The sequence below is a fragment of the Streptomyces sp. NPDC052036 genome, from assembly GCF_040680495.1.
Taxonomy (GTDB): domain Bacteria; phylum Actinomycetota; class Actinomycetes; order Streptomycetales; family Streptomycetaceae; genus Streptomyces.
Map to the genome: position 1 here is coordinate 56189 of NZ_JBFAWW010000008.1, position 57152 is coordinate 113340.

A 57152-nucleotide genomic window follows, 5' to 3' on the forward strand; every position below is an offset into this window, starting at 1 on the left:
CAGGTTCTCGAACCAGCCGCCGCTGGCCTTGAGCGCGGCGGCGGAGGGCTCCACGAAGTTCACGCCGAGGGCCTTGAAGTACTCCAGGTCGATGGAGAGGTTGGAGCCGGAGACGTAGAAGATGTCCTGGCTCGCGGAGCCCGCCAGCACCTTGATGCCGGGCTTGGCCTTGGTGGCGGCGCGCAGCCGGGCGGCCGCGTCCTCGAAGCGCTTCTTCGCCTGGGTGATGGCCGAGGAGGAGGTGTCCGCGCCGAGCGTCTTCGCGAGCTCCAGCATCCGCTGCAGCGGAGCGGTCATCTGGCGGTCGTAGACGGAGATGCCGACGCTGGGGGCGCCGACGGCGAGGACCTTCTTCGTCGACTCCTCCGGGACGTACCAGAGCGTCCCGGCGTCGTCGAACATCGTGGTGACGAGCAGGTCGGGGCTGAGGGCCGCGTACTTCTCGATGTTGAACTGGCCCCACTCGTTGCCGAGGATCGTGACCTTGTCGATGTCGAGGTCGCCGGCCTGGACATCGGCCTTGCCGTCCTTGGTCTTCGTCGGGCCGAAGACGCCCTTCACATCGACGCCGTAGTCGTGCAGCGCGGCGGCGACACCCACGAACGCCACGATGTTCGCGGGGACCTTGTCCGCCTTCACGGTCTGCCCGCGGTCGTCCTTGAACGACCAGGGGCCGGTCTTGTCCGTGCCCTTCGCGCTGTCCGAGCCGGTGTCTTTCCCCTTGTCGCCGCCGCAGGCCGCGAGTGCGCCACCGAGGCCGAGGGCACCGCCGGCGGCGAGAAGGCCGCGGCGGGTGAGACGGGTGGCACGGGCATTGGACATGAGTGTGCTGCCTTCGAACGGGGCGGAGCATCCGCCGGACGAGTCGAAGGTAGGTTAGCCTAACCTCACTAATTGTCCAGGGAGTGGGTCGGTCCGCGGCGGGGGCGCCTGACCGCACCTCATATGCGAAGGGGCCCGCGCCTGGTGCGGCGCGGGCCCCTCATCGCTGTGGCCGCTGCTGCGGGCTCAGCCCGTCAGTCCCAGCTCCCGGGCGATCAGCATCCGCTGGACCTCGCTCGTGCCCTCGCCGATCTCCAGGATCTTGGAGTCGCGCCACATCCGGGCCACCGGGTACTCGTTCATGAAGCCGTAGCCGCCGTGGATCTGGGTGGCGTCGCGGGCGTTGTCGACGGCGACCGTGGAGCTGTAGAGCTTCGCCAGGGCCGCCTCCTTCTTGAAGGGCTCGCCGCTGACCAGACGGGACGCCGCGTCGCGCCAGGACAGACGGGCCGTGTGGGCCTTCATCTCCATGTCCGCGATCTTGAACTGGATCGCCTGGTACGCGCCGATCGAGCGGCCGAACGCATGGCGCTCCTTGGCGTACTTCACCGACTCGTCCACACAGCCCTGGGCCAGGCCCGTCGCCAGCGCCGAGATCGCGATCCGGCCCTCGTCCAGGATGCGCAGGAACTGGGCGTAGCCGCGGCCCTCCTCGCCCAGCAGATTCGCCGCCGGGACACGCACGTCCACGAAGGACAGCTCACGGGTGTCCGACGCGTTCCAGCCCACCTTCGAGTAGGGCGCCGCCACCGTGAAGCCGGGCGTGCCGGACGGGACGATGATCGAGGAGATCTGCGGGCGGCCCTCCGGCGTACGGCCCGTCACCGCGGTGACCGTCACCAGGCCGGTGATGTCCGTGCCCGAGTTGGTGATGAAGCACTTCGTGCCGTTGATCACCCACTCGTTCGTCTCCGCGTCCAGTCGCGCCGTGGTCCGGGTGGCACCCGCGTCCGAGCCGCCGTCCGGCTCCGTCAGACCGAAGGCGCCCAGGATCTCGCCGGAGCACAGCCGCGGGAGCCACTCCTGCTTCTGGGCCTCCGTGCCGAAGCGGTGGACGGGCATCGCGCCGAGCGACACCCCCGCCTCCAGCGTGATGGCGACGGACGAGTCCACCCGGGCGAGTTCCTCCAGCGCGATACCGAGCGCCAGATAGTCGCCGCCCATGCCGCCGTACTCCTCGGGGAAGGGCAGTCCGAACAGGCCCATCCGGCCCATCTCGCGGACGATCTCGTACGGGAACTCGTGGCGCTCGTAGAAGTCGCCGATCTTGGGCGCCACGACGTCGTGAGCGAACTCCTCGACCGTGCGCCGGAGTTCCTCCAGCTCGGGGGAGAGGTGGTGGTCCATGGGGGTCACTCCTTGTGGGAGAGGGCTCGGACGGTACGGGACGGGCTGGGCCGGTCCAGGTGGGCGGCCATCCACACGCTTGTGGCGGTGAGCCGGTCGAGGTCGACCCCGGTCTCGATGCCGAGGCCGTGAAGCATCCAGACGAGGTCCTCTGTGGCGAGGTTGCCGGTGGCGGACTTGGCGTACGGGCAGCCGCCCAGGCCGCCCGCGGAGGCGTCGACGGTCGTCACGCCGTGCTGGAGCGCCGCCAGGGTGTTGGCGAGGGCCTGGCCGTAGGTGTCGTGGAAGTGCACGCCGATGGCACTGGTCGGCACGCCCTCCTCGTTCAGCTCGGACAGCAGGTCCTGGACGTGGCCCGGCGTCGCCACACCGATCGTGTCGCCCAGGCTCAGTTCGTCGCAGCCCATGTCCATCAGCGCCTTGCTGACGCGGACGACCTGGTGGATGGGGACGGCCCCCTCCCAGGGGTCGCCGAAGCACATGGACAGATAGCCGCGGACGTGCACCTTGTGCTCCTTCGCCCGCTCCACCACCGGTTGGAACATCGCGAGGGCCTCGTCCACCGTGCGGTTGAGGTTGGCCTTGGCGAAGGACTCGGTGGCGCTGGCGAAGACGGCGATCCGGCGGGCGCCGAGCGCGAGCGCGCGGTCCAGTCCGCGTCCGTTCGGGACGAGGACCGGAAGCGCCACCGGCAGATCGCTGACGAGCGGGTACAGCTGTTCGGCGTCCGCGAGCTGGGGCACCCACTCGGGGTGCACGAAGCTGGTCGCCTCGATGGTGGTCAGGCCCGCGTCCGCGAGCCGGCGGATGAACTCCGCCTTCACCTCCGTCGGCACCGTGCTCTTCTCGTTCTGCAGCCCGTCGCGCGCGCCGACCTCATGGATCCTGACCCGTGGGGGCAGGTCCTCGGAGGGCACGACCATGGGCAGTCCCTGAACGGTCATTCCGTCGCCTCCCCGTCTTCCTCGTGCGGTGCGATCACGGCCAGCACCTGGTCCATGGCGACCGTCGTGCCGGGGGTGACGTCGAGCTCGGCGACGGTCCCGGCGTGCGGGGCGGAGATGACGTGCTCCATCTTCATCGCCTCGACCACCAGCAGGCTCTGTCCGGCCGTCACCTCGTCCCCGACGGCCACCTTGACCACGGTCACCGTGCCGGGCATGGGCGCGGTCAGCGACTCGGTGCCGGAGTGCGCCGACCGGGTGAGCGACGCGGCGACCGGGTCGTGGTCGCGCACATGCCAGGCGTCGCCGTCGCGGCCCAGCCAGTCCCCGGCCCGCTGGAAGGTGTGGCGTACGCCGTCCAGGACGACGGACACCGAGTCCTCGGTCACGGTGTGGGTGCCCCGCGGGGCGTACTCCACGGGGTCGGACACCCGCAAGGGGAAGGCCACCGGCCGGGGCTCGCCGCCCAGCCGCCAGCCGCTCGGCACCGAGAACGGGTCGGTCCAGCCTGTGCCGCGCGGCTTCAGCGCCTCCAGGCGGACGGCCGCCGCGGCCTCGTAGACCTCCTGTGGCACCTCGGTGGTGACGAGGGCGTCCACCACCCGCTCCACCAGACCCGTGTCCAGATCGCCCGCCACGACCGCGGGATGGGCCAGCAGACGGCGCAGGAAACCGGCGTTGGTCTGCACGCCCAGCGTGACCGTCCGGGCGAGGGCCGCCCGCAGCTTGCGCAGCGCGGTCGCGCGGTCGGGGCCGTAGGCGATGACCTTCGACAGCATCGGGTCGTACAGGCTGCCGACCTCGGTGCCCTCGGTCAGGCCCGAGTCCGTGCGCAGCCCGTCCCCCTGTGGCTCGCGCAGCGCCAGCACGGTGCCTCCGGAGGGGAGGAAACCGCGGGCCGGGTCCTCGGCGCAGACACGGGCCTCGACCGCGTGTCCGGTGAGCGTGATGTCCTTCTGCCCGAAGGGCAGGGGCTCGCCCGCCGCCACCCGCAGCTGCCACTCCACCAGGTCCACTCCCGTGACCAGTTCGGTGACCGGGTGCTCCACCTGGAGGCGGGTGTTCATCTCCATGAAGTAGTACGACGAGGGGTCGCCGCCCGGCACGATGAACTCCACCGTGCCCGCGCCCTCGTACCCGCAGGAGCGGGCGGCCTGGACCGCCGCCTCGCCCATCGCGGTGCGCGTGGCCTCGTCGAGGAGCACACTGGGCGCCTCCTCGATGATCTTCTGGTGGCGGCGCTGGAGGGAGCACTCGCGCTCGCCCAGGTGCACCACGTTCCCGTGGCCGTCGGCCAGGACCTGGATCTCGATATGGCGGGGGCGGTCGACCCAGCGCTCGACCAGGAGCGTGTCGTCGCCGAAGGAGGCACGGGCCTCGCGGCGGGCGGCGGCGATCTCGTCCGCCAGCACGGCCGGGTCCCGCACGAGCCGCATGCCCTTGCCGCCGCCGCCCGCGCTCGGCTTCAGCAGCACCGGCATGCCGATCTCCCCGGCCGCCGCGGCCAGTTCCTCGTCTGTGAGGCCGCTGCCGCTGGATCCGGGCACGACCGGGACGCCGGCCGCGCGCACCGTCTCCTTGGCGCGGATCTTGTCGCCCATGAGGGAGATCGCCTGCGCGGGAGGGCCGATGAAGACCAGGCCCGCCTCCGCGCACGCCCGCGCGAACGCGGCGTTCTCCGCGAGGAAGCCGTACCCGGGATGCACCGCCTGGGCCCCGGTCCGGGCGGCGGCCTCCAGCAGACGCTCCACCGAGAGATAGCTCTCGGCCGCGGGCGCCGGACCGATCCGGACCGCCGTGTCGGCCTCCCGGACATGGCGGGCGTCCGCGTCGGCGTCGGAGAAGACGGCCACCGAGCGCACGCCCATCGTCCGCAGCGTCCGGATGACGCGTACGGCGATCTCGCCCCGGTTGGCCACAAGCACCGTGTCGAACATGGTCCCCCTCACATCCTGAAGACGCCGAACTGGGGCTCACCCAGGGGCGCGTTGGCGCATGCCGTCAGGGCCAGGCCCAGCACCTGCCGGGTCTCCAGCGGGTCGATCACACCGTCGTCCCACAGCCGGGCCGTCGCGTAGTACGCGTTGCCCTGGCGCTCGTACTGGGCGCGGATCGGGGCCTTGAAGGTCTCTTCCTCCTCCGCGGGCCAGTCCTCCCCGCGCGCCTCGAACTGGTCGCGCTTGACGGTCGCGAGGACCGACGCGGCCTGCTCGCCGCCCATGACGGAGATCTTGGCGTTCGGCCACATCCACAAGAAGCGCGGCGAATAGGCCCGTCCGCACATCGAGTAGTTGCCGGCGCCGAAGGAGCCGCCGATGACGACCGTGAGCTTCGGCACCCGGGTGCAGGCGACCGCCGTGACCATCTTGGCGCCGTGCTTGGCGATGCCGCCCGCCTCGTAGTCCCGCCCGACCATGAAGCCGGAGATGTTCTGCAGGAACACCAGCGGGATGCCGCGCTGGTCGCACAGCTCGATGAAGTGGGCGCCCTTCTGGGCGGACTCGGAGAACAGGATGCCGTTGTTGGCGACGATCCCGACCGGGTGGCCGTGGATGCGGGCGAAGCCGGTGACGAGGGTCTGGCCGAACTCCGCCTTGAACTCGGCGAAGCGCGAGCCGTCCACCACGCGCGCGATGACCTCCCGCACGTCGTACGGCGTGCGGGAGTCGACCGGGACCGCGCCGTACAGCCCGAAGGGGTCGACCTTCGGCTCGACGGACGGGACGACCTCCCAGGGCAGCTTCCCGCGCGCGGGGAGCGTGGAGACGATGGTCCGCACGATTCGCAGCGCGTGCGCGTCGTCCTCCGCCAGGTGGTCGGTCACGCCCGACACCCGCGAGTGGACCTCGCCGCCGCCCAGCTCCTCGGCGGTCACCACCTCACCGGTGGCCGCCTTCACCAGGGGCGGGCCGCCCAGGAAGATCGTGCCCTGGTTGCGCACGATCACGGCCTCGTCGCTCATCGCCGGGACATAGGCCCCGCCGGCCGTGCACGACCCGAGCACCGCGGCGATCTGGGGGATCCCGGCGCCCGACATCCGCGCCTGGTTGTAGAAGATCCGCCCGAAGTGCTCGCGGTCGGGGAACACCTCGTCCTGCATGGGCAGGAAGGCGCCGCCCGAGTCGACCAGATACACACAGGGGAGGCGGTTCTCCAGCGCCACCTCCTGGGCCCGGAGGTGCTTCTTCACCGTCATCGGGTAGTACGTGCCGCCCTTGACCGTGGCGTCGTTGGCGACGATCACGCACTCGCGGCCGCTGACCCGCCCGATCCCGGCGATCACCCCGGCGGCCGGGGCCTGTCCGTCGTACATCCCGTCGGCCGCGAGGGGCGCCAGCTCCAGGAAGGGCGACCCCGGATCGAGCAGGGTGTCCACACGGTCGCGCGGCAGCAGCTTGCCCCGAGCGGTGTGGCGCGCACGGGCCTTCTCGCCGCCGCCCAGCCGGGCCGCGGCCAGCTTGCCGCGCAGCTCCTCGCCGAGTGCGCGGTGCGCGTCCTCATTGGCTTGCCAGGCCTCCGACGCGGGTTCGGCCGCGCTCGTCAGCTCCGGTGCCTCCAGCATCCTGCGGTCCCCTCACCTTGTTAATGAGCGTTAACGCATTTCCTTCAGGTTAACGACCGCTAACCTCCCTGTCTAGAATTGATTTCATGGCCACCAGAACCGACGCCCCCACCCGCCGCGAGCAGATCCTCAAGGAGGCCGCGCGGCTGTTCGCCGAGCGCGGTTTCCACGGTGTCGGGGTCGACGAGATAGGCGCCGCCGTCGGCATCAGCGGACCGGGGCTGTACCGGCACTTCGCGGGCAAGGACGCCATGCTCGCGGAGCTGCTGGTGGGGATCAGCGGCCAGTTGCTGACCGGGGCGAAGCGGCGCCTGGCGGAGGCCGACGGGGCGGCCGCTCCCGAGACGGTCCTCGACTCGCTCATCGAGGGGCACATCGACTTCGCGCTCGACGACCGTCCCCTGATCACCTTGCACGACCGCGAGCTGGACCGCCTCCGGGACAGCGACCGCAAGCTCGTACGGCAGCTTCAGCGGCAGTATGTCGAGCTGTGGGTGGAGATCCTGCGCGAGGTCTACCCCGAGCTGGCGGAACCGGCGGCCCGCTCGGCGGTGCACTCGGTCTTCGGCCTGCTGAACTCGACCCCGCACCTGGGCCGCCGGGGCCCCCTCCCGAGCCGGGGAGCCACGGCGGAGCTGCTGCACCGGATGGCCCGGGGTGCCTTCGCGGCGGCCGGGGGGTCCTGACGGCGGTGCTGCCGGCGGTGGCGCCGCCGCCCGGTACGCGGCCGGTCACCCCGTCGCGGCCGGCGTCCTGGCCGCCCTCACATCAGCCGACACCGCTCTCGCCGGGATCGTCCGCACCGGGGCCGCCCGGGAAGCGTGACGAGCGTTACCAGGGGGCCTCTGGACGCCTGCCTCTACTCGCCGGTACGTTTGATATGAGCAAGCGCTTAGACAGTCGAGGTACGCGGAGGTGGCGGCGTGCGCCGTACGGTGTTCAACGAGGATCACGAGGCGTTCCGGGAGACCCTGCGCGCCTTCATCGAGGCCGAGGTCGTTCCCGTCTACGACGAGTGGCTCGCCGCCGGCCAGGCGCCGCGCGACTTCTACTACAAGCTCGCCGAGCTGGGCGTGTTCGGTATCCGCGTCGACGAGGAGTACGGCGGCGCGGGCATCGACTCGTACAAGTTCGAGGCCATCCTGATGGAGGAGACCGCCCGCGCGGGCATCACCTTCGGTGGCTCCGGCGTCCACGTGCTGCTCGGCCTGCCGTACATCAAGCTGCTCGCCACCGACGAGCAGAAGAAGCGCTATCTGCCGAAGTTCGTCGCCGGCGAGGAGATGTGGGCCATCGCGATGACCGAGCCGGGCACCGGCTCGGACCTCGCGGGCATGCGCACCACGGCCAAGCTCTCCGAGGACGGCACGCACTACGTCCTCAACGGCGCCAAGACCTTCATCACCGGCGGTGTGCACGCCGACCGCATGATCGTCTGCGCCCGTACCTCCGCGCCCACCGCCGAGGACCGCCGCCACGGCATCTCCCTCTTCGTCGTGGACACCAAGGCCGAGGGCTACTCGGTCGGCCGCAAGCTCGACAAGCTGGGCCTGAAGACCTCCGACACCGCCGAGCTGTCGTTCGTCGACGTCAAGGTGCCCGTCGAGGACCTGCTCGGCGAGGAGAACAAGGGCTTCTACTACCTCGGCCACAACCTGGCCTCCGAGCGCTGGGGCATCGCCTACGGCGCCTATGCCCAGGCCAAGGCCGCCGTCCGGTTCGCCAAGGACTACGTCCAGCAGCGCACCGTTTTCGGCCAGCCCGTCGCCGCCTTCCAGAACACCAAGTTCGAGCTGGCCGCCTGCCAGGCCGAGGTGGACGCGGCCGAGGCCGTCGCCGACCGCGCCACGGAGGCCCTCGACGCCGGTGAGCTGACCCCCGCCGAGGCCGCCTCCGCGAAGCTTTTCTGCACCGAGGTCGCCCACCGCGTGATCGACCGCTGCCTCCAGCTGCACGGCGGCTACGGCTTCATGAACGAGTACCCGATCGCCCGCCTGTACGCGGACAACCGCGTCAACCGCATCTACGGCGGCACCAGCGAGATCATGAAGACGATCATCGCCAAGGACATGGGCCTGTAAGCCCCGCGCAACCACCCGCGGATACAACCGACCCATGAGTCAGGCACTACAGGGTCTCCTCGATCTGCTCGATCTGGAGCAGATCGAGGAGGACATCTATCGCGGCCAGTCCCGGTCCGCCGTCGTCCCCCGCGTCTTCGGCGGGCAGGTGGCGGCCCAGGCCATGGTCGCCGCCGGGCGCACGGTCCCCGCGGACCGGCCGGCCCACTCCCTCCACGCGTACTTCCTGCGCATGGGGGACCCGGGCGCGCCCATCGTCTACAACGTCGAGCGTCTCCGCGACGGCCGGTCCTTCACCACCCGCCGGGTCGTCGCCGTACAGCACGGCAAGCCGATCTTCACGCTGTCCGCGTCGTTCCAGACGGACGAGGAGGGCCTCGACCACCAGGCCCCGATGCCGCCCTCCGCCGACCCGGCCACCCTGCCCACCTCCGAGGACCGGCTGCGCTCCTACGGCCACCTCGACCCCCAGGTGGTGGAACGCATCCTGGAGGCCCGGGAGGCGATCGACCTGCGGTACGTCGAGGAGCCGCCGTACGGGAAGTTCGGCGACCCCCGCGAGCCGCACTCCCAGGTGTGGTTCCGCACCAACGGCAAGCTCGCGGACGACCCCCTGCTGCACGTGGTCCTCGCGACCTACGTGTCCGACATGACGCTCCTCGACTCGGTGCTGCTCGCGCACGGGCGCGGCGGCTGGGCCGTCGGCGATGTCGTCGGGGCCTCCCTGGACCACGCGATGTGGTTCCACCGCCCGTTCCGGGCCGACGAGTGGCTGCTCTACGACCAGGAGTCCCCCTCCGCACACGGCGGCCGGGGCCTCGGCCAGGCCCGCATCTACACCCAGGACGGCCGTCTGGCGGTCTCGGTGATCCAGGAGGGCGTGGTCCGCGTTCCGTGGTGACGCCTCCGGGGGACGGAGCCACGCCCCGTCCCCCGGAAGGGGGCAGTCGCGGCGGATCAGCTCCGGGTTGATGCGGCGGCCGACGAGCGGGAGCGTGCCCACCGCGGCGACGACGACCACGCCCAGGGCCGCGAACGCGAGGACCGGGATGCCGGAGAGGTCCCAGAAGACGGCGCCGCCGCCGGTGACGAGATAGCTCGACTCGGCGAGCTTGCCGGTCACGAGGACAAGGGCGAGCCCGATGGTCAGGGGCAGGACGACCTGCGTGCTCTGGACGGCGCGCAGCGTTCGCGTCCGGGCGCCGATCAGGTGATCGCGGTGACCTGGGCGCGGCGTTCGACGGCCCGGTCCGTCGCAGAGACCAGGAAGGCCGCGACGCCGATCACGAGTCCCGTGATCATGCCAAGGGCCAGCAGGGTCTCGATGACGGCGATCTGCTGGAGCGAGTCCACGTTGACGCCGACCGGTTCCGCGGGGGCGGTCGGTGCTGCGGCCCCGTGACCTTCTGTCAGGCCAGGCCCGCCGCGTCGAGCAGGTATGCCGTCAGCGGGTCGTAGTGGCGGGGGCTGGTGACGTGGTCGTCGAGGGGGACCGTCACCTGGACGGTTCCCTCGGCCTCCGCCAGGAAGAGGGCCGGGTCGTTGCAGTCCGCGTAGCCGACGGAGTCGACGCCCAGTTGACCCGCGCAGCCCGCCCAGCCGTGGTCGGCGACGACCAGGTCGGGCAGCGGGCGACCCGTCCTCTCCAGACCGTTCAGGATCGCGCGCATCGGCTCGCCGGAGTGCGTGTGCCAGAGGGTGGCGCCGTGCTCCAGCACGGCCACGTCGGCGAACTGCATGACGTACCCCTCGTCCGTCTGCAGCCCGTCCGGGATGACGACGATCTCGCACCCGGCGGCGCGCAGGGCGGCCGCGGTGGCGCGGTGCACATCCAGGAGCCCCCCGGGGTGCCCGGTGGCCAGCAGCACGCGCTGCCGGCTGTCGGCGGCCTTGCGCAGACGGGCCGCCAGACGATCCAGGGCGCCGACGGTCAGCTCCGGGTCGATGGTGTCCTGGCCGTAGCGGTACTCGGGATCGTCGTTCACACCGCAGCGCTCCGTCATGACCGCGAGCACGTCCTGCTCGTCGGTCCAGCGGTCGCCCAGTTCCAGGCCGAGCCAGAAGTTGCGGTCGCCGTTCGCCAGCTTGCGGTAGTGGGAGAGATTGTTCTCACGGGGCGTGGCGACATCGCCCGCGATACGCGTGCGGACGAGGTGGTCGACGAGCTCGGCGCGGCTGGGGGTCCCGGGTATCGGCATGGCCCCCATTGTGCCGTCGAGCTGCGCCGGGACGGCTGTTGTTCCGCAGCGTGGGACGTGCGTCACTCGGCGCGGGCGGGCGCCGCCCGGCCCTGTCCCGTCCGCTGCAACGCGAACCACAGTTCCATCCGTACGTCCGGGTCGTCCAGGTCCGCGTCCAGCAGCGCCGTACAGCGCGCGATGCGCTGGCGCACGGTGTTGCGGTGGACCGACAGGGCGACCGCCGTGCGGTCCCAGCTGCCGTGCAGGGACAGCCAGGTGCGCAGGGTCTCCACCAGGGCGGGCGTCCCGGCGATCGGGGCGAGCAGGGTGCGGGCGTGCAGCTCGGCCTGCTCGGCGGGGACGAGGTCGGCGAGGCCCGTGCGCTCGCCGTGGCGCACCAGCGGCGCACGGGTCGCGCGGGCGCGGGTCAGGGCCCGGGCCGCCTGGGCGTCGGCGGCGGCCCAGTCGCCCGGGAGGACGGCGGCGCTCACGCCGAGGGTCCAGCCCGGCAGCGGCGCCGGTTCCCGGCCGGCGGGGACGAGGACCCGTACGACCCCCTCCCCGAGATCGACCAGCGCGGACCCGAGCGCGGCGCCGAGCGCGGCGGCGGCCATGGCGTCGTGCGGACCGGTGCCGCCGGGAGACGGCTGCCCGGCCTCGGGGGCCCGGGTGTCCGGGCGGGCGTGCACGACGATCCACCGGTCGTCCCCGAGCAGCGGTGCGACCGCCTCCGGGGCGGCGCCCAGCAGCAGCCGTACGAGCGCCGACGAGCGCGCCGCGCCCGCCCCGCTGTGATGCTCCCCGGTCAGCAGGGAGAGAAGGACCGCGGCGACCGAGGCGATGGTGTGGTCCCCGGGGTCGCGCCGCGGGGAGGCGACCCCGAGGGCGAAGCCCTGGACCGGGTCGAGCGCGTAGGCGGCCAGATGGGTCCCGGCGACGGTCTCGGCGGCGGAGGACGGAGCGGGGCGGGCCCGGCCCGGCCCCGCCGGCGCGCCCGGCTGCGGGGCGCCGGCCAGGTGCGCCGGGGGCAGAGCCGCGGTGCCGACGGGCCGTACCACCCGGGCCAGCTCCGCCATCGCCTCCCGCGCCTCGCTCTCCGGTCCCCGCCCGGCCGCCGCGACCTGCGTCCCGTCCGGCCCGTAGAGCACCGCCCAGCCCGCGACCCGCTGGGCCAGCTGCCGCAGCACCGAGGGCACCGGGTCCGGGCGGGCCGCCGCCGCGGCCAGGCTCTGCTGGGCCTCCGTGACGCGGCGCAGCTCCGCCAGGCGGGCCTGGGCCATCAGCTGCCACACCGCACGGGCCACGCCGGAGAACGTCGTCTGCGGCGGGACCTCCAGCAGCGGCAGCCCGTGGCGGTCGCAGGCCGCCACCAGCGCGGGCGGCACCGTGTCGTGCACCGGCGCCAGGCCGAAACCGAGCGCCGCGCCGCCCGCCGCCACGATCCGGGAGACGTAGTCGTCGAAGTACTTCCCCGGTCCCGGATCCGCTCCCCCGGGGGCTCCCGCGTCGGAGCCGGCCGTCTCGGGGATGTGCACGCCCGCCGTCAGCAGCAGCTCGCCGCCCAGCAGATACGGGTAGGGGTCGGCCATCTCCGAGGTGTGCGCCCAGTGGATCACGATGCCGGGGCCGGCCGGACCGGCGATCTGCCGCAGGGCCAGGTCCTCCCGGGCGAGCAGGGCCGACAGCGGCACCGGTGGTGTGGGGGGTACCGCCGGAGCGGCCGGTGACGACGGATCCGGCATGGTGGACGGTTCCTCCATTCCGCTCGGTTCAGATGGATGAAACGTACACTTCAGAGTCGCTTTCCGGCCACCTAGTGTCTCTCCAGACCGGCAGCCGCGGGTACGGGCGGATGTCCCCGCGATCCGCTGCCGGCGTCCCGGTTCCCGGGGTAGCTCCCGGGAACCCTTGAGTCTCTGCACGACACGCCACCGGGAAGTGCGCGAAGGAGGGCCCCCATGGCCGTCGACTACACAGTGATCGTCGTCTACCTAGCCGGCATGCTGGCGATGGGCTGGTGGGGCATGCGCCGCGCCAAGTCCAAGAGCGAGTTCCTCGTCGCGGGCCGCCGTCTCGGGCCCGCCATGTACTCCGGCACCATGGCCGCGATCGTCCTCGGCGGCGCGTCCACCATCGGCGGCGTCGGCCTCGGTTACCAGTACGGGCTGTCCGGTGCCTGGATGGTGTTCACCATCGGCCTCGGACTGCTCGCCCTGTCCGTCTTCTTCTCCGCGCGCATCGCCCGGCTGAAGGTCTACACCGTCTCCGAGATGCTCGACCTGAGATACGGCGGCCGGGCCGGTGTGATCTCGGGCGTGGTCATGTGGGCGTACACACTGATGCTCGCGGTCACCTCGACCATCGCCTACGCCACCATCTTCGACGTCCTCTTCGACATGAACCGGACCGTCGCGATCATCCTGGGCGGCTCCATCGTCGTCGCGTACTCGACGCTCGGCGGCATGTGGTCCATCACGCTGACCGACATGGTGCAGTTCGTGGTGAAGACCATCGGCGTCCTGCTTCTGCTGCTGCCCCTCGCGGTGATCCGGGCGGGCGGCTTCAGCGAGATGAAGGCCAAGCTGCCGACCTCGTACTTCGACCCGCTGGGCATCGGCGGCGAGACGATCTTCACCTACGTCCTCATCTACACGTTCGGCATGCTGATCGGGCAGGACATCTGGCAGCGCGTGTTCACCGCCCGCAGCGACACGACGGCCAAGCGAGGCGGCACGGTGGCCGGCACCTACTGCCTGGTCTACGCGCTCGCCGGCGCCGTCATCGGCACCGCCGCCAAGGTGCTCTTCCCGAAGCTGGACAGCCCGGACGACGCCTTCGCGACCATCGTCAAGCAGGAACTCCCCGTCGGTGTGCGCGGGTTGGTGCTCGCGGCGGCCCTCGCCGCGGTGATGTCGACCTCTTCCGGCGCGCTCATCGCCTGTGCGACCGTCGCCAACAACGACATCTGGTCGCGGCTGCGCGGTGTCGTGCGCCGCGACGGGAACGAGGCGCACGACGAGGTCAAGGGCAACCGCGTCTTCATCCTCATCATGGGGGTCGCCGTGATCGGTACGGCCATCGCGCTGAACAACGTGGTCGAGGCGCTGACCGTCGCGTACAACCTGCTCGTCGGCGGGCTGCTGGTGCCGATCCTCGGCGGACTGCTGTGGAAGCGCGGCACCGCGCAGGGCGCGCTCGCCTCGGTCGCCGTCGGCGGACTCGCCGTCATCGCCCTGATGGCGTCCTACGGCGTCCTCGCCAACGAGCCCGTCTATTACGGCCTGCTGGCCTCGCTGGCGGCGTACGTCGTGGTGTCGCTGATGACGAAGCCGACCGAGGAGGCCGTGCTGACCGCCTGGCGCGAGCGGCTCGCGGGCCGTGGAGCGCCGGCCGCGGAGGAGCCCACGACGGTGGGCGTCTGAGGACTGGATGCTTCGGTCCGGCCGCCGCACGGTGGCCGGACCGTGCGGCCCCCGCCCCGGGGTCCGCGACACTGGAAGAAACCCGCATGACCCGGAGGAGTCCGACGATGAGCAGTACCGAGAACCCCGCAGCAGGCGCCGGCCGACCCCGCGGACCCGTCGACTCGTCCCGCATCCCGCGGTACGCGGGCCCCGCGACCTTCGCCCGGCTGCCCCGCCTCGACGAGGTCGGCACCGCGGACGTCGCGGTGGTCGGTGTGCCCTTCGACTCCGGCGTCTCCTACCGCCCCGGCGCCCGCTTCGGCGGCAACGCCATCCGTGAGGCGTCCCGTCTGCTGCGCCCCTACAACCCGGCGCAGGACGCCTCCCCCTTCGCGCTCGCCCAGGTCGCGGACGGCGGCGACATCGCCGTGAACCCGTTCAACATCAACGAGGCCGTGGAGACCGTCGAGGCCGCCGCCGACGAACTGCTCGGCACGGGCGCCCGTCTGATGACCCTCGGCGGCGACCACACCATCGCCCTGCCGCTGCTGCGGTCCGTCGCCAAGAAGCACGGCCCGGTGGCCCTGCTCCACTTCGACGCCCACCTCGACACCTGGGACACCTACTTCGGCGCGGAGTACACCCACGGCACCCCGTTCCGCCGCGCCGTCGAGGAGGGCATCCTCGACACCTCCGCGCTCTCCCACGTCGGCACCCGCGGCCCGCTGTACGGCAAGCAGGACCTCACCGACGACGAGAAGATGGGCTTCGGCATCGTCACCTCCGCCGACATCTACCGGCGCGGCGCGGACGAGGTCGCCGACCAGCTGCGCCAGCGCATCGGCGACCGCCCGCTGTACATCTCCATCGACATCGACTGCCTCGACCCCGCGCACGCCCCGGGCACCGGCACCCCCGAGGCCGGCGGCATGACCTCGCGCGAGCTCCTGGAGATCCTGCGCGGCCTCGCGTCCTGCAACCTGGTCTCGGCGGACGTCGTCGAGGTGGCGCCCGCCTACGACCACGCGGAGATCACCTCGGTGGCCGCCTCCCACACCGCCTACGAGCTGACGACGATCATGACCCGCCAGATCGCGGCCGCCCGTGCCGGTGAGGAGACCGAGACCAAGTGACCCACGACCACGACCTGGTTCTTCGTCCGACGGCGGCGCAGACCGAGGCCGCGTTGAACCCTCCCCCCGGCCGCAACGGCGGAGACCTGGTCGTGGAGACCCTGGCCGGGCTGGGCGCGACGACCGTCTTCGGCCTGCCCGGCCAGCACGCGCTCGGCATGTTCGACGCGCTGCGCCGCTCCACGCTGCGGTACGTCGGTCTGCGGGTGGAGAACAACGCGGGTTTCGCGGCGGACGCCTACGGCCGCATCACGGGCGAGGCCGCCCCGCTCCTGCTCTCGACGGGCCCGGGCGCGCTGACGTCCCTGGCCGCGCTCCAGGAGGCGGCGGCCGCCTCGGCCCCGATCCTGGCGATCAGCAGTCAGATCCCGGCCGCCGGGCTGGGCGGTGGCCGCCACGGCTATCTGCACGAACTCCCCGACCAGGCGGCCTCGTTCCGGGGCGTGGTCAAGTCGGTCCACACGGTCCGCACGCAGTCGCAGATCCCGTCGGCGATCGCGGAGGCGTGGAAGTCGGCGCTGACGGCCCCGCACGGGCCGGTGTGGGTGGAGATCCCCCAGGACGTGCTGCTCGCCGAGACCGCCCTGCCGACGGTGACCGCGATGGACGCGACGCCGGAGGACCTGCTCCCGCGCCCCGAACTGACCGCGGTCGCGGCCGACCTGCTGTCGAAAGCGTCCCGCCCGGCGGTCATCGCGGGCGGGGGAGTGGTCCGGGCGGACGCCGCGGGCAAGCTCCTCCAGCTCGCCGAGAAGCTGAACGCCCCGGTCGTCACCACCTTCGGCGGCAAGGGCGCCTTCCCCTGGGAGCATCCCCTCTCCCTCCAGTCCTGGCTGGAGGACCGCCACACGACCGACTTGCTGGAAGACGCGGACGTCCTGCTGGTGGTCGGCTCGGGCCTGGGCGAACTGTCCTCGAACTACCACACGTTCAAGCCGCGCGGCCGGGTGATCCAGATCGAGGCGGACCTCGGCAAGCTGGAGTCCAACTACCCCGCTCTCGGTATCCACGCGGACGCGCGCCTGGCCCTGCAGGCCCTGCTGGAGACGGTGTCGGTACGGGACGACGCGAGCGCCCCCGAGCGCGTACGGGCGCTGCTGGCGCGGGTCGCCGAGCGGATCGCGGCCCAGGAACTGACCCTGGAGCAGCGGCTGCTGGCGTCGGTGCGGCGCGCCCTGCCCACCGGCTCCCCGTCCTTCTGGGACATGACGATCCTGGCGTACTGGGCGTGGTCGGCGTTCGACCCGCGAGGGACGAACACGATGCACTCGGCGCAGGGCGCCGGCGGCCTCGGCTACGGCTTCCCGGCCGCGCTCGGCGCCGCCGTGGCCGACCCCACGCGCCCGGTCCTCGCGGTCTCCGGCGACGGCGGAGCCCTCTACTCCATCGCCGAGCTGGCGACAGCCAGGCAGTACGACCTGAACGTGACCTGGCTGATCGTCGACGACGGCGGCTACGGCATCCTGCGCGAGTACATGACGGATGCCTTCGGTCAGGCCACGGCGACGGAACTGACCCGCCCGGACTATGTGGCCCTGGCGGAGTCGTTCGGCGTCCCGGGCGTCCGTACGACCCCGGACACACTGGAGGAGGACCTGACGAAGGCCCTTGCCGAGCCGGGACCCTCGGTGGTCGTCCTCCCGGCGGTCCTGCGCATGTTCGCCCCGACACACCTGGCCTGAGGCGCCTGACGCACCTGAGGCGCCTTCACCGCAGCCGGATCACCGGAACCAGAAGAAGATCGTGTCGTTCGTCTGGCCGAGCTGCCGGGCACTCTCCCACTCCTCGGCCTCGAACCGCAGGACCTCGGCGAACCTGCTGACCGTCCCCCGGTGGTCGGGATCCAGCCGGTCCAGCACCGCCTCGTACGCCTCGGCGAGCGCGGCGGCACGCTGGGCCGGCAGGACACCGATCTGGGGAACGATGTCGCCGGGGTGCGGCAGCCGTACCGGCGGCCCGCTGAACAGGAACGAGCCCGGCCGCAGCTCGGACGGCACACCGTGCCGGGCCAGTTCGTCGTCCACGGAGTGGAACCAGGACAACCGCCGCCACGATCCGAGGTCCACGGTCTCGGAGAAGTGGCACGCCACCACCTCGTGGAAGGCATAGGTGTACGCCGGGCTCACCTCCTCGCTGGGGGTGCCCTCCAGCAGTTCGTCGAGCGCCTGCCGGACGGAGACGCCGAGATCGATCTCCTGCTCCTGGAACCGCGCGTCGGTCCGCGCGCACCGCTCGCGCACGGTCCCGAGCATCCGCTCCTGCTGCGGCGTCCGCTCCACCGCGGTGAGCAGCCGCATCACGCTCCGCATGTCACCGGTGCTCATCTCCAGGCAGTAGCTCACTGTTTCCTCCCCGTTCTCCGGACGCGTGCGCCCATGATCGCAACAGCCTCCCGGCCGGATCGCGGTCGGGGCCGCGCCGCGCCGGGCGGTTTCCTCACCGCGAAAGGGCGTCTGATGGCCGGGCAACCGGGAAAGGATGTCCTCTCGTGCAACCTTTCACCCGTACCCGTGAGTCATCAGGGCAGGACGTGCCGGGGGCACGTCCGAATCCACGTAACGGATGGGGACTTCCATGACTCACCACAGATCCCGGCGTGCCCGTGTGCTCGGCGCCGGTATCGCCGCCGGGATTCTCATACCGTCCGTGGCCGCGGCGACGCCCGCCTCCGCCACGACGCCGACGGTGAGCTGCACCTCGGGCAAGACGGGTCTCGCGGCCAAGCTGCAGAAGGACATCACCGCGGCCCTCGCAGACCGCAAGGGCACCGTCGCGGTCGGCCTCTACGACCGGTCCACGAACACCACCTGCTCGCTGCGCGCCACCAGTGCCTACGACTCGGCCAGCGTCGTCAAGGTCACGGTGCTCGCCACGCTGCTGTGGGACGCCAAGAAGCACAACCGCTACCTGACCGACCGTGAGAACACCCTCGCCACGGCGATGATCACCAAGTCGGACAACGACGCGACCAGCACGCTGTGGAGGCAGCTGGGCCTGACGAAGGTCAAGGGCTTCCTCGCCGCGGCCGGCATGACCCAGACCAAGCCGGGCGCGAACGGCTACTGGGGCCTGACCCAGATCACCGTGCAGGACGAGCAGAAGCTGCTCAAGCTGATCACCGCCAAGAACTCCGTGCTGAGCGACAACTCCCGGGCCTACATCCTGAAGCTGATGGGGAAGGTCATCTCCTCGCAGCGCTGGGGCACCCCCGCGGGCGCGCCCTCGGGTGTCTCCGTGCACGTCAAGAACGGCTGGCTGTCGCGCGCCACGCACGGCTGGCGCGTGCACAGCGTCGGCACCTTCAACGGGGCCGGACACGACTACATGATCACCGTGCTGACGCAGGACAACAGCACCATGGACTACGGCGTCACCACCATCCAGAACGTGGCCAAGGCCATCCACAAGGACCTGGTGCCGACGGTCTCCGCCAAGACCGCGTACGTGCCCACGAGCACACCGCAGGAGGCGATCCCGGCGGTCCCGGCGAACTGAGCCCGGCGGCCCCGCGGTGAGCCGACACGGCCCAACTCCCGCCGGTTCACGGGGAGTCCACTCCGGGGCCGCCCGCCTCGTCCTACGGTGGCGGCATGCGCCTGAGAATCCTTCTCGCCACCGTCACCGCCACCCTGGCGGCGGCCACCTCAACGGCCGCCGCCGGGACGCCCGCCGCCGGCACGCCCGCCGCCCCGCACACGTGCTCCTCCGCCGTGGACATCCGGGGCTTCTCGGACGCCCTCGACAAGACGACGTACGAGGGCACGTTCGTCGGCAACCTCTCCGCGCTCTCCGTCGACCGCGACGGCGCAATCGCTGCGCTGTCCGACCGCTCGTCGCTGTTCACGCTGGACCGCAGGAGCCTCAAGCCCACGAGCGTGGTGAACCTCGCCGACGAGAAGGGCGTCGCGCTCGACTCCGAGGGCCTGGTCGTCGACCGGGACGGCACGCGGCTCGTCTCCTCCGAGACCGAGCCGTCCGTCCGCCGCTACTCCCGCGACGGAAAGATCCTGGACCGTCTTGCGGTGCCGGCCCCGCTCGCGGTCGCCCCGGCCGGCCGGGCCACCTCCAACCTGACCTTCGAGGGCCTGACCCTGCTGCCCGGCGGCCACACGCTGCTGGCCGGCATGGAGGGTTCGCTCAGCGGCGACACCCCGGGCATCGTCCGCTTCCAGACCTGGACGCGCCAGGGGAAGCACTTCGCGCCGGCGACCCAGTACGGCTACCGGACCGACACCGGCCTCGGTGTCTCCGAGACCACCGCGACACCCGACGGCCGGCTGCTGGTCCTGGAGCGCGGGTTCACCGCCGGGTATGGCAACACGGTCCGCCTCTACCTGGCGGACCTGAAGGACGCCACGGACACCCGCGGCATCGACACGCTGACCGGACAGGACGGTGTACGCCTCGTCCGCAAGACGCTCCTGGCGGACCTGGTGAACTGCCCCTCGCTCGGCGCGCAGGCCCGCCAGCCCCAGCCGAACCCGCTGCTCGACAACATCGAGGGCATGACGGTCACGGGCGCCGCGCACGGCCGGCTGTACGTGCTGCTGGTCAGCGACGACAACCAGAACGCGGCCCAGGTCACCCGCCTGTACTCACTGCGCGTACGCCTCCCGCGCCCCGCCGGCCACTGACGGACCGCGGACCGCAGACCGCGTCACGGCCGGGCGCCGACGCGCCCGGCCGTTCCCCGTTCCCCCGGAGGACTCGGCGGGAGGGCTCAGCGTCCTCCGGAGGACTCAGCCGCCGTCCTCCTCGCCGTCGTCCCGCTCCCCGGCGCCGACGAGGGCCTGGATCGCGTCGACCGCGCTGCCGTCGTGGTCGCTGCCCGCGGTGCCGCTGCCGGTCTGGAGATTGGCCGTGCGGTCGACCTCCAGGATCGAGTCGGCGTGGGAGTTGTCGAGCACGGTGACCAGGCTGTCGTCCGCGACCGCCGGGCCCGCCGTGGCGCCGAGCAGGGCCATGGACAGGGCCAGCGCGGCCCGCAGCCGCGGGCGGGCGCCGGTCATCCGGTCACGCCCGCCGGCTTCGGCTGCAGACGCACACCCGCCCGTTCCGGATGGAACCGCGCGATGTTCCGCTCCAGCAGCCCGGTCGCGGCGCGCACACCGATCCCCTCCGCGGGGTCCACGTCCGGAAGACGTCCGTCGGCCCGCTTCAGCTCGGCGAGCGCGGAGTTCATCGCCGCGTGGGCGGCGAACAGACAGGGCGTGCTGTAGATCGCGACGTCCACGCCCAGCTCGGACAGCTCGCTCAGGGACAGCCGCGGCGACTTGCCGCCGGCGATCTGGTTGAACAGCAGCGGCTTGTCCCCGACCACGTCCCGGATCCGCCGGATCCACTCCACGCTGCGCACCCCGTCGACCAGCACCACGTCCGCGGCGGTGGCGGCCAGGGCCCGCGCCCGGTCCAGGATGTCCTGCTCCTCGGTGGCGTCCGTGCGGGCCACCACCACCAGGTCCCGGCGGGTCGCGAGCACCGTCTCCAGCTTCTCGACGTACTCGGTCAGCGGCAGGATCCGTTTGCCGTCGGCGTGCCCGCACCGGCGCGGCCGCTGCTGGTCCTCCAGGATCACCCCGGAGGCCCCGGCCCGCTCCAGCGACTCCACCACATGGCAGGCCACCTCGGGGTCGGCGTACCCGTCGTCGATGTCGACGAGCAGATGGTGGCGGGGGAACGCGCCGCGCAGCCGCTGCGTGAACGCCACCATGTCGGGCCAGGCGATGAAACCGATGTCGGGCAGACCGTAGTGCGACGCGGCGAAACCGAAGCCTGACACGAACATCCCGTCGTAGTGCGCGGCCGCGATCGAGGCCGAGTACATGTCGTAGACACCGATCAGTGGTGTGGTTCCCTGCGCGGCGATCTGCTCCCGCAGCCTGTTTCCGTAGGCCACCGTCCAGCCCTTCCGTGGGGGTCCTTTACCTGGGCGGGATTATTTCTGTACCTGCGCAAGCAATTCCCTGGAGAGATCCTTTACTCACCCGGTCGGGTCACCACCTTCACCGCAGAAACGTCACTCACGCTCTTCGCACGCCATCCATCGCCCAGGCCGAACCTAGGACCGCGGTCGCAGACGTCTGCGACCTTCGACCGGGAATTGTTGCGGAGGGATGAAATCCGCCCTGGTCCGCGTTGGTGCAGTGCGGATGATCCGGGCGACAGGAAGGGGCGGGCGTGGTGGCGCACGAGGGGGACACACGCGGCTGGGCACACAGGCTCGCGGGGTACGCGTGGCGCTACCCAAGGGACGTGGTCCTCGCGCTCGGGTCCTCGCTGGGCGGCATGGCCGTCATGGCGGTGGTCCCGCTGATCACCAAGGTGATCATCGACGATGTCGTGGGCGCCCACAGCCGGTCCATGGGCCCCTGGGCCGGCGCCCTCGTCGGTGCCGCCGTCCTCGTCTACGTCTTCACCTACATCCGCCGCTACTACGGCGGCCGGCTCGCCCTGGGCGTCCAGCACGACCTGCGTACGGACATGTACGGGACGATCACCCGGCTCGACGGGCGGCGCCAGGACGAGCTGTCCACCGGCCAGGTCGTCGGCCGCGCCACCAGCGACCTCCAGTTGATCCAGGGCCTGCTGTTCATGCTCCCTATGACGATAGGGAACGTCCTCCTCTTCCTGATCTCCCTGGTGATCATGGCGTGGCTGTCGCTGCCGCTGACCCTGGTCGCGCTGGCCGTCGCGCCCGCGCTGTGGTTCATCGCCAAGCGCAGCCGCACCCGGCTGCACCCGGCCACCTGGTACGCCCAGGCGCAGGCCGCCGCCGTGGCGGGCGTGGTGGACGGCGCCGTCAGCGGCGTCCGCGTGGTCAAGGGCTTCGGGCAGGAGGAGCAGGAGACCGGCAAGCTCCGGGAGGTCGGGCGCCGGCTCTACGCGGGCCGGCTGCGCACGATCAAGCTGAACGCCCGGTACACCCCCGCCCTCCAGGCCGTGCCCGCCCTCGGCCAGGTCGCCATGCTGGCGCTCGGCGGCTGGCTCGCGGTGCGCGGGCACATCACCCTCGGCACGTTCGTCGCCTTCTCCTCCTATCTTGCCCAGCTCGTCGGCCCGGTGCGCATGCTGGCCGTGGTGCTCACCGTCGGCCAGCAGGCCCGCGCGGGCGCCGAACGCGTCCTGGAACTGATCGACACCGAGCCCTCGCTGTCGGACGGCACCAGGGAACTGCCCGCCGACGCCCCCGCGACCGTCGAGTTCGACGACGTCTCCTTCGCCTACCAGGACGGCCGCCCGGTCCTCGACGGCCTCTCCTTCGAGATACGCCCCGGCGAGACCCTCGCCGTCGTCGGCTCCTCCGGCTCCGGCAAGTCGACGGTCTCCCTGCTGCTGCCCCGCTTCTACGACGTCACCCGCGGCGCCGTCCTCGTCGGCGGCCACGACGTGCGCGAGCTGACCCTCTCGTCGCTGCGCGCCGCCATCGGACTGGTCCCCGAGGACTCCTTCCTCTTCTCCGACACGGTCCGCAGCAACATCGCCTACGGCCGCCCGGACGCCACCGACGAGCAGGTCGAGCGGGCCGCCCGCGCGGCGCAGGCCGACCGCTTCATCGCCGAGCTGCCCGACGGCTACGCCACCAAGGTCGGCGAGCACGGCCTCACCCTCTCCGGCGGCCAGCGCCAGCGCATCGCGCTGGCCCGGGCGATCCTCACCGACCCCCGGCTGCTGGTCCTCGACGACGCGACCTCGGCGGTGGACGCCCGGGTCGAGCACGAGATCCACGAGGCGCTGAAGCAGGTCATGGAGGGCCGCACCACCCTTTTGATCGCGCACCGGCGCTCCACCCTCAACCTGGCCGACCGCATCGCGGTCCTCGACGGCGGCCGGCTCGCCGACATCGGCACGCACGAGGAACTCCAGGAGCGCTCGGCCCTCTACCGGCGGCTGCTGACCGACCCCGACGAACTGGGCGGGGTCTCCCCGGGCCACGCGCTGCCCCCCGCGCCCGAGGAGGACACCTCCGTCCGTGAGGAGCTGGACGCCGAGTTCGACGCGGAGCGGGGCGTCACCCCGCATCTGTGGACCGGTGACCGCGAGCCCCGGGACCCCGCGCTGAGCGGCACCCCGGCGACCCCCGAACTTCTCGCCCAGGTCGAGCAGCTGCCCCCGGCTGCCGACACCCCCGGCATCGACGAGGCACGCGCGGTGCGGGCCGAGGAGTCGTACGGACTCACCCGGCTGCTCCGCGGCTTCGGTCTGCCGCTCCTCGCGAGCCTCGCCCTCGTCGCCGTCGACGCGGGCATGGGCCTGCTGCTGCCGATCCTGATCCGGCACGGTATCGACCAGGGTGTGTCCCGGATGGCCATCGGCGCGGTCTGGGCCGCGTCCCTGCTGGCCCTGCTCGCCGTCCTCGTCCAGTGGACGGCGCAGGTCGCGGAGACCCGGATGACCGGGCGGACCGGTGAGCGCGTCCTCTACTCCCTCCGGCTGAAGATCTTCGCGCAGCTCCAGCGGCTCGGACTCGACTACTACGAGCGGGAGCTGACCGGCCGGATCATGACCCGGATGACGACCGACGTCGACGCGCTGTCGACGTTCCTGCAGACGGGCCTCGTCACCGCCTTCGTCTCCGTGGTCACCTTCTTCGGCATCATGGTCGCGCTGCTGGTGATCGACGTGCGGCTCGCGCTCGTGGTGTTCGCCACCCTGCCGCCGCTGGTCGTGGGGACCTTCTTCTTCCGCCGGGCCAGCGTGAAGGCGTACGAACTCGCCCGCGAGCGGGTCTCGGCGGTCAACGCGGATCTCCAGGAATCGGTGTCCGGGCTGCGGATCCTGCAGGCGTTCCGGCGCGAGCAGGACGGCGGACGGCGGTTCACCGAGGGCAGCGACAGCTACCGTCAGGCCCGTATCCGCGGCCAGTGGCTGATATCGGTGTACTTCCCCTTCGTGCAGCTGCTGTCGTCGGTGGCCACCGCGTCCGTGCTGATCGTGGGCGCGCACCGGGTGGACGCCGGGACGCTGACGACGGGTGCCCTGGTCGCGTATCTGCTGTACATCGATCTGTTCTTCGCCCCGGTGCAGCAGCTCTCCCAGGTCTTCGACGGCTACCAGCAGGCCACGGTGTCCCTCGGCCGGATCCAGGAGCTGCTGCGGGAGCCGACCGCCACCAAGGCCGCCGACGAGCCGCTCCAGGTGCGCTCCCTGCGCGGTGACGTCGCCTTCGAGAGCGTCGACTTCGCCTACGGCGACGACGAGGCGGCCCTCGGCGGCATCGATCTGCGGATCCCCGCGGGGCAGACGGTCGCCTTCGTCGGGGAGACCGGAGCGGGCAAGTCGACCCTGGTCAAGCTGGTCGCCCGGTTCTACGACCCCACGCACGGCCGGGTGCTGATCGACGGCACCGATCTGCGCTCCCTCGACCTGACCTCGTACCGGCACCGGCTCGGTGTCGTCCCCCAGGAGGCGTACCTGTTCGCGGGGACCGTCCGGGACGCCATCGCCTACGGGCGCCCGGACGCGACCGACGCCCAGGTGGAGGCCGCGGCGCGGGCGGTCGGAGCGCACGACATGATCGCCACGCTGGACGGCGGCTATCTGCACGAGGTCGCCGAGCGCGGCCGCAATCTGTCCGCCGGACAGCGGCAGTTGATCGCCCTGGCCCGCGCGGAACTCGTCGACCCCGACATCCTGCTGCTCGACGAGGCCACCGCCGCACTGGACCTGGCCACCGAGGCCCAGGTCAACCAGGCGACGGACCGCCTCACCGGCCGTCGTACCACGCTCGTGGTCGCCCACCGGCTGACGACGGCCGCCCGCGCCGACCGCGTGGTGGTCATGGACCACGGCCGGGTCGCGGAGGACGGCACCCACGAGGAGCTGCTGCGCCACGACGGCCGCTACGCACGGCTGTGGCGGACGTTCGTCGGGACTCCGGAGCCGGACGAGCGCGTCGGGTCCACAGCCTGACCGGCGGTCGGAGGGGCACTTCCGGTTCCCCATGGGGCAGGGGGAACCGTGCGACGCAACCATCGGACCTACGTCCTGCGTCCGTACACCAGTACGTTGATGGTCGCGGGAGGGACGAGAAGTGGACAGTGGTGCGATACGCCGGCGCCTGGCGCTCGGCCTGGCCGTGTTGACGGCGTCCGGGCTGCTCGCGGTGGCGAGCCCGGGGCACGCACAGGCCGACGACCCCTGCTCCGGACGGAAGGTGCGCACGCTGTCGTTCTCCACCGGCTCGGTGCGGATCTACAAGCGGGACGGCTTCGTGTGCGCGGTGACGGTGGCGAAGAACACCTCCGGACGGAAGGCGATGTCGGTGAGCGTGCAGGCGCGCGGCAGTCGCCCCGTGGCCGACAGCGGGCAGTTCACCTACCACGCCGGGCCGGTGGTCGTGCACGCCGGCCACCGCTGTGTGTGGATCCGCGGGTCGGTGGGCTCCGGCTCGGTCAGTTCCGGCTGGATCATGTGCTGACGGCCCCCGCCCTGAAGGGCGGGGGATCTTCTCAGCCATTTCACAGGTTTCTCCAACCTCCCCTGGTGCGCCCGGAGTTGCTCCGCTAGGTTCCGGCGGACATCCGCGTTCACAGGGGAGGGTGCATGCGCAAGGCGCTCAGATGGCTACTGGCGCTCATGGTGCTGATCGGCACGCTGAGCACGGCCGGGGCGGCCACCGCCACCGCGGCGGACACGGACATCAAGGACCGGCTGCTCGCCATACCCGGGATGAGCCTGATCGAGGAGAAGCCGTACGCCGGATACCGCTTCTTCGTGCTGGACTACACCCAGCCGATCGACCACCGGCACCCCTCCCAGGGCACGTTCCAGCAGCGGATCACCATCCTGCACAAGGACGTCTCGCGGCCGACGGTCTTCTACACCAGCGGCTACAACGTCTCCACCACCCCGGGCCGCCGTGAGCCGACGCAGATCGTGGACGGCAACCAGGTCTCCCTGGAGTACCGATTCTTCACGCCGTCCCGCCCCGCCCCGGCCGACTGGTCGAAGCTCGACATCTGGCAGGCGGCGAGCGACCAGCACCGCATCTACGAGGCGCTCAAGCCGCTCTACACCCACCGGTGGATCGCGACGGGCGGCTCCAAGGGCGGTATGACGGCGACGTACTACGAGCGCTTCTACCCGCACGACATGGACGGCGTCGTCGCGTACGTGGCCCCCAACGACGTGGTCAACGACGAGGACTCGGCCTACGACCGCTTCTTCACGACGGTCGGCACCAAGGAGTGCCGGGACCGGCTGGACGCGGTGCAGCGCGAGGCGCTGGTGCGCCGGGAGCCGCTGGAGCGGAAGTACGAGCAGTTCGCGGCGGCCGGCGGCTACACGTTCACGACGATCGGCGGTCTGGACCGGGCCTATGAGGCGGTCGTCCTGGACTATGTGTGGGGCTTCTGGCAGTACAGCCTGCTGTCCGACTGCGGAACCGTTCCGGCGGACGCGGCCCACGCCACCGACCAGCAGATCTGGGACTCGGTGGATGCGATCTCGGGCTTCTCGGCGTACACGGACCAGGGGCTGGAGACCTACACGCCGTACTACTACCAGGCGGGGACCCAGCTGGGCGCGCCCACGATCCACTTCCCGTACATCGAGAAGCGGCTGATCCGCTACGGCTACCAGCCGCCCCGGAACTTCGTGCCCCGCTCGATCCCGATGCGCTTCCAGCCGTGGGCGATGCGGGACGTGGACACCTGGGTGCGCCACCACGCACGGCACATGCTGTTCGTCTACGGCCAGAACGACCCGTGGGGCGCGGAGCGCTTCCGGCTCGGCGCGGGCGCGCGGGACTCCTATGTCTTCACGGCTCCGGGCCTGAACCACGGCGCGAACGTGGCCGGTCTGCTCGCCGACCAGAAGACCCTGGCCACGGCCCGCATCCTGGACTGGGCGGGCGTGGCACCGGCGGCGGTCCGCACGGACCCGTCGGCGGCGCGACCGCTGGCGCGCTACGACGCGCGGCTGGACCGCCGGGACATGGAACGGGAGCCGGCGCTTCGGCCGTGACGGTCCGGCTGTGCCCGGCCGGCTCACACCGTCCGGGCACAGCCCACCGGTTTCCCACCGCCCAACTGGACGTACAGCGCGGTCGACGGCGGGCACTGCGAGCGCCGCGACACCGCCGAGGTGACCCTGTACTCGGGCGCGTGCCCGCCCTTGCCGTCGCAGGCCGTCTCGCGGACCTCCCCCTTGCCCGCGCCGTAGACACAGTCCCCGACGATCGTGCGCGGTCCGCCCCCGCCGCCGGGGTCCCCCGGGTGCGGCGGTTCCAGGTTTCGCATACAGGCGTATCCGCGGGGCACGGCCCCCGACGCGCTGATGTGCAGGACGAAGTCCGTGGTCGCCGGGCACGCGGGACCGCCGTCCGGCGGGCCGCCGTCGAACCGGGCGACCACCCGCGCCGCCGCCCGCTCGCTGGTGCACGACACCTCGGTGAAGCTCGTCGTCCCGAAGGAGCTGCACTCGCCGACCGCGAGGAACTCGGCCCCGAACCCGGACGCCGCGGGCGACGGGGTGCCCCCGCCCGGCCGGTCCCGTGCAGCCCCCGACGGCGACTGGCAGCCGCACAGCCCGGCCGCCGCCAGCGCGGCCGTGAGCAGCGCACCCAGCCACGCTTGTGTCCCTCGCATCGCCAACCCCCCGGTTTCCCCCCTCCAGCGTGAACCGCGGCCACGGTCCACGCCAGACAACCAGGGTGCTTTGCGACATTCAGGGGCCGGACGAGCGGCCCCCGGCGTACGCCTGGTACGACAGCCCGTACCCGAGGGGGTACAGCACCTGCGTAGGATCGTCCGCCCGCGGCACCGGCACCGGCAGCCTGCCGCGCGGCCTCACCCTTCCCGCGATCACCCGTGCCGCCGCGCGCAGTTCCACGTCGGTCCAGGAGTAGGACGCCAGACAGGCCGTGGCGTCGGGGAGTTGGGCCACGTCGTACGGATTCCGGACGGCGAGGGCGACCACCGGTTTCCCGGTGGCGGCGAGCCGGGTCACCAGGGTCCGCTGGGAACCGGCCGCGGTCACGTTGTAGGTGGCCACGACCACCGCGTCCGCGTCGCCCGCGGCGGCCACCGCCTTCTCGATCGCCGCCGCCGTGGGCGCCGTGCCGGTGGACAGCGCGGTCGCCGTGAAGCCGAGGGCGGCGAGGGCGTTCGCGAGGACGGTGGTGGGCGGTCCGTCGGTCCCGGACGGCGACGCCGGGTCCGCGCCCACGACGAGGAGCCGCCGGTGCGTACGGCGCGACAGCGGCAGCAGCCCCCGCTGGTTGACGAGCAGCGTCGTCGTACGGTCAGCGATGCGGTCCGCCGTGTGCAGATGCCCGGGGGTGCCGACGGTCCGGTCGACTCCGCCCGCGGTGACATACGGCCGGTCCAGCAGCCCGAGCCTGGCCTTCAGCCGCAGGATGCGCAGCAGCGACTCGTCGAGCCGGGCCTCGGTCAGCTCCCCGCTCCGCACGGCCGTGAGGACCGCGTTCCAGGCGAGGTCCAGGGAGGGCGGGTTGAGCAGCTGGTCGACGCCGGCCTTCAGGGCGAGCACGGGCACCCGGTCGTCGCCGTACTTCTGGCGCACGCCCTCCATGCCCAGCGAGTCGGTCACCACCACCCCGTCGTAGCCCAGCTCCTCGCGCAGGATGCCCGTGAGGATCGGGTGCGAGAGCGTCGCCGGGTCGCCGGAGTCGTCGAGGGCGGGGACCATGATGTGCGCAGTCATGATCGAGTCGATCCCGGCGCGGATCGCCGCCCGGAACGGCACCGCGTCGAGTTTCTCCCACAGTTCACGGCTGTGGGTGATGACCGGGAAGCCGAAGTGGCTGTCGACGGCCGTGTCGCCGTGGCCGGGGAAATGTTTGGCGGTGGCCGCCACCCCGGACTCCTGGCAGCCCTTCACCTCCGCGGCGACGAGGCCCGCCACCGCGTCCGGGTCCGCGCCGAAGGACCGTACGCCGATGACCGGGTTGGCCGGGTTGACGTTCACATCGGCGTCCGGCGCGTAGGCCTGACGGATGCCCAGGGCGTGCAGCTCGGCGCCGGAGATCCGGCCGAGGGTACGGGCGTCGGCCCGGGAGCCGCCGGCCCCGATCGCCATCGCGCCGGGGAAGAGGGTGGCGGGCTTGCCCACGCGGGCCACTATGCCGTGCTCCTGGTCCGTCGCGATGAGCACGGGCAGGCCGCGCGGCTGGGCGAGGGACGCGTGCTGGATGCCGTTGGAGAGGTCCGCGATCTGGTGCGGTGTACGGGTGTTGTGCGCCCAGGTGAAGTAGATGATCCCGCCGACGCGGTACTTCGCGACCAGTTCTGCGGCCGTCCGTACACCGATCTCGGCGAGGTTGGCGTCGATGTCGGCCAGGTCGGGGTCGGTGGCCGAGTGGCCGTAGACCCGCATCACGAAGAGCTGGCCGACCTTCTCCTCCAGCGTCATACGGGAGATGAGGGCCGTCAGCCGCTCGTCGTCGTGACCGGCGGCGCGGGCGGGGTCCGAGGTGAGGGCGAGAGCCGCGGCCAGGCCCGCCGTGGCGGCGAGGACCGTGCGTCTGGAGGGGTGTGCGGTGCTTCCTGTGCCGGAGTCGTGCACATGCGCTCCTTCCGAAGGAGAACACTGAAGGAAACTTCCGAGGAGTCACCAATATCCGGGAAGTTTCTGCCAGTCAAGGCACTGCACGGTATCCGGCCGGGGGCCGCCATCGGCGCAGGTGGAGGGGGCGCGCCGATGGCGGCGTGCTGCCGGCCGCGTGCGGCGGAGAGGGTGGTCAGCGTTCGCAGCCAGCAGCGAGGCCGACACCGCAGGCGGAGACTCATCCGGCAGCTTGCGCCTTGGACGAAGGCGGGCACGGGCGGGTTCCCCGGGCGCCGCCGTCATCCGCAAGTCGGTACGGAGGAGGTCAGCGGGTCGCCCGTGCCGCCGCCCTGGGCCAGAACTCCTGCAGCGTCCGCACGGTCTGCGCGATCGCCGGCCGCCGCGCCGCACCCGCGCGCCACAGCGCGTAGAGCCGTCGTACGGGCATCGGGTCGAGGGCGATCTCGACGACCTCGGGCGGCAGCGGGCCACGGCCCAGACGCGGAATGAGCGCGACCCCCAGACCGGCGGCGACCAGGGCGACGAGGGTGGGGTTCTCGTCGGCCTGGTGGACGACCTCCGGTTCGTGCCCTGCCGCCCGCAGGGTCCGCAGCAGCCAGTCGTGGCAGACCCGGCCCGGCGGCTGGCAGATCCATCGCTCGCCGCCCAGTTCCTCGCGCCGCACGGACTCCCGCCCGGCGAACGGGTGTCCCGCGGGAACGAGCAGATCACACAAATCATCCCCGATGACCGCCTGCTCCACCCTCGGGGGCGCCGGCAGCGGGGCGATGTCCCAGTCGTGCACCACGGCGAGATCGACGGCGCCCTTCGCGACCAGGTCCACCGACAGATGCGGGTCGATCTCGGTGAGCCGGGCGTCCAGGGCCGGATGCCGCCGCCCCAGGTCGGCGAGCACGCCCGGCATCAGTCCGCGCGCCGCCGAAGGGAACGCGGCCACGGTCAGCCGTCCGGCCGGCACTCCGCGCCGCTCCTCCAGCTCCGTCTCGGCGCGCTCCACGATCGCCATCAACGTCTGTGCGGTGGCGGCGAGTTGTCGCGCCTCGTCGGTGAGCCGCACCCCGCGCCCCTCCCGCTCCAGCAGGGTGGTCCTGGTCTCCCGCTCCAGCTTGGCGATCTGCTGGGAGACCGCGGACGGCGTGTACCCGAGCGCGGCGGCCGCGGCACCGACCGTGCCGTGGACGGAGACGGCGTGCAGGGCGCGCAGCCGTTGGAGATCGAGCATGGACCCCCCTCAAGGGTTAGCGATGCTTCATCCGATCATGCAGCAATCATCGCTGGTGCTTCACGGTCGCCAGCCGTGATCCTCGACGCATGCGACCCGCACACCTTGCTCTCGCCGTTCTCGTCACCGCCGTCTGGGGCGTGAACTTCACGGTCATCGAGATTGGCCTCGGCCACTTCCCGCCCCTGCTGTTCTCGGCCCTCCGCTTCCTGGCCGCCGCCGTCCCGGCCGTCTTCTTCGTCGGCCGCCCGAAGTCGAGAGCTTGGGATGGGGTCTCCCCTGCTCGAACGAAGTCGAGAGCTTGGGATGGGGTCTCCCCTGCTCGAACGAAGTTGAGAGCTTGGGGATGGATTGTTTCCGTCGGCCTCGTCCTGGGCGTGGCCAAGTTCGGCCTGCTGTTCCTCGGCATGAACGCGGGCATGCCCGCCGGACTGTCCTCCCTGGTGCTCCAGATCCAGTCCGTCTTCACGGCGCTGATCGCCTTCGCGGTCCTCGGCGAACGGCCCACGCGCATAGGGGCCCTGGGGATGGCGGTGGCCCTCGTCGGCATCGTCCTCGCGGCCGTCGACGAGGGCACGGCCGGCCCGCTCGGCGCGTTCGCCCTGGTGATCGCGGCGGCGGCCTTCTGGGGCCTGTCCAACGTCCTGACCCGCAAGGCCTCCCCGCCCGACGCGCTCAACTTCATGGTGTGGGTGAGCACCGTGCCGGTCCTGCCCCTGCTCGGCCTGTCCCTCCTGACCGAGGGCCCCTCCCGCGACCTGGCGGCCCTGCGCGCCCTGGACTGGCAGGGCGTGGGCGTCGTCCTCTACGTCGCCTGGATCACCACCGTGTTCGGCTTCGGCGCCTGGGGCTGGCTGCTGCGCCGCCACCCCGCGTCCACGGTCGCCCCGTTCTCCCTGCTCGTCCCCGTCTTCGGCATGTCGTCCGCGGCCCTGTTCCTGGGTGAGCAGATCACCCCGCTGCGTTGGGGCGCGGCGGCGCTGCTGGTGGGCGGGGTGGCGCTGACGTCCCTGGCGTCGAAGGGGGTTCGGCCGACGGAGATCCGTATGAAGGAGGGCGAAATCCACTCGACGACGGCGAGCGGATCCGCCACGCTTCAGCGGTGACGTTCATCCTGAGAGGACCGCTCCTTCGGGGCACGCTCGTGCGGCTGGAGCCGCTGGAGCACCGGCACGCGGACGGTCTGGCGGTGGCGGCGGAGGAGGACCGGACCTCGTACGCGTACACCTGGGTACCCAGGGCCCACGAGGTCGGGGGCTACATCGACGCACAGCTCGCCCGAGCGGCGGCGGGCCGCCTCGCGCCGTACGCCCAGATCTCCCTCGCCACGGGCCGGGTGGTCGGCACCACCTCCTACTGGGACCCGCGCTGCTGGCTGTCGGACGACCGGCTCGACGCCATCGAGATCGGCTTCACCTGGCTGGCCCGGTCCGCCCAGGGCACGGGCATCAACGCCGAGTCCAAGCTGCTGCTGCTCCGCCACGCGTTCGAGGAGTGGGGCGTGGCGCGCGTCGACCTGAAGACCGACGCGCGCAACGCCCGCTCCCGCGCGGCCATCGAGAGCGTCGGCGCCCGCTTCGAGGGCGTCCTGCGCAACTGGTCCCGCTCCTGGTCCCCGGGGGAGGAGGACCGCCTCCGGGACTCCGCGATCTACTCGATCACGTCGGAGGAGTGGCCCGAACGCCGCTCACTCCTGGAGGCGAGGGTCAGGAAGTCGGCCCAGGCGGCGGGGGAGACGGTGAGGTAGGGCCGGTCGGGGGCCTCGGAGTCACGGATGTGTATGAGGGCGGCACGGGTGGCGCAGTACGACGAGATACTCAACGCCTCCTGCTCCAGCCGCACGAACCCCTGAAAATGAGCCGGATACCGCTCCAACCGCAGGTACTTCGCGGCCGCCGCCATCGACCCCCGGCCCCCAACGCCTTCTCCGCCGCCTCGATGAACTCGTCCGTCGCCGGCTTCGCGCACGTCTCCACCGCGCTCACCGCCGCCCCCGAGTACGCCATCCGCTCGCCCAACTCGTTCTGCGACAACCCGGCGTTCACGCGCAGTGTCCGCAACACCTCCGCGAAGTACTGCGCTGCGGGCCCACGTGACCGTCCGGACCGCGATACGAAGGACCACGACACTCGCTCTGTCCAGCTCCGTCTTCCTCGGCAGCCTCGCCGGAACCGGCGTCGCCGCTACGGCTTCCGGGTCCGCCTCTGTCCCGCGGTGCAGGGGCGAGTTCAAGCACGCCGTCTGCAACCGTGACGTTCGCCCGCATGCCCAACGGCCGGCTCACCTGGAGCTTCAGGCTGACCGCGGCGGCGAAGAAGGACCTCGGCTCGCTGGTCAACGTCTCGATGCCGCAGGCCTTCGTCTCCGGCTACGAGATCAACCCGCCCTACGGCCCCCACACCAGACCGAGCACCTACGACTTCCGTTCCAGCATCAAGGGCTATCAGCGCAAGGGAAAGAGCGGAAGGGCCGCAACTTCACCATCAAGACCAATGACGAGATCAGCTTCTTCTGGCTGATCCGCCGGGTGCTTCTTTACCTGGGAGTTCCTCCGGTCGGTTCGGCCCCCAAGGAGGGGGTGAGAACTGGCGAACGGGATTTGAGACCCTGTCTCTGCGCGAGCCCGCGGTGGCGGCTCGTGGACCTTCGGCCGGTGATCGGAAAGCATGCGGGCCATGACCACGAGCGAACACCCGGAAGCCCCGCGCGCCTACCTCATCCTCCACGGCTGGCAGAACCACCGCCCGAAGGACCACTGGGAGCACTGGCTCGCCGACCGGCTGACCGAATGCGGCCACCACGTGTCGTATCCGCAACTGCCGGACCCCGACGACCCCGAGCTGGAGGTGTGGCTCGCGGAGCTGGTCCGCCACCTCGACGGGCTGCCGCGCGGCGTCGAACGGGTCGTCGTCGCCCACAGCCTGTCCACCGTGCTGTGGCTGCACGCCGTCGCGCGCGGGGTGACGGGCCTCGCCATGGACCGGGTGCTGCTCGTGGCCCCGCCGTCCGCCTCCGTCCTCCTGCGGCACCGGGAGGTGGCGGAGTTCGCCCCGCCGCCCCTCGACGGTCTCGCCCTGCCCGCGCCCACCCTCCTGGTCGCGGGCGACGACGACCCGTACTGCCCGGAGGGCGCGCGGACCGTCTACGGTGATCCCCTCGGCATCTCCACCGAGATCATTCCCGGCGGCGCCCACCTCGACCTGGACGCCGGTTACGGCTCCTGGCCCGCCGTACTGGGGTGGTGCCTGGACGCCTCCGCACGGCTCACGGCACGTCCGGCGTAGCCCGGCCGGGGGCGGTGGTGCCCGCGTCCGTCGATCGGCGGACAGTCGCCCCCTACGCCGACTCGCTGAGCAGTCGCGCCAGATGGTCGCGTCCGGCGTCGAGCAGTTCCGGCAGCGGTGTTGCCGTCTCGTGCCACCGCTTCTCGTACTCCCAGCACAGCCAGCCGTCCCAGCCGTGGCGGGAGAGGACCTCCACGCACTCCGTGAGCGGCAGGACGCCGGCGCCCAGGGGCAGCGGGGTCCTGTCGTCGGCGGAGGTGATGTCCTTGACCTGGACGTAGCCGAGGTAGGTGCACAGGGCCGCGTATGTCTCCTGCGGCTGCTCGCCGCCCAGCCAGGTGTGCATCACGTCCCACAGCGCGCCCACATGGCGGTGGCCGACCGCGCCGAGGATACGCAGGACGTCCGCCCCGGTGCGATGCGAGTCGTGCGTCTCCAGCAGGATCCGTACGTCGAGGTCGGCAGCGTACTCGGCGGCGGTGCCCAGGCGCCGGGCGGCGATGGCGTCGGCCTCCTCGGGGCGCTGTTCGGTGCCGCCGGGGAAGACGCGCACGAAGGGGGCGCCCAGATCGCGCGCGAGCTCCAGGAGCGCGCGGATCTCGGCCAGCACGGGTGCGTCGTCGCCGGGCGCGGCGACGCACGCGTACCCGGCGAGTCCGAGGATCTCGACGCCCGAGGAGGCGAACTCGGCGGCCACGGCCGCCCGTTCGGCGGGACCGAGGCCCGGATGCACGGGCTCCTCGGGGTGTGTGCGCAGTTCGACGCCGTGATAGCCGTGCGTCGTCGCGAGCCGGACGACGTCCGCTACGGGCAGACCGGGGACACCGAGGGTGGAAAACGCCAGCTTCATGGTCACGGAAACTACCCCGCCACGCGCCGGTAACGCCTGTCCCCGCCCCACGGCCGGTGTGGCGCGCCGCACGCCCCGGGGGAGTCAGCCGCGGGGCGCCCCCGTGGACCCCCGCACCATCAGTTCCCCGGGCACCATGGCGATCCCGCCCGGCGGCGGTTCCTCGCGGCCCATCGCGATCCGCCCCGCCCGGGCACCCGCCTCCGCGAGCGGCAGCCGCACCGTCGTCAGGGCCGGCACCGCGTCGATCGCGAAGGGGAGGTCGTCGAAGCCGACCACCGACACGTCCTCGGGGATGCGCCGGCCGAAGGCGCGCAGCGCCGCGCACGCGCCCAGCGCCACCGTGTCGTTCGCCGCCACGACCGCCGTCAGCGACGGCTCGCGGCGCACCAGTTCGAGCGTCGCCTCGTAGCCCGCGCGGCGGTCGTAGCGCCCGTGCACCGTCAGCCGCGGGTCGTCCTCGATCCCGGCGGCGGCCAGGGCCGCCCGGTGGCCCTCCAGACGGTGCCGGGTGGTCGTGCGCTCCTCGGGGCCCGCGACATAGCCGAGCCGCCGGTGGCCGAGCCCGATCAGATGCTCGGTGAGCCGCTGTGCGCCGCCGCGGTTGTCGAAGGTCAGCGCGATCGCCTCGGGGACGGGCGGCCGCCCGCACAGCACCACGCGCGTCCCCGCCGCCGCCAGCTTGCTCAGCTTCGCGCCCACCGTCTCCTTGTGCGCGCAGTCCTCCACCGCGCCGCCGGTCAGCACCACGGCGGCCGCCCGCTGCCGCTGGAGCAGCGTCAGATACGTCAGCTCCCGCTCCGGCGAGCCTCCGGTGTTGCAGACCACCGCGAGCCGTTCGCCGCCGGCCCGTCCTCCCGGGCCGCCGATCTCCGACTGGATCGCGCTCGCCATGATCCCGAAGAACGGGTCGGCGATGTCGTTCACCAGGATCCCGACCAGGTCGGAGGTGGCCGCCGCGAGCGCGCTGGCCGGACCGTTGAGGACGTAGTCCAGTTCGTCGACCGCGCGCAGCACCCGGTCCCGGGTGGTGGCCGCGACCGGGTAGTTCCCGTTCAGCACACGTGACACGGTCGCGGGCGACACCTGCGCGCGCGCAGCCACGTCTGCCAGGGTCACCGTCATCGTCGTCCTCCGGTCGAGTGTTTTGTCAGGAATCCATCTACAGCTCTCCGGACACCCGTGTACAGGCCCGCGGTTCCTTTTTGTTCGACGGATCGGACAACTCAACGGGTCTCGTGACCGCAGCGTCACGCCGGGTGACGCTTTACGAGAGGATGGCGTCCCGCCGTACGGGGAAGCGCCGTCCGGCGACACCTCGGCTCACCCTTGCCGCGGTCTTGTCCGACCCGCCGGACGGGGGCTAGCGTCTCGCTACGTAGAAAGCGCTTGCCGTCACGCTCACCGGTGAGCGTACGCGGCGCCGGACGCGTACGGAGGGAACCGACGTGACACGCAAGACGGTGCGTATCGCCATGAACGGCGTCACGGGGCGCATGGGCCACCGCCAGCATCTGCTCCGCTCCATCCTGGCCATCCGCCGGCAGGGAGGCCTCGACCTGGGCGACGGCACGGTGCTGTGGCCCGAACCGGTCCTCGTCGGCCGCCGCGCGCATGCCCTCGACGCGCTCGCCCGGCAGTACGACCTCGAACACCGCTCGACGGACCTGGACACGGTCCTCGCCGATCCCGCCGTCGAGATCTACTTCGACGCCCAGGTCACCTCGGCCCGCGAGGAGTCGCTGCGGAAGGCGATCGCGGCGGGCAAGCACGTCTACACCGAGAAGCCGACGGCGACGGGCCTGGCGGGCGCCCTGGAACTGGCCCGCCTCGCCCACGAGAAGGGCATCCGGCACGGGGTCGTCCAGGACAAACTGTTCCTGCCCGGACTGCTCAAACTGAAGCGGCTCGTCGACGGGGGCTTCTTCGGCCGGATCCTGTCCGTCCGCGGCGAGTTCGGCTACTGGGTCTTCGAGGGCGACTGGCAGCCCGCCCAGCGCCCGTCCTGGAACTACCGTGCCGAGGACGGCGGAGGCATCGTCGTCGACATGTTCCCCCACTGGGAGTACGTGCTGCACGAGCTGTTCGGCCGGGTGCGGTCCGTACAGGCGCTCGCCACCACCCATGTCCCGCAGCGCTGGGACGAGCAGGGCAAGCCCTACGCCGCCACGGCCGACGACGCCGCCTACGGCATCTTCGAGCTGGAGGGCGGCGTGATCGCCCAGATCAACTCCTCCTGGGCCGTGCGCGTGGGCCGCGACGAACTCGTCGAGTTCCAGGTGGACGGCACCGAGGGGTCCGCCGTCGCCGGTCTGCGCAGGTGCCGCGTCCAGCACCGCTCGGCCACCCCCAAACCCGTCTGGAACCCGGACCTGCCCACCGGCGAGGCCTTCCGCGGCCAGTGGCAGGAGGTGCCGGACAACGCCGAGTTCGGCAACGGCTTCAAGGCGCAGTGGGAGCTGTTCCTCCGGCACGTGTACGCCGACGCGCCCTACCACCGGGACCTGCTGGCCGGTGCCCGCGGTGTGCAGCTCGCCGAACTCGGCTTGAAGTCCTCGGCCGAGGGCCGCCGTATCGACGTACCGGAGATCGCGCTGTGACCCTCCGACTGCCGGACGCCGAGGGCCGGTTGCGGAGCTACACACCGCGCCGGACGCCGCTCGCCCTCACCCCGGGCACGCCCTTCACCTCCCGTACGGTCTTCGCGGCGGCGCACGTCGTCGCCGACCCCTGCGCGGACGTGTCCCCCGATGCGCCCGCCGCCCTCGACTGGGACGCGACCCTCGCCTTCCGGCGCCATCTGTGGGCGCACGGCCTGGCGGTCGCCGAGGCCATGGACACCGCCCAGCGCGGGATGGGTCTGGACTGGGCGGGCGCGGCGGAACTGATCCGCAGGTCCGCCGCCGAGGCCAGGGCGGTCGGCGGCCGGATCGCCTGCGGCGTGGGCACCGACCAGCTGCACCCCACCGGGATCGGGTATCCCTACGGCCTCGACACGATCCGCGCCGCCTACGAGGAACAGCTCGCCGTGGTGGAGGGCTCGGGCGCCCAGGCGATCCTGATGGCCTCCCGTGCGCTGGCCGCGATCGCCCGGAGCCCCGACGACTATCTCGACGTCTACGGCCATCTGCTGCGCCAGGCCGCCGAACCGGTCGTCCTGCACTGGCTCGGCCCGATGTTCGACCCGGCCCTGGAAGGCTACTGGGGCAGCACCGACCTGGACGCGGCCACCCGTACCTTCCTGGACGTCGTCGCCGCGCACCCGGACAAGGTGGACGGCGTCAAGATCTCGCTGCTCGACGCCCGGCGCGAGGGCGAACTGCGTCGGCGGCTGCCCGACGGAGTGCGCTGCTACACCGGCGACGACTTCCACTACCCCGAGCTGATCGCCGGTGACGACCACGGTTTCAGCCATGCCCTGCTCGGCATCTTCGACCCGCTGGGCCCGCTCGCGGCCGAGGCGGTGCGGGTCCTGGACACGGGCGATGTGAAGGGGTTCCGGGAACTCCTCGATCCCACCGTGCGGTTGTCCCGCCATCTGTTCCGGGCGCCCACCCGCTTCTACAAGACAGGTGTGGTCCTGCTGGCCTGGCTCGCGGGCCACCAGGAGCACTTCGCGATGGTGGGCGGCCTGCAGTCGGCCCGTTCGCTGCCGCATCTCGCGACGGCGTACGAACACGCCGACGGCCTCGGCCTGTTCCCCGACCCGGAGCTGGCGGAGCGGCGGATGAGGACCCTGCTGACCCTGTACGGAGTGACTCCATGAGCGGCACGACCACGGCACCGGAGCGGTTCTCCGTCAACCAGATGACGGTACGTCAACTCGACCTGCCCGAACTGGTCGACGCCTGTCTCGCCCTGGGCGTGCGGGGTGTGGGCCTGTGGCGCGAACCCGTCCGGGCGCACGGCGTGGACGCCACGGCCCGGCTGGTACGCGAGGCGGGGCTGACGGTGACGACACTGTGCCGGGGCGGATTCCTCACGGCGACCGACCCGCACGAGCGGGCGCGCGCCCTGGACGACAACCGCCGCGCGGTCGACGAGGCGGCCACACTCGGCACGGACACGCTCGTGCTGGTGTCGGGCGGCCTGCCGGCCGGCTCCAAGGATCTGCGCGGCGCGCGCGAGCGGATCGCGGACGCGCTCGGGGAACTGGGCCCCTACGCGGCCGGGCGGGGGGTGCGTCTGGCGGTCGAACCGCTCCACCCGATGTACGCCGCCGACCGCTGTGTGGTCTCGACCCTGGCCCAGGCGCTGGACCTCGCCGAGCGGTTCCCGGCGGAGCAGGTCGGTGTCACCGTGGACACGTACCACATCTGGTGGGACGACACGGCTCCCGAGCAGATCGCCCGCGCGGGCGTCGGCGGCCGTCTCCACGCCTTCCAGCTCGCCGACTGGATCACCCCGCTGCCCGAGGGCGTCCTCAACGGCCGGGGCCCGCTCGGCGACGGCTCGGTCGATCTGCGGGAGTGGACGACCCAGGTGGAGGCCACGGGCTACACCGGTCCCATCGAGGTCGAGCTGTTCAACGACGAGCTGTGGGCGCGGGACGGCCGGGAGGTCCTCGCGGAGACGCTGGCGCGGTTCATGGAGCATGTGGTGCGGTGAGCTCGGAGCCGGCTCAGGGAGGGAGCAGGGTCCCGAGCGGGCCCAGATCAAGGTTGAGATCGGCGAGGGTGAGGCCGTACTGATCGCACAGCTCGGCCATCCGGTCGTGCAGCAGCATCAGGGTCAGCCCGAGCCGCTCCTCCTGCTCCTCGGTCAGTCCGCCCTCGTCCACGCGGCGCAGGGCCTGCCGCTCCATCAGCTGACGCAGTAGCTCCACCAGGGTCAGGACCAGTTTGACGAGGTCCCGCTCAACCGTGTCCGGGTCGCTGTGCAGACGGCGCGCGGCGTCCCGGCCGCGGCCGGACGGCGCCGGGGCCATCTCGTCCGGCCGGGCCGGCAGCACGGAGAACGCCCGGGTGGCGGCCTCGGCCACCTCCCGCAGACGGTCGGCGCCCGGGCCATCAGTCGGGTTCGTCACCGGGTGCGCCCCCTCCCTCGGGCGCCCGCTCCGACGGGAGGAGGCCCGCCCACCCCTCGCCCAACTCCTCGCGGACGGCGACCAGGACGGCACGCAGCGAGATCCGCACCAGGTCGATGTCGGCGATGGACAGCACGAGATCACCGGTGATCACCACGCCACCGCTCAGCAGCCGGTCCAGCAGATCGATCAGCGCGACCTGCGCCTGGCTGACCGGGCGGTCCGCGTACGGGTCGTGGCGGTAGTCGTACGTCTCGTCGGACCGGTTGTCGTAGGTGTCGCCGTACCAGTCGTCGTGGACGTGCCGCGTGTCGTACTCGCTCACCGCTGCCCGGCCCCTTCCTGCGCGTCGGGTGCCAGGGGTGCTGCGAAGGAGTACGGCGCCCAGGGCCCGGTGACGTCCACGCGCACCCCGGGCAGGTCGTCCGCCGCGTGCAGCATCCGGGTGCGGAACTCCTCGGAGAGCCGGCGCGGGACCAGATAGGCGTCGTTGGCGACGTTCTCACCCGCCACCCCCCGGGTCAGACCGCCCTGCTGCGGCCGGTGCCTGGTCCGCTCCACCGCCAGACCCCGGGCCTGCAACTCCGTTCGCCGTACGGCCTCCTCGGCCGTCCGCCACGCGTCCTCGCGCGCCTGCCGCTGGTGCCGGCGGCGGCGCAGATACGCACGTCCGGCATCCGCTCCGGCCTCCGCTCCGGCGGCGGCGCCGGTGTCGGCGGCGGGAGGCGGGGCGGACGGCGCGGACGGGGGCGGCACCTCGGCGTAGACCTTCACGCCCCACTCCACCTGGTCGGCGAGCCGGTCCAGCAGCGCCGCGAGGTCCGCCTCCCGGTCGTCGAGCATCTGCCGGACCCGCGCCTCGTCGAGGTACACGGTGGCCAGCCGCAACGGAAGGACCGTGGTGTGCGCGGCGAGGGCCTCGATGACGGAGTGATGCGCGCGGGCCGTCGCCTCCAGCCACTCCAGGTCCTCCAGGCCGGCCTTCAGGGCCGCTTCCGAGAACCCTTCCCGGGGCACCGCGCTGACCGCGGCGGCCACCGGACCCGAGCGGACCAGGGTGACGGGTGCGCCCGCCACGCCCCGGACACCGGTGAGCTCCGCGGCGGCGGACGACCCCACCACGGCGTATGCGTAGCACAGTCGATCGTCCACCGGTCTCAGCTCCGGTCCTTGTCCCTACGCGCCCTACGGGTGCCCTCGGCCGTACGGGCTCTGCGGGCGCCCTCGGCCGCGCGGTCGTCGTCCTCGGTCTTCCGCCGCTTGCGCCGGGGTTCCGCGGGCGGCTCCCGCTCGGCGTCCGGGGCCTCACGCGAGGGGCGGCGGGCCTCCGCGCTGTTCCCGGGCAACTCCGCCGGGGACTCGGCGATCCGCCGGCGCAGCGCCTCCACCTCGGTGCGCAGCCGCTCGTTCTGCTCCTCCAGACTGCGTCGGCCGTCCGCGCCGGAGGCGCGGGAGGACAGGGCGGGATCATGCTCCCACCAGTCGATGCCGATCTCCCTGGCCTTGTCGACGGAGGCCACCAGGAGCCGGAGTTTGATGGTGAGCAACTCGATGTCGAGCAGATTGATCTTGATGTCGCCGACGATGACGATGCCCTTGTCGAGCACGCGTTCAAGGATGTCGGCCAGGTTGGTGCTGGAGGACCCCTGACCGTACGGGTACAGGCCCCGGGACGGCGTGGGGACCGGCTCGGACTGGGTCACGGCACACTCGACCTCGATTCGCTGAGGCTCCGGCGTCGGCGACGCGGAAACCGGCGGGCTCGCGCACCTCGGCGCCCGGAACTAACCGCGACGCCGACGCCCTTGGGAGCCTTCTTCCTCCGTCTCGTCGTAGCGGTCCTCGTCCTCCTCCCGGTCGTCTTCGTCGGATTCCCCGGTGGCGTCGTCGTCCTCGTCCCCCTCGTCCTCTTCCTCCTCCTCGTCCTCGTCCTCTTCCTCCTCCTCGTCCTCGTAGCGCTCCTCGGGCTCCTCGCCCTCTTCCTCTTCTTCCTCTTCTTCCTCGTCCTCGGGGTAGCCCTCTTCTTCTTCCTCTCCCTCGTCGAGCGCCGCCTCGCGCTCCTCGGCCTCCTCGGCCTCCTCGTGCGTACGGACCACTTCCCCGTCGCGGATCTCGCCGCGCCAGGCGCCGCTGGCCTCGCCCCGGCTCATGATGAAGGCGCGGTAGAGCTTCAGATCGAGTCGCACCCGGCGGCCCTGGGCGCGCCACAGGCCGCCGGTCTTCTCGAAGAGGCCCTGGGGGTAGTACTGGATGACCAGCAGCACCTTGGTGAGGTTGTCCCCGAGCGGGTGGAAGGTGACGACGCCCTTGTGGGTGCCCTTGGGTCCCTCGGTGGTCCAGGCGATCCGCTCGTCGGGCACCTCTTCTGTGACGGTGCCCCGCCAGTGCCGCCGCGACTTGGCGATCTTCGCCTGCCAGTGGGTGGAGATCTCGTCGTCCTGCCGGACATCCTCGACGCCCTTGGCGAACCGGTTGAAATCCGTGAACTGCGTCCACTGGTTGTAGGCCTCGCGCACGGGCACGCCCACGTTGACGTCCTCGATGAAGGTCAGCGACTTGCCCTGGCCGTCGGGCTTGTTCTTGCGTCCTCCCCCTATCGCCTCCTTGGCCTTGTCCAGCAGTACGTCCTTGGCGTGGGACAGGATCCCGCCGTCGTGTCCGTCCGCTCCTTCGCCGCCGCCGAGCAGCCCGCCCCCGAGGAGCTTCTTGCCGCCCTTGAGGGCGAGGCCGGTCAGCATGCCCGGACCGATGTGCGTGTCGGCCAGCCGACGAGCGCCCTCACCCAGCCGCTCGCCCACGTTCCCGATCGTCACCTCGAACCGGGTCTGCAGATACTCCTCCAGCTCCTGCATCAGCCGGTCCGTGGCGGGGTTCTGCTTCGCCTGCTCACGGACCTTGGAGAGGGCGCCATCAACCATCGTCCGGCCTCCTCGATCGTGCGGAACCGCTCTTCGCGCGGCTCTGGGCGGCCGGCGCCTTCTTGGCCGGCGCCTTCTTCGCCGGTGCCTTCTTCTTGCGTGCCTCGCTTCCCTGGCCGGGTGCGCGCGCCTGCGTCTTCTTCTGGCGCGCCGCGCTCCGGCTCGCCTGGCTCTTGCGGGCCCCGGTGCGACGGCCCTCGCCCCGGTCTTCTCCGCGCTCGCCCTCGTCCTCCTCGCCGTTCTCGCCGTTCTCGCCGTCCTCGTCCCCGCCGTACGCCCGCTCCTTCAGCCCGGTGGTGCGGTCGTGCAGCGCGTCGGCCAGGCTCTCGGCCTTCGCCGACAACAGGGTGGTCGCCGCGGACTTGCCCGCGTCCGCCAGCTCGGTACGGACCTGCTCACTGATGTTCCCGACGAGCGGGGAGTCCTGGAGGAGCTTGCCCAGCTGGTCGGGCCTCACCCGGGACCCGGCCAGCATCGCACCGAGACTCATGGCGAGCTTGGCCTTCTTGGTCCGGCCCAGCAGATAGCCGGCGAGAACAGCCACCGCGATCTTGGGATTGATCATGATTCGTCTTCTCTCCTTGCCCAGGCGTCACGGCCCGTGTGTCACGGCCGGGGCACCACGCGCCGCGCGTCACGGCATGCGCTCACAGCCCGCTCTGTCCGCCGCGCCGCAGTTGGTAGGCCCTGATCTCCTCCAGGTGGTGCAGCAGTTCCTCCTCACGCCGCGCGAACTCCTCCTCGCCGATCCGGCCTTCGTTCCTCGCCCGCTCCAGCTGCACGAGTCCCTCCTGCACGGGCGCGGGGTCGTAGAACTCGTCCTCGGCGGTCCGCACCACCTTGTCGAGCACCCAGCCGATGCCCCGCACGGGGGCGAACGGCAGCGTCAGAATTCCGGTGACCAGTCCCACTGCGCCTCCTCGTGCCGTCTGGACAGGGCCCGGAGAAAGGGTCAGGTGAAGCTGTACGGCGGCAACGGCCCCCGCACCCGCACCTCGACGTCCTCGCCCAGGCGCTCGGCCAGTTCCTCGCCGGTCCGGGTGAACTCCTCGTCGCGCTCGTCCTCCACCAGGAAGGACGCGTTCACGAAGTACTGCTGGGACGGCGGGGCGACCTTCTCCGTCAGTGCGAGCGGCCGCAGGGCGGCGAGCACCTCGGCGGCCAGCGCCTCCTCGTGGCGCTGCACCTCCTGGGCCACCAGCTCGCCGAGGGCCAGCCGGTCCTGCTGCGTCCCGCCGCCCTCCCGGGTCGCCTCGTTCAGCGCGCGGGCCTGCTCGGACTCCTCCAGGACGGCGCGCAGCACCGCGTCCTCCTCCTTGAGGCCCTTGACATTGAACTCGGCCCGCCCGGCCAGCTCTTGGAGGCGCTGGGAGAACTGCTCGGCCCGTTCCTGAAGCACCGCGCGCACCGCGTCCTCGTCCGGCGCGACGAATCCGAAGCTCAGCGGCAGAACGGTCCCCTCGGCCCACAGCCGTTCCTGGGCCTCGTGGTGCGCCTCCAGGTCCCGGCGCGCGACCGACAGGTCCTCCGGTGCCTCACTGACGACGGCGCACAGGGAGTCGACCCGTACCGTGTGCAGTTCGGCGGGCGACGCGCCCACGCCCTTGATGCCGTGCAGGTCCAGGGGATGCGAGTCGTCGGTGATCGCGTACACATACAGCGCCATCGGTGCGCTCACTCCTCCCGGTCCTTGGCGGAGCGGCGGTGCGAGCCGCGTTCGGCGCGCTCGGGCTCCCTCTCGCGCTTGTCGCCGCCTCGGCCCTGCAGCGATTCGGTGAACGCCTCGACCGCGCCGGTCAGTGCCCCCTTGCTCTTGCCGTGGGCACCGCCCTCGGTGATGCCCTCGACGAGGTCGGGCAGTTGTGCGGGTGCCTTGCGGCCCGACTCCAGATCCAGCCGGTTGCAGGCTTCCGCGAAGCGCAGATAGGTGTCGACGCTGGCCACGACCACACGGGCATCGACCTTGAGGATCTCGATGCCCACCAGGGAAACCCGGGCGAACACGTCGATGACCAGCCCCCGGTCGAGAACGAGTTCCAGCACGTCGTACAGGGTCCCGCCGCCCCCGCCGCCGCCCCCGGCGACGGCGCCACCGCCGCCTCCTGGCACCACAGTCACGATTTCTTCCCCTCGTAGACCTCACGCAGGGGTGCCGCCTTGCTGCCCTAGCGGCCCTCTCTGTCGACCTGTGCGCGGGTGTAGCGGCGTGCACGTTCGTACGCCATCAGCTGACCCGCGGGATCCAGAACGACCTTGTAGCTGGCCATCACACTGCTCGTGTCCGGGATGCGCTCCAGCTCGACGACCTCCACCAGGGCCTCCCAGCCGTCGGCCGTCGGCTTCAGCGCGGAGACGGACTGGGGCGCGCGCCCCAGCAGCTCGGACAGCTGCTGCGCCGCGTTCTTCATGGCCTGGGGGGCGGGCACGCGCCCGGGACCGGAGGCCTCCGGCTCCTGGGACGACTGCTCCCGCTTGCCGCCGGACGTCTTCCGCTCGGGAGAAGACGGCTTCCGTGACGCGGAAGATGCCTTCTTGCGCTCAGGGTCGTTCGTGATCATTCACCTTCTTGCCTTCTCCGTTCCATGATTGACCTACTTCGTACCGTATGCCAGTCGTATGTACATTTATTCGGGATCGCTGAGACGCGAAAGAATTTTCCGCTCCGGCCGTGCAACCCTTCCCGCACCCGGCATGTCGTAGTGGGCGTCAGAACTTCTGGAGGGGGATCCGGGGGGATCGCGGGGGTTCTGACGCGGAGGGGGAAGCCGAGGGGCCCGGTCTGTGGACCGGGCCCCTCGAAGTCCCTATGGCGTGGGTCAGAGGGTATGGATCAGAAGAAGACTCCGCAGCGCAGCAGCACGTTCGCGTACGGCCGGGCCTCGCCCGTGCGGACGACCAGACGGGCCTCGCGGGTCATCCGCTTCAGCTCCTCGTGCGGGACCAGCGCCAGCTGGGGGAAGTGCGCGTCCAGCAGCGCCGACGCCTCAGGGTTCGCGTCCCTTATCTCCCGCGCCGCCGTCGCACCCTCCACCACCAGCTCGTCCAGCAGACCGGCCAGGACCTCCGCGAAGGACGGGATTCCGGCGCGGAACGCCAGGTCGACCACCCGCGGGCCGTCCGGTATCGGCATGCCCGCGTCACACACCAGGACCCCGTCCCCGTGGCCCAGCTCGGCCAGCGCCCCGGAGAGATGACGGTTCAGGATTCCGGCCTTCTTCACAGCGCCTCGACCTCCTCGGCGGTGGGGTACGACTCCTGGGCGCCGGGGCGGGTGACCGCCACCGCGCCCACCCGTGCCGCGTAGGCCGCCGCGTCCGGCAGCGACGAGCCCGTGCCCAGCCGCCAGGCCAGCGCCGCCGTGAACGCGTCGCCCGCACCGGTGGTGTCCACCGCCTCCACCTTCACCGAGGGGACCCGGGTCATGGACTCGGCGGTCGCCGCCAGCGCGCCCCGCGCGCCGAGGGTCACCACGACCGACCGCGGGCCGAGCGCCAGCAGCGCGGCGGCCCAGTCCTCGGGCGAGCCGTCCAGCTCCGCGCCCGTGATGACCCGTGCCTCGTGCTCGTTCACGATCAGCGGGTCACAGGCCGCCAGCACCTCGGCGGGCAGCGGCCGGGGCGGCGAGGGGTTCAGTACGAACCGGGTGCCGGACGGCAGAGTCCGTACGACCTCCACGACCGTCTCCAACGGGATCTCCAGCTGCGCCGAGACCACACGGGAGGCGGACAGCAGCTTCCCGGCGGCCTGTACGTCCTCGGGCGCGAGTCTCCCGTTGGCTCCGGGGGAGACCACGATGCTGTTGTCCCCGGACGGGTCCACCGTGATGAGCGCGACGCCGGTGGGCGCCCCGCCGACCAGGACCCCCTCGGTGTCGACGCCGGCCGCGCGCTGCGACTGGAGCAGCAGCCGGCCGTGCGCGTCGTCGCCGACCCGGGCCAGCAGCGCCGTACGGGCGCCGAGACGGGCGGCGGCGACCGCCTGGTTCGCCCCCTTGCCGCCCGGGTGGACGACCAGGTCGGAACCGAGCACCGTCTCTCCGGCCGCGGGCCGCCGCTCCACCCCGATCACCAGATCGGCGTTGGCCGACCCGACGACCAGGAGGTCGTAGTCGTACATGAACTGTCTCCCAACGGATCCCCGTGGATCCACTACAGCGGTGAAACCAGTGCCACGGCCGCGGGCCGCGCGCACTGCGCGGGCCCGCCGCCGTGGCGACCGGCTGGGGCGGGGGTCAGCCCGTGAACCCCGCCACGTTGTCCTTCGTGACCACCTTCACCGGAACCTTGACGGTTTCCTCGACCTTCTTGCCCTGGATGGCCCGCAGCGCGTTGTCGACCGCGATCCGGCCCAGCTGCGAGGGCTGTTGTGCCACCGACGCGTACAGCGAGCCCGCCTTGACCGCGGCCAGACCGTCGGGTTCGCCGTCGAAGCCGACGACCTGGACGGACGTGCCGGCCTTGGCGCCGAGCGCCTTGATCGCACCGAGCGCCATCTCGTCGTTCTCGGCGAAGACGCCCTGGATGTCGGGGTGGGCCTGGAGCAGGTTCGTCATCACGTCGAGACCCTTGGTGCGGTCGAAGTCCGCGGGCTGCTCGGCGACGACCTGGATCCCGGGGTAGGCCTTCAGTCCCTCCTCGAAGCCCGTGCCGCGCTCACGGCTCGCGGACGTGCCGGCCAGACCCTGCAGGATCACGATCTTGCCCTTGCCGCCCAGCTTCTCGGCCAGCGCCTGGGCGCCCAGCTTGCCGCCCTCGATGTTGTCGGAGGCGACCAGCGCGGCCGTCTTCGCCTTGTTGACGCCGCGGTCGACGCCCACCACAGGGACGCCCGCCTTGTTCGCGGCACGCACCGCCGGGCCCGCGGCATCCGAGTCGACCGGGTTGACGACGATCGCACCGAGACCCGAACTGGTGAAGTTCTGCAGCTGGTTGGCCTGCTGCGAGGCGTCGTTCTGCGCGTCCGTGACGGTCAGGTCGACGCCCTGCTTCTTCGCCTCCGCCTGCGCACCCTTCTTGATCTGCACGAAGAAGGGGTTGTTGAGGGTGGACAGCGACAGGCCCACCTTCGGCGTCGTGGAGGAGGAACCGCCGTGCAGGAACGACAGGGAGGCCACCACGACCACCGCGACCACGGCCGCGAGCAGATAGGTCACCGTCTGCCTGCCCTTGCCGGCGCCGCCCGGGGCTCCGGCGGCCACCGGGGTGGCCCCGGCCTTGCGGCGCACCGTGTCGAGCAGCACCGCCAGGGCGATCACGACACCGATGACGACCTGCTGCCAGAAGGCGGACACCGACAGGAGGTTGAGGCCGTTGCGCAGCACCGCCAGGATCAGCGCGCCGATCAGGGTGCCGGACGCCTTGCCGGTTCCGCCGGCGAGGGAGGCGCCGCCGATGACGACCGCGGCGATCGCGTCCAGCTCGTAGCCGTTGGCGGCCTGCGGCTGCGCGGAGGACAGCCGTGAGGCGAGCACGATGCCCGCGGCGGCGGCGAACAGGCCCGACAGCGCGTAGATCGCGAGCTTCTGCCTCTTCACCCGCAGACCCGACAGCCTTGCCGCTTCCTCGTTGCCGCCGATCGCGTACATGGAGCGGCCGATGTACGTACGGCCGAGGACGAAGGCGGTGATCAGCCCCATGACGACCATCACCAGCACCGGCACGGGCAGCCAGCCGCCCAGCGTGTCACCGAGGTGCGAGACCGAGGAGGGGAACGCGATCGGGGAGCCCTGCGAGATGACCAGCGACAGACCGCGGCCCACCGACAGCATGGCGAGCGTCGCGATGAACGGCGGGAGCTTGCCGTACGAGATCAGGACGCCGTTGACGAGACCGGCGGCGAGGCCGGTCGCGATCGCGAGGACGACCGCTATCACCACGGGGACGCCCGACGATGTGGCGCTCCAGGCGAGGACGGTGGCCGACAGCGCGGCGACCGAGCCGACCGACAGGTCGATGCCCGCCGAGACGATCACGAAGGTGGCGCCGAAGGCGAGGATCGCGGTGACGGCCGCCTGGACGCCGATGTTGAGGAGGTTGTCGGTCGTCAGGAAGTCGCCGGACAGCGCCGACATCACGATGACGAGGCCGATGAGCGCGGTGAGTGCGCCGTTGTCGAGCAGGAGGCGACGGATACCGCCGGCGCCACCGGCGCCCGCCCGGGTCTTGAGCGTGTCAGTGGCCACGGGAGGCCTCCGTTTCGTTCACAGTCGTGGTGGAGGTGGAGACGGCGAGCGCCATGACGGAGTCCTGGGTCGCCTCGTCGGCGGAGAGTTCGCCCGCGATCCGGCCCTGGGCCATCACTAGGACCCGGTCGCTCATCCCGAGCACCTCGGGCAGATCGCTGGAGATCATCAGGACCGCGGCGCCCGCGGCCGTGAGTTCGTTGATCAGCTGGTAGATCTCGACCTTGGCGCCGACATCGATGCCGCGCGTCGGCTCGTCGAGGATGAGCACCTTGGTGTCCGCCAGCAGCCACTTGCCGATGACGACCTTCTGCTGGTTGCCGCCGGAGAGGGTGCGCACCTGCTGGCCGAGTCCGGCCATCCGCACCCGGAGCCGGCCGGCGACCTCGGCCGCGGCGGCGTGCTGCCCCTTGCGGTCGACGATTCCGCCGTGGGTCGCCGCGCGCATGGTCACGAGGCCGAGGTTCTCCTCGATGGACGCGTCCAGGACGAGTCCCTGGCCCTTGCGGTCCTCGGGTACGAGCCCGATCCCGGCCTCCATCGCGGCGCTCACGTCGAAGCGGCGCACGGGCGCGCCGGCGACGTGCACGGCTCCGCTGTCGTAGGGGTCGGCGCCGAACACGGCCCGGACGACCTCCGTACGGCCGGCTCCCACGAGCCCCGCGATGCCGACGACCTCACCGGCCCGCACCTCGAAGGACACATCGTGGAAGACCCCGTCCCGGGTGAGCCCTTCGACGGTGAGCAACGCGGCCCCGGCGTCCGGCCGTTCGCGCGGGTACTGCTGCTCGATCGACCGTCCCACCATGAGGCGCACGAGTTCGTCCTCGGGCGTGGAGGCGGCCACCTGCCCGACGCTCTTGCCGTCGCGGATCACGGTGACCCGGTCCCCGAGCGCGGCGATCTCCTCCAGATGGTGGGTGATGAAGACGATGGCGACGCCGTCCTCGCGCAGCGTGCGCACGATGGCGAAGAGCTTCTCGATCTCTTCGGAGGTGAGCACGGCCGTCGGCTCGTCCATGATGAGCACGCGCGCGTTCAGGCTGAGGGCCTTGGCGATCTCGACCATCTGGAGCCGGGCGATGCCGAGTTCCCGCACGCGCGTCCTGGGCGACACCTGGACGCCGACGCGTTCGAGGAGTTCGGCCGCGTCGGCCTCCATCCTCTTGCGGTCGATCATGCCGAAGCGGCGCGGCTGCCGCCCGAGGAAGATGTTCTCGGCGACGGTCAGATCGGGAACGAGGTTGAACTCCTGGTAGATGGTGGCGATCCCGAGGCGCTCGGAGTCCTGCGCCCCGTGGATGCGCACCTCCTCGCCGCTGACCAGGATCCGCCCGTCGTCGGGGCGGTAGGCGCCGGAGAGCATCTTGATGAGGGTGCTCTTGCCCGCGCCGTTCTCACCGAGCAGCACATGCACCTCGCCCCGGCGCAGGTCGAAGTCGACGCCGTCGAGCGCGACCACGCCGGGGAAGGTCTTGCGTATGCCTTCGATGCGCAGCAACGCGTCCGGGTTGCTCACGGCATGCTCCTTTGCATGGGGGAGGGCTGCGCAGCGGGGGCCTGCGCAGAAGCCGGCTCGCCGCACGAGCGGCGTACGACGAGACGGGCGGGGAGGGTGACGGACTCGGGGGGCCGCCCCTCGATGCGGTCGACCAGCGCCCGTACGGCGGCACGTCCCAGCTCGCGGGTGGGCTGGGCGATCGCCGTGACCGGCGGATCGGTGTGCACGAACCACGGGATGTCGTCGAAGGCGGCGAGCGCGATGTCCTCGGGGACCCGCAGCCCGCGGTCCCGGATGGCGTCCAGCGCGCCGAGCGCCATCAGGTTGTCGGCGGCGAACACGACCTCGGGCGGCTCGGCCAGGTCGAGGAACCGCTCGGTGGCCCGCCGTCCGCTGTCGGCCTGGAAGTCGCCCTGGCCTATGTAGGCGTCGGGCAGGGGGAGGCCGTACTCGCCCAGGGCCTCGCGGAAGGCCTCGACGCGCTCGCTGCCGGTCGTGGTCGCCGCCGGTCCCGCGATGATCGCGAGCCGCCGGTGCCCGAGGGCGTGCAGATGGGCCACCAGGGCGTGCACGGCGGCGCGTCCGTCGGCGCGTACGACGGGGACGTCGACGCCCGCGATCCACCGGTCCACGAACACCATCGGGGTGCCGGCCTTCGCCGCGTCCAGCATGAGCGGGGAGCCGCCGCAGGTCGGGGAGACGAGCAGCCCGTCGATCCGCCGGTCCAGCAGGGTCCGCACATGGTGGTCCTGGAGCTCGGGCCGCTCGTCGGCGTTGCCGATGATCACGCTGTAGCCCAGGGCGCGGGCCTCCTCCTCGACGGAGCGCGCCAGATGCGTGAAGTAGGGGTTCAGCACGTCGCTGATGACCAGGCCGAGGGTGCGGGTCTGGTCGGTGCGCAGGGACCGGGCGACGGCGTTCGGGCGGTAGCCCAGCGCCTCGACGGCGGCCAGCACACGGCTGCGGGCGTCGGCGCTGACCGACGGGTGATCGTTCAGGACGCGGGACACCGTGGCGACGGAAACGCCCGCCGTCGCGGCGACGTCCTTGATGCTCGACATTGCCGGGACCACCTCCTTGTGAGTCCGTAAAGGCGTTTGAGCCAGTTGCGGCCGTTTTGCGATGTGGTGGAATCGTTTACAACGACCGGCACGGAGGATTGGAATCGATTACACGGGGGTTAATCAAGGGGTGGAGGGGCCCCGAGACCGGATTGTGATCCTGGGGAGATCGCAGGGGCGGGCGGCGGGCTCGGGCCCATGGGGTGCGGTCCCGCGGCCGCCCCACGCCTGCCCGCGGCAGGTTGACGAGTCGTCAGCCGCCGCCGGACGCGGGCGCCGAGGCCGCCGGCCCCGGTGGCTTGCGGCCGGCCGTCCCCGGTTGTCACACCCGGGCGGTAGCGTCGGATCATGACCACGGAGGCGAGTCGGGCAGGGCAGGCGGGCGGCGGGGAGCGGCACCTGGCCACGCTGGAGGGCGTGCTCGAGCGGATCACCTACGCCAACGAGGAGAACGGATACACGGTCGCCCGCGTGGACACCGGCCGCGGCGCCGGCGATCTGCTCACCGTCGTCGGCGCGCTGCTCGGCGCCCAGGTCGGGGAGTCGCTCAGGATGGAGGGCCGCTGGGGATCGCATCCCCAGTACGGACGGCAGTTCACGGTGGAGAACTACACCACCGTCCTGCCGGCCACCGTCCAGGGCATCCGCCGCTATCTGGGCTCCGGCCTCGTCAAGGGCATCGGCCCCGTCTTCGCCGACCGCATCACCCAGCACTTCGGCCTCGACACCCTGAGGATCATCGAGGAGGAGCCCGAGCGGCTCATCGAGGTCCCCGGACTCGGGCCCAAGCGGACCAGGAGGATCGCCGACGCCTGGGAGGAGCAGAAGGCGATCAAGGAGGTCATGCTCTTCCTGCAGACCGTCGAGGTGTCCACGTCCATCGCCGTACGGATCTACAAGAAGTACGGCGACGCCTCGATCTCCGTCGTCAGGAACCAGCCCTACCGCCTGGCCGCCGACGTCTGGGGTATCGGCTTCCTCACCGCCGACCGCATCGCCCAGTCCGTCGGCATCCCGCACGACAGCCCCGAGCGCGTCAAGGCCGGCCTTCAGTACGCGCTGTCGCAGTCCGCCGACCAGGGCAACTGCTATCTCCCCGAGGAGCGGCTCATCGCGGACGCGGTCAAGCTGCTCCAGGTCGACACGGGGCTCGTCATCGAGTGCCTGGCCGAGCTGGCGGCGCCCCCGGAGGACGACTCCGACCCCGGTGTCGTCCGGGAGAAGGTGCCCGGGCCCGAGGGGGAGGGGCCCGTCACCGCCGTCTATCTGGTCCCCTTCCACCGCGCCGAACTCTCCCTGTCCGCACAGCTGTTGCGCCTCCTGCGGACCGACGAGGACCGGATGCCCGCCTTCCGTGACGTGGCGTGGGACAAGGCGCTCGGCTGGCTCAAGGAGCGCACGGGAGTCGATCTCGCCCCCGAGCAGGAGGAGGCCGTACGGCTGGCGCTGACCCGGAAGGTCGCCGTCCTCACCGGCGGCCCCGGCTGCGGCAAGTCCTTCACGGTGCGGTCCATCGTGGAGCTGGCCCGGGCCAAGCGGGCCAAGGTCGTGCTGGCGGCGCCCACCGGACGGGCGGCCAAACGCCTGTCCGAGCTGACCGGCGCCGAGGCCTCCACGGTCCACCGGCTGCTGGAACTGAAGCCCGGCGGCGACGCGGCGTACGACAGGGACCGCCCGCTCGACGCCGACCTGGTCGTCGTCGACGAGGCGTCCATGCTCGATCTGCTGCTCGCCAACAAGCTGGTCAAGGCCGTGCCGCCGGGCGCCCATCTGCTCTTCGTCGGCGATGTCGACCAGTTGCCGAGCGTCGGCGCCGGAGAGGTGCTGAGGGATCTCCTCGCCGACGGGAGCCCCCTGCCCGCGGTCCGGCTCACCCGGGTCTTCCGCCAGGCCCAGCAGTCCGGCGTCGTCACCAACGCGCACCGCATCAACGCCGGGCAGCACCCGCTCACCGACGGCCTGAAGGACTTCTTCCTGTTCGTCGAGGACGACACCGAGGAGGCCGGCCGGCTCACCGTTGACGTGGCGGCACGGCGGATCCCGGCCCGGTTCGGCCTCGATCCGCGCCGGGACGTACAGGTGCTCGCCCCGATGCACCGGGGCCCCGCAGGCGCGGGCACCCTCAACGGCCTGCTCCAGCAGGTCATCACCCCGGGCCGCCCCGATCTGCCCGAGAAGCGGTTCGGCGGCCGTGTGTTCCGCGTCGGGGACAAGGTCACCCAGATCCGTAACAATTACGAAAAAGGGGAGAACGGGGTCTTCAACGGCACGGTGGGCGTGGTCACCTCGCTCGACCCGGTCGACCAGCGCCTGACGGTGCTGACGGACGAGGACGAGGAGATCCCCTACGAGTTCGACGAACTGGACGAGCTGGCCCACGCGTACGCGGTGACCATCCACCGCTCCCAGGGCAGCGAGTATCCGGCCGTGGTGGTCCCGGTCACCACCGGAGCCTGGATGATGCTCCAGCGGAACCTGCTCTACACGGCGGTCACCCGCGCCAAGAAGCTGGTCGTCCTCGTCGGTTCCCGTAAGGCGATCGGTCAGGCGGTGCGCACGGTCTCGGCGGGCCGGCGGTGCACGGCCCTGGACTTCCGGCTGTCCCCGGGGCCCCTCGACAGCTGACCTCCGCCCCACTGGCCCGTTCTCGAAAAAAATGATCGATCAAACGAGTCGCGAAGGTCACAGAGCACTTCCGGAACCGGTTCCCGGGGGGCAGGATGAGCAGGTTGACGGCACTCAGTGCCGCCGATGAGCCCAATGGTCGACCCCGAGTGCACTCTCCTGCGCCAAATGGGGGATGGTAGAGACAGTCAGGGCACCTCGAAGATGAGGCACTACGTCGGTGAGGGAAGACGTGAGCGACAACTCTGTAGTACTGCGGTACGACGGCGGCGAGTACACCTACCCGGTGGTCGACAGCACCGTCGGCGACAAGGGCTTCGACATCGGGAAGCTCCGCGCCCAGACCGGTCTGGTCACTCTGGACAGCGGTTACGGCAACACCGCCGCCTATAAATCCGCCATCACCTATCTGGACGGCGAGCAGGGCATCCTGCGGTACCGCGGCTACCCGATCGAGCAGCTGGCAGAGCGCTCCACCTTCCTGGAGGTCGCCTACCTGCTGATCAACGGCGAGCTGCCGACCGTCGACGAGCTCTCCACTTTCAAGAACGACATCACGCAGCACACCCTGCTGCACGAGGATGTCAAGAACTTCTACACGGGCTTCCCGCGCGACGCGCATCCGATGGCGATGCTGTCCTCGGTGGTCTCCGCGCTGTCCACCTTCTACCAGGACAGCCACAACCCCTTCGACGAGAAGCAGCGCAACCTCTCCACGATCCGTCTGCTCGCCAAGCTTCCGACGATCGCCGCGTACGCCTACAAGAAGTCGATCGGCCACCCGTTCGTCTACCCGCGCAACGACCTGGGCTACGTCGAGAACTTCCTGCGGATGACGTTCTCCGTGCCGGCGCAGGAGTACGACCTGGACCCGGTCGTCGTCTCCGCCCTGGACAAGCTGCTGATCCTGCACGCCGACCACGAGCAGAACTGCTCGACCTCGACCGTGCGTCTGGTGGGCTCGTCGCAGGCCAACATGTTCGCCTCGATCTCGGCCGGCATCAACGCGCTGTGGGGCCCGCTGCACGGCGGCGCCAACCAGTCCGTCCTGGAGATGCTCGAGGGCATCCGTGACTCCGGCAACGATGTCGACACCTTCATCCGCAAGGTGAAGAACAAGGAGGAGGGCGTCCGCCTGATGGGCTTCGGCCACCGGGTCTACAAGAACTTCGACCCGCGCGCCCGCATCATCAAGGCCGCCGCGCACGACGTGCTCTCCGCCCTGGGCAAGGACGACGAGCTCCTCGACATCGCCCTCAAGCTGGAGGAGCACGCGCTGTCCGACGACTACTTCGTTGAGCGCAAGCTCTACCCGAACGTCGACTTCTACACCGGTCTGATCTACCGCGCGATGGGCTTCCCGACCGAGATGTTCACGGTCCTGTTCGCCCTCGGCCGTCTGCCGGGCTGGATCGCCCAGTGGACCGAGATGATCAAGGAGCCGGGCTCCCGCATCGGCCGCCCGCGCCAGATCTACACGGGTGTGGTGGAGCGCGACTTCACTCCGGTCGAGGGGCGCTGAGCACGCCTCACGGCAGCTTGACCGGCAGGTGAGCCGAAGGGGCGCTCAGGCGCCCCGGAGGCGAACCCGCCACGAAAGAGCACGAAAAAGGAGAAGGCGCCCCGGCGACGGTCCCCCCACGGGCCGACGCACGAGGCGCCTTCCCATGTCCCGGTGCGGATTCCCCCCACGGGATCCGGCCGGGCGTCTGCGGGACAGCGCCTGAATCGCTGCGAGTAAAACGAGCAGAACTCGGCGTACCACTGCGATGCGGTCTGCCGGGACCCGTACCGACGGGAGGGCCGCTCAAAGCTCCCCGGTGTACGTGCCCCGGCAACGCAGTTTCCCGGGAACGTCCCCCAAGACATCCCCAGATGTCAGTCGCGCCCCCCAAGACGCTTCTGACATCGCCAACTTAGACCCACGAACCCTTCCGTTGGTTACGTTCACATCACTGTGATCTGCGTCTCTTGCGTATGTCCTGAAAATACGCAAGAGGCCCGATACGGGGATCGAGGCCCCAGCGTAAGGATGATGCGCGAGCCTTGTGAAGAGCTTATGTGAGGCATGCGTCGGACTCTAGAGGCACTCTCACCCTTGCGTCATGAGAATGCCCGGAGCCGCAGGCTGTTCGTGACCACGAAGACCGACGAGAAGGCCATCGCCGCACCCGCGATCATGGGGTTGAGCAGCCCGGCGGCGGCCAGCGGCAGTGCTGCCACGTTGTAGCCGAACGCCCACACCAGGTTTCCCTTGATCGTGCCGAGGGTCCGCCGGGACAGCCGGATCGCGTCCCCGGCCACCCGCAGATCCCCGCGCACCAGCGTCAGATCGCTCGCCTCGATCGCCGCGTCCGTACCGGTGCCCATGGCCAGCCCCAGATCGGCGGTGGCGAGCGCGGCCGCGTCGTTGACGCCGTCGCCGACCATGGCGACGGTCCGCCCCTCGCCCTGCAGCCGCCGGACGACGTCGACCTTGTCC

54 protein-coding genes (2 of these 54 running past the window's edge) are annotated in these 57152 nt (G+C 71.4%); 20 read left to right on the plus strand and 34 right to left on the minus strand.

Features of this window, described 5'->3' with window-relative positions:
• The 5 genes from AB0L95_RS14120 to AB0L95_RS14140 all read right to left on the minus strand — a co-directional run.
• Positions 1-822: the 5' portion of an ABC transporter substrate-binding protein gene (locus AB0L95_RS14120; protein WP_365161587.1), read on the minus strand. 228 nt of this gene lie to the left of the window's left edge; only the first 822 of its 1050 coding nucleotides appear in the window; the start codon lies at positions 820-822; its stop codon lies beyond the left edge, outside the window.
• A gap of 186 nt (positions 823-1008) precedes the next feature.
• Positions 1009-2169 (minus strand): acyl-CoA dehydrogenase family protein, encoded by a 1161-nt coding sequence (locus tag AB0L95_RS14125; protein WP_365161589.1) that lies wholly within the window; start codon positions 2167-2169, stop codon positions 1009-1011.
• A gap of 5 nt (positions 2170-2174) precedes the next feature.
• The gene (locus tag AB0L95_RS14130; RefSeq protein WP_365161591.1) at positions 2175-3113 is read right to left on the minus strand and encodes a hydroxymethylglutaryl-CoA lyase; all 939 of its coding nucleotides are present in this window, start codon (positions 3111-3113) and stop codon (positions 2175-2177) included.
• The gene (locus tag AB0L95_RS14135) at positions 3110-5050 is read right to left on the minus strand and encodes a biotin carboxylase N-terminal domain-containing protein (RefSeq protein ID WP_365161593.1); all 1941 of its coding nucleotides are present in this window, start codon (positions 5048-5050) and stop codon (positions 3110-3112) included. Before AB0L95_RS14135 ends, AB0L95_RS14130 begins: the two co-directional genes overlap by 4 nt.
• A gap of 8 nt (positions 5051-5058) precedes the next feature.
• Positions 5059-6675, minus strand: a complete 1617-nt coding sequence (locus AB0L95_RS14140; RefSeq protein WP_365161594.1) for a carboxyl transferase domain-containing protein — start codon at positions 6673-6675, stop codon at positions 5059-5061.
• Positions 6676-6761: 86 nt separating this feature from the next.
• On the opposite strand from AB0L95_RS14140, the gene AB0L95_RS14145 reads away from it, so the two are divergent.
• From AB0L95_RS14145 to AB0L95_RS14155, 3 genes are all read left to right on the plus strand, one after another.
• Complete coding sequence (locus AB0L95_RS14145; RefSeq protein ID WP_365161596.1) at positions 6762-7361, plus strand: TetR/AcrR family transcriptional regulator; 600 nt, start codon at positions 6762-6764, stop codon at positions 7359-7361.
• 237 nt (positions 7362-7598) lie between these two features.
• On the plus strand, positions 7599-8756 hold the full coding sequence (locus AB0L95_RS14150) for an acyl-CoA dehydrogenase family protein (protein ID WP_365161598.1): 1158 nt from the start codon (positions 7599-7601) through the stop codon (positions 8754-8756).
• 34 nt (positions 8757-8790) lie between these two features.
• Positions 8791-9657 carry an acyl-CoA thioesterase II gene (locus tag AB0L95_RS14155; protein ID WP_365161600.1) on the plus strand — a complete coding sequence of 289 codons (867 nt, stop codon included), beginning with the start codon at positions 8791-8793 and terminating at the stop codon, positions 9655-9657.
• A gap of 305 nt (positions 9658-9962) precedes the next feature.
• Here AB0L95_RS14155 and AB0L95_RS14160 read toward each other — a convergent pair whose 3' ends face one another.
• The 3 genes from AB0L95_RS14160 to AB0L95_RS14170 all read right to left on the minus strand — a co-directional run bounded on the left by AB0L95_RS14160 (position 9963) and on the right by AB0L95_RS14170 (position 12678).
• The gene (locus tag AB0L95_RS14160) at positions 9963-10109 is read right to left on the minus strand and encodes a hypothetical protein (protein WP_365161602.1); all 147 of its coding nucleotides are present in this window, start codon (positions 10107-10109) and stop codon (positions 9963-9965) included.
• Between the two features lie 56 nt (positions 10110-10165).
• A complete protein-coding gene (locus AB0L95_RS14165) occupies positions 10166-10954 on the minus strand; it encodes a phosphatase (RefSeq protein WP_365161604.1) in 789 nt (262 codons plus the stop codon).
• Between the two features lie 62 nt (positions 10955-11016).
• Complete coding sequence (locus tag AB0L95_RS14170) at positions 11017-12678, minus strand: helix-turn-helix domain-containing protein (RefSeq protein WP_365161605.1); 1662 nt, start codon at positions 12676-12678, stop codon at positions 11017-11019.
• A 216-nt stretch (positions 12679-12894) separates the two neighbouring features.
• Here AB0L95_RS14170 and AB0L95_RS14175 point away from each other — a divergent pair, with 216 nt between their 5' ends.
• The 3 genes from AB0L95_RS14175 (at position 12895) to AB0L95_RS14185 (ending at position 17155) form a co-directional block, all read left to right on the plus strand.
• Entirely contained in the window at positions 12895-14358 is a 1464-nt protein-coding gene (locus AB0L95_RS14175) for a sodium:solute symporter (RefSeq protein WP_365161607.1), read from the plus strand.
• 107 nt (positions 14359-14465) lie between these two features.
• Positions 14466-15473, plus strand: a complete 1008-nt coding sequence (gene speB / locus AB0L95_RS14180; protein WP_311692597.1) for an agmatinase — start codon at positions 14466-14468, stop codon at positions 15471-15473.
• Positions 15470-17155 (plus strand): thiamine pyrophosphate-binding protein, encoded by a 1686-nt coding sequence (locus AB0L95_RS14185; RefSeq protein ID WP_365161608.1) that lies wholly within the window; start codon positions 15470-15472, stop codon positions 17153-17155. Before speB ends, AB0L95_RS14185 begins: the two co-directional genes overlap by 4 nt.
• Positions 17156-17194: 39 nt before the next feature.
• Here the strand turns inward: AB0L95_RS14185 and AB0L95_RS14190 are convergent, their stop codons facing one another.
• Entirely contained in the window at positions 17195-17815 is a 621-nt protein-coding gene (locus tag AB0L95_RS14190) for a hypothetical protein (protein WP_365161609.1), read from the minus strand.
• 232 nt (positions 17816-18047) lie between these two features.
• On the opposite strand from AB0L95_RS14190, the gene AB0L95_RS14195 reads away from it, so the two are divergent.
• A complete protein-coding gene (locus AB0L95_RS14195; RefSeq protein WP_365161611.1) occupies positions 18048-18968 on the plus strand; it encodes a serine hydrolase in 921 nt (306 codons plus the stop codon).
• A 95-nt stretch (positions 18969-19063) separates the two neighbouring features.
• The gene (locus tag AB0L95_RS14200; protein ID WP_365161613.1) at positions 19064-20107 is read left to right on the plus strand and encodes an esterase-like activity of phytase family protein; all 1044 of its coding nucleotides are present in this window, start codon (positions 19064-19066) and stop codon (positions 20105-20107) included.
• A gap of 105 nt (positions 20108-20212) precedes the next feature.
• Here the strand turns inward: AB0L95_RS14200 and AB0L95_RS14205 are convergent, their stop codons facing one another.
• Together AB0L95_RS14205 and AB0L95_RS14210 are read right to left on the minus strand one after the other, a co-directional pair.
• On the minus strand, positions 20213-20482 hold the full coding sequence (locus AB0L95_RS14205) for a hypothetical protein (RefSeq protein ID WP_365161615.1): 270 nt from the start codon (positions 20480-20482) through the stop codon (positions 20213-20215).
• Positions 20479-21369 (minus strand): isocitrate lyase/PEP mutase family protein, encoded by an 891-nt coding sequence (locus AB0L95_RS14210; RefSeq protein WP_365161616.1) that lies wholly within the window; start codon positions 21367-21369, stop codon positions 20479-20481. The genes AB0L95_RS14205 and AB0L95_RS14210 overlap by 4 nt, the downstream gene beginning before the upstream one ends.
• 281 nt (positions 21370-21650) lie before the next feature.
• On the opposite strand from AB0L95_RS14210, the gene AB0L95_RS14215 reads away from it, so the two are divergent.
• The 3 genes from AB0L95_RS14215 (at position 21651) to AB0L95_RS14225 (ending at position 27437) form a co-directional block, all read left to right on the plus strand.
• Positions 21651-25382 carry an ABC transporter ATP-binding protein gene (locus AB0L95_RS14215; protein ID WP_365161618.1) on the plus strand — a complete coding sequence of 1244 codons (3732 nt, stop codon included), beginning with the start codon at positions 21651-21653 and terminating at the stop codon, positions 25380-25382.
• Between the two features lie 121 nt (positions 25383-25503).
• The gene (locus AB0L95_RS14220) at positions 25504-25890 is read left to right on the plus strand and encodes a hypothetical protein (RefSeq protein ID WP_365161620.1); all 387 of its coding nucleotides are present in this window, start codon (positions 25504-25506) and stop codon (positions 25888-25890) included.
• A 125-nt stretch (positions 25891-26015) separates the two neighbouring features.
• A complete protein-coding gene (locus AB0L95_RS14225) occupies positions 26016-27437 on the plus strand; it encodes a S28 family serine protease (protein WP_365161621.1) in 1422 nt (473 codons plus the stop codon).
• A gap of 23 nt (positions 27438-27460) precedes the next feature.
• On the opposite strand, the gene AB0L95_RS14230 is transcribed toward AB0L95_RS14225, so the two are convergent.
• The 3 genes from AB0L95_RS14230 to AB0L95_RS14240 all read right to left on the minus strand — a co-directional run bounded on the left by AB0L95_RS14230 (position 27461) and on the right by AB0L95_RS14240 (position 31224).
• Positions 27461-28060, minus strand: a complete 600-nt coding sequence (locus AB0L95_RS14230) for a hypothetical protein (protein ID WP_365161623.1) — start codon at positions 28058-28060, stop codon at positions 27461-27463.
• A 79-nt stretch (positions 28061-28139) separates the two neighbouring features.
• Entirely contained in the window at positions 28140-29999 is a 1860-nt protein-coding gene (locus AB0L95_RS14235; protein ID WP_365161625.1) for a glycoside hydrolase family 3 protein, read from the minus strand.
• Between the two features lie 307 nt (positions 30000-30306).
• Positions 30307-31224 carry a LysR family transcriptional regulator gene (locus AB0L95_RS14240; protein ID WP_365161627.1) on the minus strand — a complete coding sequence of 306 codons (918 nt, stop codon included), beginning with the start codon at positions 31222-31224 and terminating at the stop codon, positions 30307-30309.
• A gap of 89 nt (positions 31225-31313) precedes the next feature.
• On the opposite strand from AB0L95_RS14240, the gene AB0L95_RS14245 reads away from it, so the two are divergent.
• On the plus strand, positions 31314-32330 hold the full coding sequence (locus tag AB0L95_RS14245) for an EamA family transporter (RefSeq protein WP_365161629.1): 1017 nt from the start codon (positions 31314-31316) through the stop codon (positions 32328-32330).
• Complete coding sequence (locus tag AB0L95_RS14250) at positions 32327-32971, plus strand: GNAT family protein (RefSeq protein WP_365161631.1); 645 nt, start codon at positions 32327-32329, stop codon at positions 32969-32971. Before AB0L95_RS14245 ends, AB0L95_RS14250 begins: the two co-directional genes overlap by 4 nt.
• Here the strand turns inward: AB0L95_RS14250 and AB0L95_RS14255 are convergent.
• Positions 32875-33126: a DUF397 domain-containing protein gene (locus AB0L95_RS14255; protein WP_365161632.1), complete on the minus strand. Its 252-nt coding sequence runs from the start codon at positions 33124-33126 to the stop codon at positions 32875-32877. The genes AB0L95_RS14250 and AB0L95_RS14255 overlap by 97 nt on opposite strands.
• Complete coding sequence (locus tag AB0L95_RS14260; RefSeq protein WP_365161634.1) at positions 33042-33353, minus strand: helix-turn-helix transcriptional regulator; 312 nt, start codon at positions 33351-33353, stop codon at positions 33042-33044. The genes AB0L95_RS14255 and AB0L95_RS14260 overlap by 85 nt, the downstream gene beginning before the upstream one ends.
• A gap of 135 nt (positions 33354-33488) precedes the next feature.
• Here AB0L95_RS14260 and AB0L95_RS14265 point away from each other — a divergent pair, with 135 nt between their 5' ends.
• On the plus strand, positions 33489-33743 hold the full coding sequence (locus AB0L95_RS14265; RefSeq protein WP_365161635.1) for a hypothetical protein: 255 nt from the start codon (positions 33489-33491) through the stop codon (positions 33741-33743).
• Between the two features lie 156 nt (positions 33744-33899).
• Positions 33900-34508, plus strand: a complete 609-nt coding sequence (locus tag AB0L95_RS14270; RefSeq protein WP_365161637.1) for an alpha/beta hydrolase — start codon at positions 33900-33902, stop codon at positions 34506-34508.
• 52 nt (positions 34509-34560) lie between these two features.
• Here the strand turns inward: AB0L95_RS14270 and AB0L95_RS14275 are convergent, their stop codons facing one another.
• Positions 34561-35358, minus strand: a complete 798-nt coding sequence (locus AB0L95_RS14275) for a sugar phosphate isomerase/epimerase family protein (protein ID WP_365161639.1) — start codon at positions 35356-35358, stop codon at positions 34561-34563.
• 84 nt (positions 35359-35442) lie between these two features.
• A complete protein-coding gene (locus AB0L95_RS14280; protein ID WP_365161641.1) occupies positions 35443-36483 on the minus strand; it encodes a LacI family DNA-binding transcriptional regulator in 1041 nt (346 codons plus the stop codon).
• A 323-nt stretch (positions 36484-36806) separates the two neighbouring features.
• Here AB0L95_RS14280 and AB0L95_RS14285 point away from each other — a divergent pair, with 323 nt between their 5' ends.
• Genes AB0L95_RS14285 through AB0L95_RS14295 form a run of 3 tightly spaced genes read left to right on the plus strand, consistent with a single transcriptional unit; the run spans position 36807 to position 39966 of the window.
• Complete coding sequence (locus AB0L95_RS14285; protein ID WP_365161643.1) at positions 36807-37958, plus strand: Gfo/Idh/MocA family oxidoreductase; 1152 nt, start codon at positions 36807-36809, stop codon at positions 37956-37958.
• On the plus strand, positions 37955-39124 hold the full coding sequence (locus AB0L95_RS14290) for a dihydrodipicolinate synthase family protein (RefSeq protein ID WP_365161644.1): 1170 nt from the start codon (positions 37955-37957) through the stop codon (positions 39122-39124). The genes AB0L95_RS14285 and AB0L95_RS14290 overlap by 4 nt, the downstream gene beginning before the upstream one ends.
• A complete protein-coding gene (locus AB0L95_RS14295; protein ID WP_365161646.1) occupies positions 39121-39966 on the plus strand; it encodes a sugar phosphate isomerase/epimerase family protein in 846 nt (281 codons plus the stop codon). Before AB0L95_RS14290 ends, AB0L95_RS14295 begins: the two co-directional genes overlap by 4 nt.
• A gap of 13 nt (positions 39967-39979) precedes the next feature.
• On the opposite strand, the gene AB0L95_RS14300 is transcribed toward AB0L95_RS14295, so the two are convergent.
• From AB0L95_RS14300 to AB0L95_RS14370, 15 genes are all read right to left on the minus strand, one after another.
• Positions 39980-40384 carry a gas vesicle protein K gene (locus AB0L95_RS14300; RefSeq protein WP_365161648.1) on the minus strand — a complete coding sequence of 135 codons (405 nt, stop codon included), beginning with the start codon at positions 40382-40384 and terminating at the stop codon, positions 39980-39982.
• Positions 40368-40577, minus strand: a complete 210-nt coding sequence (locus AB0L95_RS14305; RefSeq protein WP_365161906.1) for a gas vesicle protein — start codon at positions 40575-40577, stop codon at positions 40368-40370. Before AB0L95_RS14305 ends, AB0L95_RS14300 begins: the two co-directional genes overlap by 17 nt.
• 128 nt (positions 40578-40705) lie before the next feature.
• On the minus strand, positions 40706-41536 hold the full coding sequence (locus tag AB0L95_RS14310) for a GvpL/GvpF family gas vesicle protein (protein WP_365161650.1): 831 nt from the start codon (positions 41534-41536) through the stop codon (positions 40706-40708).
• A gap of 5 nt (positions 41537-41541) precedes the next feature.
• The gene (locus AB0L95_RS14315; protein WP_365161652.1) at positions 41542-42087 is read right to left on the minus strand and encodes a gas vesicle protein; all 546 of its coding nucleotides are present in this window, start codon (positions 42085-42087) and stop codon (positions 41542-41544) included.
• An 81-nt stretch (positions 42088-42168) separates the two neighbouring features.
• Complete coding sequence (locus AB0L95_RS14320) at positions 42169-43302, minus strand: SRPBCC family protein (protein ID WP_365161654.1); 1134 nt, start codon at positions 43300-43302, stop codon at positions 42169-42171.
• Positions 43295-43867 carry an ABC transporter substrate-binding protein gene (locus tag AB0L95_RS14325; RefSeq protein ID WP_365161656.1) on the minus strand — a complete coding sequence of 191 codons (573 nt, stop codon included), beginning with the start codon at positions 43865-43867 and terminating at the stop codon, positions 43295-43297. The genes AB0L95_RS14320 and AB0L95_RS14325 overlap by 8 nt, the downstream gene beginning before the upstream one ends.
• A gap of 82 nt (positions 43868-43949) precedes the next feature.
• The gene (locus tag AB0L95_RS14330; protein WP_365161658.1) at positions 43950-44213 is read right to left on the minus strand and encodes a gas vesicle protein GvpG; all 264 of its coding nucleotides are present in this window, start codon (positions 44211-44213) and stop codon (positions 43950-43952) included.
• A 41-nt stretch (positions 44214-44254) separates the two neighbouring features.
• Complete coding sequence (locus AB0L95_RS14335) at positions 44255-44980, minus strand: GvpL/GvpF family gas vesicle protein (protein WP_365161660.1); 726 nt, start codon at positions 44978-44980, stop codon at positions 44255-44257.
• The gene (gvpJ, locus tag AB0L95_RS14340; protein WP_365161662.1) at positions 44977-45420 is read right to left on the minus strand and encodes a gas vesicle protein GvpJ; all 444 of its coding nucleotides are present in this window, start codon (positions 45418-45420) and stop codon (positions 44977-44979) included. Before gvpJ ends, AB0L95_RS14335 begins: the two co-directional genes overlap by 4 nt.
• Positions 45421-45467: 47 nt before the next feature.
• Positions 45468-45860 (minus strand): gas vesicle protein, encoded by a 393-nt coding sequence (locus tag AB0L95_RS14345; protein WP_365161664.1) that lies wholly within the window; start codon positions 45858-45860, stop codon positions 45468-45470.
• Between the two features lie 272 nt (positions 45861-46132).
• The gene (gene rbsD / locus AB0L95_RS14350; protein ID WP_365161666.1) at positions 46133-46522 is read right to left on the minus strand and encodes a D-ribose pyranase; all 390 of its coding nucleotides are present in this window, start codon (positions 46520-46522) and stop codon (positions 46133-46135) included.
• On the minus strand, positions 46519-47418 hold the full coding sequence (gene rbsK / locus AB0L95_RS14355) for a ribokinase (protein WP_365161667.1): 900 nt from the start codon (positions 47416-47418) through the stop codon (positions 46519-46521). Before rbsK ends, rbsD begins: the two co-directional genes overlap by 4 nt.
• A 115-nt stretch (positions 47419-47533) precedes the next feature.
• On the minus strand, positions 47534-49483 hold the full coding sequence (locus tag AB0L95_RS14360; protein ID WP_365161669.1) for a substrate-binding domain-containing protein: 1950 nt from the start codon (positions 49481-49483) through the stop codon (positions 47534-47536).
• Complete coding sequence (locus AB0L95_RS14365; RefSeq protein ID WP_365161671.1) at positions 49473-51002, minus strand: sugar ABC transporter ATP-binding protein; 1530 nt, start codon at positions 51000-51002, stop codon at positions 49473-49475. The genes AB0L95_RS14360 and AB0L95_RS14365 overlap by 11 nt, the downstream gene beginning before the upstream one ends.
• On the minus strand, positions 50999-52045 hold the full coding sequence (locus AB0L95_RS14370) for a LacI family DNA-binding transcriptional regulator (protein ID WP_365161673.1): 1047 nt from the start codon (positions 52043-52045) through the stop codon (positions 50999-51001). The genes AB0L95_RS14365 and AB0L95_RS14370 overlap by 4 nt, the downstream gene beginning before the upstream one ends.
• 348 nt (positions 52046-52393) lie before the next feature.
• Between AB0L95_RS14370 and AB0L95_RS14375 the strand changes: the two genes are divergently transcribed.
• Both AB0L95_RS14375 and AB0L95_RS14380 read left to right on the plus strand, forming a co-directional pair.
• Positions 52394-54670, plus strand: coding sequence for an ATP-dependent RecD-like DNA helicase (locus tag AB0L95_RS14375; RefSeq protein ID WP_365161675.1), 2277 nt, complete (start codon positions 52394-52396; stop codon positions 54668-54670).
• Positions 54671-54902: 232 nt separating this feature from the next.
• Positions 54903-56192, plus strand: coding sequence for a citrate synthase (locus AB0L95_RS14380; protein ID WP_365161677.1), 1290 nt, complete (start codon positions 54903-54905; stop codon positions 56190-56192).
• Positions 56193-56773: 581 nt separating this feature from the next.
• On the opposite strand, the gene AB0L95_RS14385 is transcribed toward AB0L95_RS14380, so the two are convergent.
• Positions 56774-57152 carry the 3' end of a heavy metal translocating P-type ATPase gene (locus AB0L95_RS14385; protein WP_365161679.1) on the minus strand. 1880 nt of this gene lie beyond the right edge of the window, so only the last 379 of its 2259 coding nucleotides appear in the window; its start codon lies beyond the right edge, outside the window; it ends in the stop codon at positions 56774-56776.

Bases quoted from the DNA above. Each gene is read 5' to 3' on its own strand.
- AB0L95_RS14125 (WP_365161589.1), bottom strand. From the start codon at position 2,169: ATGGACCACCACCTCTCCCCCGAGCTGGAGGAACTCCGGCGCACGGTC.
- AB0L95_RS14130 (WP_365161591.1), bottom strand. From the start codon at position 3,113: ATGACCGTTCAGGGACTGCCCATGGTCGTGCCCTCCGAGGACCTGCCC.
- AB0L95_RS14135 (WP_365161593.1), bottom strand. From the start codon at position 5,050: ATGTTCGACACGGTGCTTGTGGCCAACCGGGGCGAGATCGCCGTACGC.
- AB0L95_RS14140 (WP_365161594.1), bottom strand. From the start codon at position 6,675: ATGCTGGAGGCACCGGAGCTGACGAGCGCGGCCGAACCCGCGTCGGAG.
- AB0L95_RS14145 (WP_365161596.1), top strand. From the start codon at position 6,762: ATGGCCACCAGAACCGACGCCCCCACCCGCCGCGAGCAGATCCTCAAG.
- AB0L95_RS14155 (WP_365161600.1), top strand. From the start codon at position 8,791: ATGAGTCAGGCACTACAGGGTCTCCTCGATCTGCTCGATCTGGAGCAG.
- AB0L95_RS14165 (WP_365161604.1), bottom strand. From the start codon at position 10,954: ATGCCGATACCCGGGACCCCCAGCCGCGCCGAGCTCGTCGACCACCTC.
- AB0L95_RS14170 (WP_365161605.1), bottom strand. From the start codon at position 12,678: ATGCCGGATCCGTCGTCACCGGCCGCTCCGGCGGTACCCCCCACACCA.
- AB0L95_RS14175 (WP_365161607.1), top strand. From the start codon at position 12,895: ATGGCCGTCGACTACACAGTGATCGTCGTCTACCTAGCCGGCATGCTG.
- speB (WP_311692597.1), top strand. From the start codon at position 14,466: ATGAGCAGTACCGAGAACCCCGCAGCAGGCGCCGGCCGACCCCGCGGA.
- AB0L95_RS14195 (WP_365161611.1), top strand. From the start codon at position 18,048: ATGACTCACCACAGATCCCGGCGTGCCCGTGTGCTCGGCGCCGGTATC.
- AB0L95_RS14200 (WP_365161613.1), top strand. From the start codon at position 19,064: ATGCGCCTGAGAATCCTTCTCGCCACCGTCACCGCCACCCTGGCGGCG.
- AB0L95_RS14205 (WP_365161615.1), bottom strand. From the start codon at position 20,482: ATGACCGGCGCCCGCCCGCGGCTGCGGGCCGCGCTGGCCCTGTCCATG.
- AB0L95_RS14225 (WP_365161621.1), top strand. From the start codon at position 26,016: ATGCGCAAGGCGCTCAGATGGCTACTGGCGCTCATGGTGCTGATCGGC.
- AB0L95_RS14230 (WP_365161623.1), bottom strand. From the start codon at position 28,060: ATGCGAGGGACACAAGCGTGGCTGGGTGCGCTGCTCACGGCCGCGCTG.
- AB0L95_RS14240 (WP_365161627.1), bottom strand. From the start codon at position 31,224: ATGCTCGATCTCCAACGGCTGCGCGCCCTGCACGCCGTCTCCGTCCAC.
- AB0L95_RS14245 (WP_365161629.1), top strand. From the start codon at position 31,314: ATGCGACCCGCACACCTTGCTCTCGCCGTTCTCGTCACCGCCGTCTGG.
- AB0L95_RS14255 (WP_365161632.1), bottom strand. From the start codon at position 33,126: ATGGCGGCGGCCGCGAAGTACCTGCGGTTGGAGCGGTATCCGGCTCAT.
- AB0L95_RS14265 (WP_365161635.1), top strand. From the start codon at position 33,489: ATGCCCAACGGCCGGCTCACCTGGAGCTTCAGGCTGACCGCGGCGGCG.
- AB0L95_RS14270 (WP_365161637.1), top strand. From the start codon at position 33,900: ATGACCACGAGCGAACACCCGGAAGCCCCGCGCGCCTACCTCATCCTC.
- AB0L95_RS14275 (WP_365161639.1), bottom strand. From the start codon at position 35,358: ATGAAGCTGGCGTTTTCCACCCTCGGTGTCCCCGGTCTGCCCGTAGCG.
- AB0L95_RS14280 (WP_365161641.1), bottom strand. From the start codon at position 36,483: ATGACGGTGACCCTGGCAGACGTGGCTGCGCGCGCGCAGGTGTCGCCC.
- AB0L95_RS14295 (WP_365161646.1), top strand. From the start codon at position 39,121: ATGAGCGGCACGACCACGGCACCGGAGCGGTTCTCCGTCAACCAGATG.
- AB0L95_RS14320 (WP_365161654.1), bottom strand. From the start codon at position 43,302: ATGGTTGATGGCGCCCTCTCCAAGGTCCGTGAGCAGGCGAAGCAGAAC.
- AB0L95_RS14325 (WP_365161656.1), bottom strand. From the start codon at position 43,867: ATGATCAATCCCAAGATCGCGGTGGCTGTTCTCGCCGGCTATCTGCTG.
- AB0L95_RS14345 (WP_365161664.1), bottom strand. From the start codon at position 45,860: ATGATCACGAACGACCCTGAGCGCAAGAAGGCATCTTCCGCGTCACGG.
- rbsK (WP_365161667.1), bottom strand. From the start codon at position 47,418: ATGTACGACTACGACCTCCTGGTCGTCGGGTCGGCCAACGCCGATCTG.
- AB0L95_RS14370 (WP_365161673.1), bottom strand. From the start codon at position 52,045: ATGTCGAGCATCAAGGACGTCGCCGCGACGGCGGGCGTTTCCGTCGCC.
- AB0L95_RS14375 (WP_365161675.1), top strand. From the start codon at position 52,394: ATGACCACGGAGGCGAGTCGGGCAGGGCAGGCGGGCGGCGGGGAGCGG.